Below are 55,703 nucleotides of genomic sequence, written 5' to 3'. Positions count from 1 at the left end.
CGGGGGCCGGCGCACGTCCGGACGGCGACGGCCCCGGAGGAGGAGGCGGCGGCGGGCCGCCGCGCGGCATCCCCCGGACCTCCGCGCCGGACGTTCACCGCGACCTGTCCTCCAGGTACTGCGTGTGCGTCTGCTGGCGGCGCGCCTCCGCCTCGTGCAGTTCGTCGGCGATCGCCGCGGCCTCCGCGTGCAGGGCGGACAGCTGCCGCTCCAGGTGCCGCTCGGGCGGCTCCGCGCCCGGTGTGACCCGGGACCACCACCGCGTCCGCACGAAGGCGTTCACCGCCTCCGGAACGTCCAGCCGGACCGCACGGGCCAGGACGTGCACCTGCTCGGGGTCGCTCACCCAGCCCGGTTCCAGGAGCGCCTCCACCAGGTCCTGGAGCTCCTCGATCCGGTCCCGCAGCGCCGGCGGCAGCTCCACCTCGGACAGATAGGCGCGCAGGGCCGCGAAGTCGTCCCGCAGGGCTTCCAGCTGCTCGTCCGCGCCGGGGAAGTCCGGGGCCGCGGGGCGCTCCGGCGGGGCGATCAGGGCGCCGGCCCCGTACAGGGCGGCGACCATCAGGGGCCAGAGCCCGCCGGCCGCCCCGGTGAGGGACAGCCCGAGCCCGACCAGGCCGCAGGCGCAGCCGGTCAGGTTCTTCTTCGACTCGGCGTAGCGCAGGAGTCGGTTCGCGGGCCGGTCACTGGTAGCCACGGATCTCCTCGAAGGCCCCGTCGAGCGAACCCCGGGTGGCGTCGAAGAGCTTTCCGCCGGTCAGGCCCGCGATGTGGTCGAGCTCGCCCCGGTCGGAGTCCCCGAAGAGGATCGGGAAGACCGGCGTCCGCTGTTGTGCGGCGGGAAGCGAGCGGTAGAAGGCGTCGAAGGCGGTGGCCGGTTCGCCATTGGTGTTCCCCCCGTCCGTCATCAGCACGACCGAGGTGAACGTGTCGCCCCGCGTCTTCCCGAGGAAGCGGTACGCCTCCTGCAGGCTGGAGTAGATCGCCGTGCCGCCGGAGGCCGAGAGGCGACGGGAGTCGGCCCGGATCGCGTCGAGGGCCGCAGCCGGTGCGGCCGGGTCGACCGCGTGCGTACGGACCTCGCCCTGCTTCACCGACGAACCGAAGGGCATCAGGGTGACCTCCTCCCGGTCCCGGAAGTCGCCGGTCAACTCGGTCAGTGCCGACTTCAGCCGGTCGAGCCGCTCACCGGCCATGGAGCCCGAGGTGTCGAGCACGTACACCGTGCGGGAGGGCCTGCGCAGGGTGTTGTCGTAGGCGTCGAGGAGGCCGTCGGCCACGGCGCGGCTGCCCGGGAAGGGCAGTTCGCGGCGCGGGTCCCGGGCCAGGGCGGCGGCCGGGACGACACCGGCGACCACCGGGCGGCGCAGGGTCGTCTCGGTGATCCGCCGCTGGGCTTCCGGGGTGCGCAGGTACGCGGTGAGCCGGCCCGCCGCTTCCTTCGCTTCGGGGCGGGCGGAGGTGAGCAGCGTGAGCGGGTAGTCGGCGGTGACGACCCCGTCCTTCGGACGGATCACGGTCAGCTTCCCGGGCGCCGACAGCAGCACGGACTCGTAGTTGACCAGCGCGTCCACGTCGGTGCGGCGGGCGTAGGCCGAGGCGAGCCAGCCGGAGGAGCCCGAGGTCAGCTTCTGGCCGGTGAAGAACTCCTTCAGGCGCGGGGTGGCCCCGGCGACGTCCTGCTCGGTCAGTGCCGCCTGGGCGCCGGAGAGTCCGGAGGCGACCGAGACGAGTGCGGAGAATCCCGAGTTGGAGCGCTTCGGGTCCGTCATGCCGTACGTCAGCTTCCCGTCGGCGACCGCCCGGTGCAGCTGGGACCAGGTCACGTCCGCCGGGTTCCAGCCGAGCCGGGCGAGCGCGGCGGGCCGCAGCCCCAGCGCCACCGGAGAGGTCATGATCGGCGTCTCGCCGGTGATCTTCTTGGCCGTGTCCGGGCGCAGCCGGAGGTAGTCGTTGGACGAGAGCCAGACCGCGTCGAAGGCCCGGTCCGCCTCGCCGGACGCGAGGCGCTCGACGGCGTCGAGGGTCCCCGCATAGGTGGGGCGGACGGTGATCCCGGTCGCCTTGCCGGCCGCGTCGAGGACCGGAGCCATGTCGGCCAGCTCGGAGGAGGCGAGGACCCGGAGGGTGCCGGAGGCGTACTCCGTGCCGTGACGGTCGACCGGTGCGCCGGTCGGGCTGCCGGCGCCGGCCCGGTCCCCGGTGCCGCAGGAGCTTCCGGTGGCGGTGACGAGCAGGACCAGGGCGAGCCCGGTGAGCGCACGGGGGAGGAGACGGGCGTGGCGGCGGGGGCCCCGGGGGGCGGGGGCGCGGCGCGCGCGGATCATGCGGGGCCGCCCCCTTCCGGGGAACCGGCCCGACGGCTGCGCTCCAGGTGGACGCTGGCCTGCTGGAGTTCGGCCGTCAGCGACTCGACGGTCGCCGCCATCGACTCCGTCGCCCGCGCCTTGTACGTGTCGATGGCGTCGAGCGTGCGGTAGATCTGCTGGAAGGCCGTGCGCAGCGTCTCCGCGCCCACGGCCGGGTCCGCCGCGATCCGCTGGATCTCTCCCGCCTGGCCCGCGAGCATCTCGGCATTGCCCCGGATCAGGTCCTCGGTCGTCGAGCGCAGCACCTGCACCTGCTCGGTGACCTTGCGCTGGTTCTCCAGGGCCGCGGCCAGCATCACCGCGATCCGCAGCGCCGACAGGGTCGTCGTCGCCGCCCGGTCCACGCCCTTGACCAGCTCGTCGTTGTTCCGGCGCACCACGTCCATCGCCAGGTACCCCTGGGCGCAGACGGCGAGTTGGGTCAGCAGGTCCTGGTGCTTCTGGCGGACCGGGAAGAGGACGTCGGCGCGCAGGGCGTCCGCCCGGGCCGGGTCGGCGGTGAGCGCGATGCGCTCCTCGACGGCCGCGTCGAGGGCCTCGGTGAGCACCGCGTACTCCTGGAGCTTGCCCATGGTTTCCCACAGCCCCGTCCGCTCGACCTGCAAGGCGGCGTTGTCGCGCCGTAGTTCGTCCTGGCCGCTGCGCAGCGAGCTGACGATCTGGTTCAACACGGCTTGTGAGGAGGCGTACTTGGCGACGTGGTCGCGCAGCTTGTTGCCGCCGGGAAGCTTCGAGAGCAGCCCCTTGAGGCCCTTGGCGGGGGAGTCCCGGGGGTCCAGGTCCTCCACGGTGCGGCGGAGCTCGACGAGGGAGGAGCCGACCCTGGCCTGTGCGTCGCCGCCGCCGCCCCGGCCGAGGGAGCGGACCGTGCGGTCCAGCATCCGGTTCGACTGCTGTGCGGCGGACCGCATCTCGCCGTCGCCGAGCGCTCCGAGTTCGCCGACCCGGCCGGCGAACTCGGGCGAGCGGGGGTCGAGTCCGGCGAGCGAGCCGACGTACTCGACGGCCCGTCGGGACATCTCGGCCCGGGTCTCCTCGTCCAGGGGCACCAGGCCGGATGCCTGTTCGGCGCGGACGGTCGGTACCGGCTCGGGCGGGGTGAGGACCAGCGGGGCGTCCTGCTCGGGCGGTGTCAGGGCCATCGTCCTTCTCGGGTCGTCGGTCGTGCTCATGCGGTGTCCCCCTGGCCGCGGGCCCGCAGCGCCATCTCGTGCAGCACCTCGCTGGTGGGCACGGGGGCCTGGCGGACTCCGCTGAGTGTCTGGTTGAGGTAGGCGGCGTGGTCCTTGGTGGCCGCGGTGAACTCGCTCGCCGCACCCTGCGGGCGGAAGCCGTGCCGGACCGCGAGCTTGCGCAACCCGGGGTCCGTGGCGAGGGCTTCGCCGAGTGCCCGGCCGTTCTCGGAGAGCGGTACGAGGGTGTGGTCGCTGTTGACCGTGGTGTCCGGGTAGAGGACGACGAGGTCGCCCAGGGAGCGGCCCGCCAGCAGTTGGGACGCCACCTGGGACTCGTACACCAGGACGAGCGGGTTGCCGACGCCGCTGATGAAGTCCCGGAAGGGGGCGTCCGAGCCCGGCTGTTGGGCGCCCTGCACCTGGACGAGCTTGCGCAGGAGCGGGGCGGTGCGGGTGACGGCGGCCCCGTCGCCCGCGACCCGCCCGCCGTCGGCGACGTAGCTCGCGGCGGCCAGGTAGAGGGCCCCGGAGTTGGAGGACAGCGGGTCGGTGGAGGTGATGAAGAGGGTGCCGCTCAACTCCGTGTGCCCGGCGGAGCCCTTGAGCTGCTGCCAGGTCCGGTCGGCGCGGGCCGCCGCGAGGTAGGCGTCCATCTTCAGGGTGCCGCTCGTGCCGCGCGGACCGAGGGTCGCCAGGCCGTTGTCGGCGAGGACCCGGGCCGCGGAGCTGTGTGCGATGACGACGAGCGGCGAGTAGAACGGCCGCAGCGGGGCGGTCGTCGCCCGGTCCTTCGCCTTCGCCTTCGCGCGCAGCTCGTCGGCCGGGCCCCTGGAGGACGGGAAGGCGAAGTCGTACCCGTCGAGGGGGAGTTCCTCCATGTCCCAAGAGCCGGAGGTCTCGGTGGTCACGCGGAAGCCCCTGGCGGCCAGGGCCTCCACCACCTGTGGATCGGCGAAGAACTCGGACTTCTCCGATCCGATGACTCCCCGCACGGTCTTCGTTGCCGTGTCGCCGTCCTTGTCGCCGCCCGATACGAGCACGGCGGCCACGCCGCCGAGCAGGAGGACGGCCAGGACGATTCCCAGAATGCGTCTCACGCGGGCAGGGTGCTCGCGGAAACCCACATTCCAGAGGGAGTTGGGTGTACGGGAGGTGAAGGACGGATCCCGGAATCGAACCGGAGCGGAGGATGCCGCATCCCCCGACCTCCGCCCTCCCCGCCCCTACCTCCGCCGGGGCGGGGAGGGCGGGCACCGGTGGGTGGCACCCGGTCCGCGCGTTTCGTGCCGCGCGGGCCGGGGCCGTCAGGGGGTGGGGAGCAGCGGGTCCCCGGCCAGGGCCGCGGTGTGCGCGTCCATGCGCCCGGCGGCGAGGATCGCGACGGCCGTGTCGGCCCGGGAGGCGGCGACGACCAGGGCGCGCCCCGCGAGGGCGTGTGCCCTGCGGTGCAGCTCCGGTGCGGGCGAACCGCTCAGGCCGGCGTGCCGCGCGGGCGGTGCGCCGCGCAGTCGTGCCACCTGTCGGGCGATGAGCTCGCCGGCCTCCGAGTCGCCCAGCTCGTCGGTGACCGCGAGCAGGGCGGCGAGGTGTCCCGCGAGCTGGATGTCCAGTTCTTCCTCGCGGGAGCGGTGCGGATACGAGTCGCGGGTGTCGTCGGCCGTCCGGTGGACCGACTTGGCGCGGATCGGTTCGTACATGGGACGGCCTCCTACGGTTGCCCGAGGGCCATCCTATCTTGGATTCGGTCTAAAGTTGATTTCTGTCCGAGGGGTGGGCGGTGCGGGTCAGGGCTGGCTGTAGCCGTCCAGGAAGCGTCCGATCCGGGTCACCGCATCGGTCAGGTCGGCGACCGCGGGGAGCGTGACGATGCGGAAGTGGTCCGGCTCGTGCCAGTTGAAGCCGGTTCCGTGCACGACCATGATCTTCTCGGCCCGCAGCAGGTCCAGGACCATCTGCCGGTCGTCCTTGATCTTGTAGACGTTCGGGTCGAGGCGCGGGAAGAGGTAGAGCGCGCCCTTCGGCTTCACGCACGTCACGCCCGGGATCTGGGTCAGCAGTTCGTACGCGGCGTCCCGCTGCTCCAGGAGCCGTCCGCCGGGCAGCACCAGGTCCTCGATCGATTGCCGCCCCTGGAGCGCGGCGGCCACGGCGTGCTGTGCCGGCATGTTGGCGCAGAGCCGCATGTTGGCGAGGATCGTGAGGCCCTCGATGTACGAGGCCGCGTGGTGCTTCGGCCCGCAGACCGCCAGCCAGCCGGAGCGGAAGCCGGCCACCCGGTAGTTCTTGCTCATCCCGTTGAAGGTGAGGACCAGCAGGTCGGGGGCGATCGTGGCGGTCGGGGTGTGCGTGGTGCCGTCGTAGAGGATCTTGTCGTAGATCTCGTCCGAGCAGACCACCAGGTCGTGGCGCCGGGCGATCTCCGTCAGGGAGCGGAGCATCTCCTCGTCGTAGACGGCGCCCGTCGGGTTGTTGGGGTTGATGATCACGATCGCCTTGGTGCGGTCGGTGATCTTCCGCTCGATGTCCGCGAGGTCCGGCATCCAGTCCGCCTGCTCGTCGCAGCGGTAGTGCACGGCCGTACCGCCGGCGAGCGAGACCGAGGCGGTCCACAGCGGATAGTCCGGGGCCGGCACCAGGACCTCGTCACCGTCGTCGAGCAGTGCCTGCATCGACATCTGGATCAGTTCCGAGACGCCGTTGCCGAGGTAGATGTCCTCGACGGAGAGCGGGACGCCCTTCGTCTCGTAGTGGCTCATCACCGCACGGCGGGCCGAGAGCAGCCCCTTCGCGTCCCCGTAGCCGTGGGCTTCGGAGAGGTTGCGGAGGACGTCCTCCAGGATGGCGGGAGGGCACTCGAAGCCGAAGGCGGCCGGGTTCCCGGTGTTGAGCTTGAGGATGCGATGACCCGCAGCCTCAAGCCGCATCGCCTCTTCGAGCACCGGACCCCGGATTTCGTAACAGACGTTGGCGAGCTTCGTGGACTGGATCACCTGCATGACGAGAGCCTACGGCGGGGGCGGCCGGAACGCCTCGTGTTTTGGGACACGTCGGACGTCCGGCTTCCGGGGTGCTGCGGACGCCCGGCGGCCTCCGGCCGGCTCCGAGTCTGTCCGGAATGTGTGTGGACTCGCACTGCGGTGACGTGCTCCCTACAATGCGCGCACATGAGCCACCAGGACAGCAGCGTCTTCGTCGACGCCTCCGGGCGACGCCGCCGCGGGATGCGGTGGGCGGCGGCCGGGGTGGGCACGGCGTGCCTCGGTTTCCTCGCCGTCGTCGTCGCCGGATCCTTCGGCGCCGGGCCCGTGGGAGGCCCGCTGCCCTGGGCGGACCGGGACAAGCAGGACGCGCCCGCGCTCATCCAGCCGGACCCCGTGCGGTCCGAGGACGTCGGAGCCACTCCGCAGCACACGACGGAGCCCCCCACCGACACGGCCTCCCCCGAGGCGACCGAGGCGGAGCCCCCGGCCGAGGCGGCCACCACCGGCCCGGCCCCCGCCCCGTCGCCCACCGGCGGCGGCACCGGGGACACGGAGGCACCGGCGCCGACGGCCACCGACGACGGCAAGCCGGGCAAGTCCGACCAGGCGCCCGGCGCCACGAAGCGCCCGAAGTGACGGGCGGGGGACACGGCGGTCCCGGGCAGGGAAACCAGGGGTACGGCCAGGGAGACCCGTACGGCCACCCGTACGGATACGGCGGGACGCACGCCCACGAGCAGTCCCACGGGCACGGCGCCCCCGGACACGAGCAGGTGTCCCCGTACGACCCGTCCCCGGGGCGCGCCGCTCCCGGATACCACCAGGCGCCCGCGTACGACCCGCCCCAGGAGTACCACCAGGCACCGCCGTACGGCCCGCACGCCGCTCCCGGATACCACCAGGCGCCCCCGTACGACCCGCCCCGGGGGTACGGCGACCACCCCTACGGCGACGGTGCGTACGGATACGCTACCGGGGCGCACGACCACGACCACGACGGCGGGGCGCACGGCCACGATCCGTCGTACGGATACGCCGTCGGGGCGCACGGAAACGACGTCGGGCACGGACACCCGGCCCGCCCCGCCCACCCCGCCCGCCCCGCCCGCCCGGAGCAGGGCGGTGCGGAGCACGCGCACCCCCAGGGCGGGTTCGACGCACCCCCGGAGCCGCACCCCGCCCGGGTCGACGCGCACCCGGCGGACGGCGGGGCCCCGGCCCCCTACGCCCCCGCCACCGCCCCGCACGTCCGCCCCGCCGCCCCCGGCCCGCCCCGCACCCGACACGCCCTGCGGCGCGATCCCCGGGCCCACTGGGCCGTGCTCTGCCTGATCGTCCTCGTCGCCGCCACCGCCCTGGTCTTCGCCGGGTACGGCCGCCACGAGATAGCCGCCACCGGCGCGCCCCCGCCGGGCTGCCCCACCACCCCCACGACCCGCGGCGAGGGCCCCGTCGTCCAGGTAGACCGGAACGGCATCCTGCACAGCGCCACCCCGCCCGACGGGACCGTCGCCCTCACCTACGACGGCGGGCCGAGCCCCGACTGGACCCCGCGCCTGCTGGACGTCCTCGCCGCGCACCGCGCGAGGGCGACCTTCTTCCTCACCGGCTCCGAGGCCGCCGCCCACCCCGAGCTGGTCCGCCGCATCGTCACCGACGGCCATGAGCTCGGCTCGCACACGTACACCGACGTCGACCTCGCCCAGGTCTCGGACACCCGTGCCGACCTGGAGCTCTCCTTCACCCAGAACGCGCTCGCCGCGAGCACCGGCCTCGGCACCCGCCTGCTGCGACTGCCCCACACCACCGGGCTCGCCGAGTTCTGCGAGGACCAGTGGAGGGCCGCCCGCCGGGCCGCGCAGTCCGGCTACGTCCTGGTGGCCGCCGACGGGAAGGGCGTCCTGCAGTTCGCCGGTTCCCCGCAGGCCGTCGACGCCACCGAAGAACTCCTCGCCCGCGCCGGCACCACCAGCCACACCTCGGTCGGCCGGGCCCTCGGAATCACCGACACCACCTACCACGTCTCGACGTCCGCCGAATGGAAGGGCGCCGCCTTCGTCCAGGCGCAGCACGCCTCCCGGAGCTTCGCCGACGCCATGGCCTGGCTGCTCGGCGCGGCCGGCGTCCTCACCGCCGCACGGCTCGCCCTCCTCCTCGGCGTCGCCCGCGTCCACGTCCGCCGCACCCGCTCCCGGCGCCGCCGCGGCGCGCCCCGACTGCCCCCGGTGACCGAGCCCGTCTCGGTCCTGGTCCCCGCCTACAACGAGGAGGCGGGGATCGAGGCGACGGTCCGTTCCCTGCTCGCCTCCACCCACCAGGACATCCAGGTCGTCGTCATCGACGACGGCTCCTCCGACCGCACCTTCGAGATCGCCGAGTCCGTCGACGACCCCCGGGTGATGGTCGTGCGCCAGCCCAACGCGGGCAAGGCCGCCGCCCTCAACACCGGCCTCGCCTGGGCCCACCACGACGTCGTCGTGATGATCGACGGCGACACCGTCTTCGAACCCGAGGCCGTCCACCGCCTGGTCCAGCCGCTCGCCGACCCCCGCGTCGGAGCGGTCAGCGGCAACACCAAGGTGGGGAACCGGCAGGGCGTCCTCGGCCGGTGGCAGCACCTGGAGTACGTGATCGGCTTCAACCTCGACCGTCGCATGTACGACGTGCTGGAGTGCATGCCCACCGTCCCCGGAGCCATCGGGGCCTTCCGCCGCGGAGCGCTCGCCGGCGTCGGCGGGGTCAGCGAGGACACCCTCGCCGAGGACACCGACCTCACGATGGCGCTGTGCCGGGCCGGCTGGCGCGTCGTGTACGAGGAGTCCGCCATCGCGTGGACGGAGGCCCCGTCCACCGTCCGACAGCTCTGGAAGCAGCGCTACCGGTGGTGCTACGGCACCCTCCAGGCCATGTGGAAGCACCGCAGGGCGGTCGTCGAGGGCGGCCAGTCCGGCAAGCTCGGCCGTCGGGGCCTCCTCTACCTGCTGCTCTTCCAGACCGTGCTGCCGCTGCTCGCCCCCCTCGTCGACGTCTTCGCCGTCTACGGACTGCTCTTCCAGGACGCCGGGCAGGCACTCGGCGTCTGGCTCGGTTTCACCGCCGTCCAGGTCGGCACCGCCGTGTACGCGCTCCGCCTGGACCGCGAGCGGTTCGAACCGATCTGGACCCTGCCGCTGCAGATCGTCGTCTACCGCCAGCTCATGTACCTGGTCGTCGTCCAGTCCGTGGTCACCGCGCTCCTCGGCAGCCGGCTCGGCTGGCACCGGATGCAGCGCACCGGCACCGCGACCGAGACCCTGGACCGCACGGCCGCCGGGAGGCCGTCCGCGGCGGGGTAGGTTGGCACGTCATGTGGGTCTTCAGCGCCACCGCGTGCCGGTGGCTGGGTGCGGGCGGGGCGCTCGCCGTCGCGGTCGGCGGCTGGGCCGCCGGAACGCTGCCGGTGCGCGGCGGCCAGGGGCTGTGGGAGCCGCGGGGCTCCGCGGTCACCGTCGCCGGCGGCGTCCTCGCCGCCCTCGGGCTGACCCTGCTCCTCGCCGCCTGGTGGCGGTACGGCGTCCTCCTCGCCCGCGGCCTGCGCGGCGGGGTCCGCACCACCCTCGCCTGCTGGACCGCCCCGCTGCTGCTCGCCCCGCCGCTGCACAGCGCGGACGTCTACAGCTACATCGCCCAGGGCGCGATGGTCCTCGAAGGACACGACGTGTACGGAGCCGGGCCCTCCGTCCTCGGCCCCGGCGACCTCGGGGCGGAGGCGGCGGCGAGCGTCGGCGGCAACTGGACCGACACCCCGGCGCCGTACGGGCCGGCCTTCCTGCTCCTCGCCGCGGCGGTCGTCAAGGTCACCGGAGGCGCGGTCGTGCCCGCCGTCCTCGGCATGCGGCTGATCGCCCTCGGCGCGCTGGCCCTCGTCGTCTGGGCGGTCCGCGGGCTGCGCGGCGGCCCGGGCGGCCCCGACGGGGCGCTCTGGTTGGCCGCCCTCAACCCGCTGCTCCTGATCCACGTCGTCGGAGGCGTGCACAACGACGGCCTGATGATCGGGCTCATGCTCGGCGGCGTCCTGCTGGCCACCCGCGGCCGGTGGGTGCTCGGCAGCGTCCTCGTCGGCTGCGCCATGATGATCAAGTCTCCGGCTGCGGTGGCGCTCCTCTTCATCGGCGTCTCCCTCGCCCGCGGCGGCGGCCTCCGCGGCCTGGCGAAGGGCCTCGTCCTCCCGGGGGCCGTCGCGGTGGCGGTGGCCGCCGGGGCGTCGCTGCTCGCGGGCACCGGCTTCGGATGGTTGCGGACCCAGAGCGTGGCCGGCGCCATCCACACGCCGCTGTCGATGACGAGCGACCTCGGACTCGGGCTGGGGCTGCTCCTCGACGGCGGGGCCGAGCCGGTGAAGGGCGCCGTCCAGAAGCTGGGTCTGGTCGCGGCCCTCGCGATCATCGCGGTGCTCGCCCGGCGCGCGTACCGGGGGCGTCTCGACCCGGTCCTCGGGCTGGGGCTCTCGCTGGTCGCCCTCGTGGCCCTCTCGCCGATGGTGCAGCCGTGGTACCTGCTGTGGGGGACGGTCGTCGTCGCGGCGGTCGCCTGGCGGAGCAGGGCCGGGCAACTGCTCGGCGTCTTCTCGGCGGCGCTGCTCTACGAGACCCAGCCCTCGGGCCACACCCCGTGGTACGGCTTCGTGCTGGCCGGTGCCGTGCTGGCGCTGGGGCTGCGGTGGGCGCGGCGGGAGCCCTGGGAGCCGGTGGCCGCCGACCGCACCGTCCCCGCGGCCCCGGTGACCGCCGGGCGCTGAGCACGGTGGCGCCCGCCGGGGCCGCGGGCGCCGTCGGCCGACGCCTCCGCGCCGTTCCGCGACGGCGCGGTCAGGTCCGCCGGACCGACCGCCCCGCCAGGACGTCCGTCCGGCGGCCGTCCTCCATCACGAACCGTCCGTCGACCAGGACGTGCGGGATGCCCACCGGGAGGGTGCGCGGGCGTTCGTAGGTCGCCCCGGACGCGACCGTCGTCGGGTCGAAGAGGACCAGGTCCGCCACGTACCCCTCCCGGACCAGCCCCCGGTCGGGCAGGCGCAGGCGGGCCGCCGGGCGGGAGGTCAGATGGGCGACGCACTCCTCCAGGGAGAGGACGCCCAGCTCCCGCACGTACCGCCCCAGGTACTCCGGGAACGTGCCGTAGGCGCGCGGGTGCGGTTTGAGGCCCTGGAGGATGCCGTCCGAGCCGCCGGTGTGCGCCCGGTGGCGCATGATCGTCCGCACGTTCTCCTCGTGGCCCACGTGCTGGAGGATCGTGGTGCCCAGCCGGTCGGAGAGCAGGAGCCGGCGGGCGGTGGCCCAGCCGTCCAGCCGACGGCCCACGTGGTCGGTCAGGGCCGGGTCGGCGACGCCGGAGACCTCGATCGTGGTCCAGTCGACGGGGACCCCGTGGCAGCCGTCCGAGCCGAGCTCCTCCAGGTGGTGGCGGATCCGCTCGGCCGTCGTCCCGTCGCGGAGGCGCGCCAGGACCGCCTCCGGGCCGCCCTCGCCCGCCCAACTCGGGAGCAGTGCCAGCAGGGTCGTGCTGCCCGGGGTGTACGGGTAGGTGTCCAGGCTGATGTCGGCGCCGGAGTCGAGGGCCCGGTCGAGGAGGGCCAGGAGCTCCGGCGCCCTGCCCTCGTTGACCTCGAAGTTCATGGTGGCGTGGGCCAGGTGCAGGGCGCAGCCCGCCTCCCGGGCGAGCGTCACCATCTCCTCGTACGCGCGCAGCGCACCCGCCCCGTACGAGCGGTGGTGCGGGCAGTAGTACCCGCCGTATCCGGCGACGACCCGGCACAGCTCGGTCAGCTCCGCGTCCGGCGCGTACATCCCGGGGGTGTAGGTGAGGCCGGAGGACATGCCGACCGCGCCCTGCTCCATGCCCTCGGCCACCAGGCGCCGCATCCGGTCCAGCTCGGCCGCCGTCGCCGGTCGGTCCGCCCAGCCCATCGCGTACATCCGGACCGTGCCCTGGGGGACCAGGTAGGCGGCGTTGACGGCGATCCCGCGGTCGAGGCGGTCCAGGTACTCGCCGACCGTGCGCCAGTCGAGGTCCAGGTCGGAGCCGTCGCCGTTCCAGCCGGTGATCGCCCGCCGCACCTCGGCGCGGGTGCGGTCGTCCACGGGGGCGTACGACAGGCCGTCCTGCCCCAGGACCTCCAGGGTCACGCCCTGCGCGGCCTTCGCGCTGTGGTCCGGGTCGCGGAGCAGCGCGAGGTCGCTGTGGGCGTGCATGTCGATGAAGCCCGGGGAGAGGACGAGCCCCTCGGCGTCGATGGTGCGGCGGGCGGTGGGGCGCTGGCAGCCGGCCGCCGCGGCCTCCTTGACGATCGCGGCGATCCGACCGCCCCCGATCGCCACGTCGGCCCGGTAGGAGTCGCCGCCGCTGCCGTCGACCACCTCCGCGTCGCGGAAGACGAGGTCCATGTCGGGTGCCCCCGTCGGCTAGAAGAAGGTCCGGACGTGGTCGACCACCGTGCCGTCCGCCTCGACGAGCGGGATCAACGGCCACTTGTCGAAGGACGTGCAGGGGTGCGAGAGGCCCATCCCCACCCAGTCGCCGACCTCCAGGTCCGCCCCGGGTTCCGTGCGGAGCCAGGCGTGCTGGTCGGAGAGGCCGGTGACGGTGATGCCCTCGGCGGGCCGGACCTCTCCCGTGCGCGCGTCCCGGACCACCTGTGCCTCGGGGAGGTGCAGGTCGTGGGCGGCGTCCCGCTTGCCCGCGTTGGTGAAGGCCTGGTCCGCGGTGGGACGGGAGACGACCTGCGACCAGAGCCGGAACGCCGGCTGGAGCGCGCCCTCCTCGGGGACCCGGTTGAAGGGGGTGCGGGTGCGGTAGTGGCCGTCGTCGTGCGAGACGTACGCGCCGGAGCGCAGCAGCTTCAGGACGGGGAGGGAGAGGGCGGGGACCTCCGCGAAGACCTCGGCGACCGTGTCGAACCACTCGCTGCCGCCCGCGCTCACCACGATCTCGCCGATCGCGGGGTCGAAGCGGCCGGCCCGGTCGAAGTCGGCCGCGAGCCCGAGGAGCCGGTGCAACCACTCCCGCACCCGTTCGGCATCGGCCCCGGGCATGGTGCCCTCGTATCCGGCGACGCCGACGAGCCGCAGGGCGGGAGCGGCGGCCACCGCATCGGCGACGGCCGTGCACTCCGCTCCGGTCCGTGCGCCCGTCCGTCCGGTCGCGCCGGCGGCCAGCTCCACGACGACGTCGACCGGACGCACGGCGCCCGCGGCGCGCAGGGCCCCGTCCATCAGCTCGACGCCGCGCACGGAGTCGACGTAGCAGACGAGGCGGAAGGCGGGGTCGGCGTCGAGTTCGGCGGCGAGCCACCGCAGGGCGACGGGGTCGACGACCTCGTTGGCGAGGAAGATCCGGGCGATGCCGTGGGCGCGGTAGACCCGGACCTGGTGGGGCACGGCGGCGGTGATGCCCCATGCGCCGTGCGCCAACTGCCGCTCGAAGAGCTGGGGGGCCATGGAGGTCTTGCCGTGCGGGGCGAAGGCGAGGCCGTGGCGCTCCGCGTACGTCTCCAGCAGGCGGAGGTTGTGCTCGACGGACTCGGCGGAGAGCGCGAGGACGGGGGTCGTGTAGCCGCCGGTGAAGAGGTTGCGCCGCTGTGCGGAGAGCGCGGCGACGGTGAGGCCCTCGGCGTCCGGGGGCAGGCCCTTGAAGCGGTGGTCGACGCGCTCGTTCGCCAGGTCGGGTGTCTCGTTCGCCGGGGCGGGCATGCGGCCTCCTCGTCAGGCGTTGCGCAGAGTGCAACGCTTATTGCACATGGTGCTCGATGCTGTCTAACATCCGGGCCAAGGCCGGGTCAATGGACCCGTACGATCCACAGGGAGCCGAGAGTGAGCGGACCCGCGCCCGTGGGCGCCGCCCCGGACGTCGTCTGCCTCGGCGAGTCCATGGTCACCTTCCTGCCCTCCCGGCCCGGTCGCCTCGCCGACGTCCCCTCCTTCACCCGCGCGATCGGCGGCGCCGAGTCCAACGTCGCCTGCGGCCTGGCCGCGGCCGGCCATCGCGTCCGCTGGGTCGGTCGCGTCGGCCGCGACGGCTTCGGGGACCACCTCGTCGACGCCCTCGCGGGGTACGGGGTCGACGTCAGCGCCGTCGTCCGCGACCCGCACCGGCCGACCGGCGTCTACTTCCGCACGGACGAGGACCGGGCCGGCGACGCCCACGAGGTCGTCTACTACCGGGCCGGCTCCGCGGCCTCGGCCATGTCACCCGCGACCGTGCCGTACGACGCCGTCGCCGGCGCCCGGATCCTCCACCTCACCGGCATCACCGCCGCCCTGTCCGCGGACTGCCTCGCCCTGGTGCGGGAACTCACCGCTCCGCGGCCCGACCGGCCGCTCGTCTCCTTCGACGTCAACCACCGGCCGACCCTGTGGCGCAGCGGGCGGGCCCCCGAGGTGCTGCTCGCACTCGCCCGCCGGGCCGACCTCGTGTTCGTCGGCGCGGACGAGGCGGAACGGCTGTGGGGCACGGGGGACCCGGCGGCGGTCCGGGCGCTGCTGGCCGAGCCGGAGGTCCTGGTGGTGAAGCGGGGCGGGGCGGAAGCCGTGGCGTTCCGGCGCCGCGTGGCCCCGGGGCGGGACGACGTCACCGCCGTTCCCGCCCCCCGGGTGGAGGTGGTCGCCCCCGTCGGTGCCGGTGACGCCTTCGCCGCCGGGTTCCTCTCCGCCACCCTCCGCGGGCTCGACGCGACCGCGCGCCTGCGCCACGGGCACCTCGCCGCCGCTGCCGCCCTCACCGTCCCCGGGGACTTCGCCGCCCCGCCCCGCCGGGACCGCGCCGACCGCCTCGCCGCGCTCGACGGGGCCGCCTGGGGCACACTGCACCTCGGCCCCGGGTGGACGGGGGACGACCAGGAGGGCCCCGACCGGACGGGGGACGACCAGGAGGTACGCACGCCATGAGCCAGACCGTCGACCGGGCGCTCAGCATCCTGCCGCTGTTGGCCCGGGGCCCCGCCGACCTCGGACAGGTCGCCGACCGGCTCGGGGTCCACAAGTCCACGGCGCTGCGCCTGCTGAGGACCCTCCACGAGCACGGCCTCGTCCACCGGCAGCAGGACCAGCGCTACCGGCTCGGCGCCCGTCTCTTCGCCCTCGCCCAGGAGGCCGTCGAGAACCTCGACGTCCGCGAGATCGCCCACCCCCACCTGCTCGCCCTCAACGAGCGGACCGGGCACACGGTCCACCTCGCGGTCCACGAGGAGGGCGAGGTCGTCTACATCGACAAGGTCGAGAGCCGCTATCCGGTCCGCATGTACTCCCGCATCGGCAAGCCCGTCGCCATCACCGTCGCGGCCGTCGCCAAACTGCTCCTGGCCGACCTGCCCGAGCCGGAGCGGCGCGCCGTCGCCGCGCGGCTCGACTACCCCCCGTACACGCCCCGCTCGACCCCGAACGCCGCCGCCTTCCTGGAGGAGTTGGCGATCGTGCGCGAGCAGGGCTGGGCCACCGACCTCGGTGGCCACGAGGAGTCCATCAACTGCGTGGGCGCCCCCGTCCGCGGAGCCGACGGCCGCGTCGTCGCCGCCCTGTCGGTCTCGGCGCCCAACGTGGTCGTCACCGCCGAGGAACTCCTCGCCCTCCTGCCGCAGGTGCGCCGCACCGCGGACGACATCAGCCGCGAGTACTCCGGCGAGCCCCCGACGAAGGAAGCAGAGGACGCCTCCGCATGAGCGAGAAGACCGCGATCACCCCCGCCACCCACACCGCCCCGCCCGCCGCCTTCTCGCACGGCGTGAAGAAGGGCAACGTCCTCCAGGTCGCCGGCCAGGTCGGCTTCCTGCCCGCCGTCGCGGGCCGGGCCCCGACCGTCGCGGGGCCGACCCTGCGCGAGCAGACCCTCCAGACCTTCGCCAACGTCAAGGCGGTGCTGGAGGAAGGGGGAGCGGGCTGGGACGACGTGATGATGATGCGGGTCTACCTCACCGACGTCGCCCACTTCGCCGAGATGAACGAGATCTACGACCAGTACTTCGCCGAGCAGGGCCTCAAGGCCCCCGCCGCCGCCCGCACCACCGTCTACGTCGGCCTTCCGCCCGGCCTGCTCATCGAGATCGACGCCCTCGCCGTCCTGGACTGAGACCGGGACGGCGGGACCGCGTCCCCGGGGATCCCCCGCCGGCGCGGTCCCGCCGTCCACGGGGCGTCAGGAGGTGCAGTACTGCTGCTGCTTGCCGATCGAGCGGTACATGCAGTCCGCGTTCTCCAGGAGCTGGAGCACCGCATCGCGGTTGCGGCCGGTCTCGCGCTCGATGACCTCGTCGGGCGGGTAGAAGCCGCCGGCCCAGGAGGAGGTCGGGTACATCTCGAAGGTGTACGCGAAGATCCGCTGCGCGCCCCACAGGTAGTCGTCGATCGAGCCGTCCGTGACGTACAGGTCGCTGGACTGTTCGGGCGTGTAGCCGTTGCTCGCCGCCATCTTGCCGCCGACGGCGGCGAAGGCGTCGCGGTCGTCCCGGGTCATGCCGGTAGTGGTGTCGGCCGTGGTCCAGCCGAACGGCCAGAGGACCAGTTCGCTGTACGTGTGGAAGTCGATGGCCGCCGTGATCTGTTGTTTGCCGCCGACCACCCGGCTGCGGACGAAGTCGGCGACGACCTTCACCTCGGGGGCGGATTCGGGGGCCGCGCCGCGGTAGGTCTCGGAGCTCTTGGAGCCGGAGGAGCCGCCGCAGCAGCCCCACTTGTAGTCCCAGTTCCGGTTCAGGTCCGTGCCGACGTAGGAGGACCCGGGGTTGGGCTGCCGGTTCTTGCGCCAACTGCGGTACGAACCGCGGGCGATGTCGTATGCGCCGCCGTCCGGATTGAGGTCGGGGACGATCCAGATCTCGCGGTTGTCGACGGCCTCGGTGATCCTGCGGTCCGTGCCGTATCCGGCGCCGAGTTCGCGCAGCAGATAGAGGGCCATCTCGACGGTGAGGTGTTCGCGGGCGTGCTGGTGGTGGGTGAAGAGGACCTCGGGTTCGTCCTCGTCCACGGACACGTTGTCGCTGATCTTGATGGCGACGACGTCCCGGCCCTGGTACGTCCTGCCGATGACCTGCTTGCTCATGATCGACGGGTGTGCGGCGAGGCGCTGGTCGATCTCCGCGGTCATCTCCGCGTAGGTGTGGTAGCGGGCGTCGGCGGGGGGAAAGTCGCTCGGCTTCGCCGCCTTGCCGTCCCCGGCCGTGCGGTCCGGCGGTCCGGGCAGGGCGGTCGGTTCGTACTCGAGCGCCCTGAGGAGGGCGAGTTGTTCGGGGTTGGCGCTGACCACGACCGAGCGGGCGTCGACCTCGTCGACGGACACCCCGGTGGCGGTCAGTGCGCTCCGGGCGGCGGGGGTGGAGGGGCCGGCGATCTCGTACTGCCGGATCACCTCCTCGGTGCCCGCGGCGGCGCGTGCGGAGGGCGGTGCCGGGTCGGCCCCGGCGGGCGTGCCGAGGGCGGAGAGCGGCGCCGCGAGGGCGAGCGCCACGAGCGCCGCGAGGGTGGCGGACCTTCTGCCGCGGAGGGGACGTCGCATGCTGTCTCCTGAGGGAGTGTGGGGGGTGCGACCGGGGGGTGCGCGGATCTTCCGTGCGTCGTGCAGCAGTCCGGGCACATGGTCCAGCTGTGACATGGACCGGTCAAGGTGGGGAGTTCGGCCATACTGTCCCGCGTGGGGACCCTGATCGGTAAGTACGTCATCGAGCACAAGCTAGGCGAAGGCGGCATGGGCACCGTCTATCTCGCCCGGTCGCGCGGCGGGCGCGCCGTCGCCGTCAAGGTGGCCCGGCCGGAACTCGCCTCCGACCCCTCCTTCCGCGCCCGCTTCCGTGCCGAGGTCGCCGCGGCCCGACGGGTCGGCGGCTTCCACACCGCGCAGGTCGTCGACGCCGATCCCGAGGCGGAGGCGCCCTGGCTCGCCACCGCCTACATCCCCGGGCCGACCCTCTCCGGACTCCTCGCCGCCGAAGGGCCGATGGGCGAGGAGCGACTGCGCTCCCTCGGGGCCGCGCTCGCCGAAGCCCTGGAAGCGATCCACGCCTGTGGGCTCGTCCACCGCGACCTCAAGCCCGGAAACGTCGTCATGGCGCCCGACGGGCCGCGCGTCCTCGACTTCGGGATCGCCCGTGCCCTGGAGTCCACCCGGCTCACCGCCACCGGCTCCGCCTTCGGCACCCCCGGCTACCTCGCCCCCGAACAGGCCCTCGGCGAGGAGGTGACCGGTGCCGCCGACGTCTTCGCGCTGGGCGCCGTCCTCGTCGCCGCGGCCGGTGGAAGGCCGTTCGGGGAGGGCACGCCGATGGGTCTGATGTACCGGTCGGTGCACGAGGCCCCCGACCTCGGCTCCGTGCCGGAGGGGCTGCGCGAACTGGTGGGGCGCTGCCTGGCCAAGAATCCGGCCGAACGGCCCGCGCCGGAGGCCCTCTTGGACGAACTCGTGGCAGAGCCTTCCGCGCCCGGGGGAGGGGCGCCCGCGTCCGGAGCGGGGGCCGCGTCCACGACGCCGCCCGTGCCGCCCGCGGTGCCGGACCCGCGGGTGGCGCCCGTGTCGCCGGTACCGCCCGATCCGTGGGTGGCGCCCGGACCGGCCGGAAGCGAAGGGGGCGGAAGCGGGGCGGCCGAACCGGCCGACGCCGTGCCCGGGCCCTCGACGGGCCCCGCCGACGCCGTGCCCGGGGGGTTCGGACCCGGGGGGTTCGGGACCGGGCGATCCGGATCCGGGGGGTTCGGACCGGCCCCCGAGCCGGTCGACGCCGTGCCGCCGTCGTGGCCCGTCGACGCGGAGGCGCCCGCGCCCGCTCCGGTGCCGCGTTCCGCCGCCCTCCGGGTACCGCCGTCTCCGGCCGTTCCGCCGCTGCCCGCACCGGAGTTCGTCGCGGCCGATCGGAACGGCGGCGTCGTCGTCGACGGGAACGGCGTGTGCCTGCAGCTCTTCGGCGAGGAGGCCGAGTTCTCCTGGGGCGAGATCGGGGCCGTGCGCCACGGGCGCTTCCGACGCGGCCGGGGGCTGCGCATCGCCGTCATCCTCTACGACGGCTCCGTCTACGACTGCGAGGTCGACGGTCGCCGCGCCGCCCGCGTCGACGAGTGGATCCGGCAGCTCGATCCGGTGCTGCAGCGGTACCTGACCGACTGAGGAACCGGGGGCGGGAACGGCGCAGCGCCGCCGGGGGAGCGGCGGCGCTGCGTCTTCCGGGGTCCGCTACGGCAGGTTGTGCACGTGCGGGCCCACCGCGTTCGACCAGGCGTTGCCGGCCGTCGCGTCCCAGTTGGTCGACCAGGTCATGGCGCCGCGCAGCGACGGCCAGGTCTGTGCGGGCTTGAAGGAGCCGCAACCGGTGCCCTTGGTCAGGCAGTCGAGCGCGTTCTTCACGATCTGCGGGTCGACGTAGCCGCTGCCCGCGCCACGGGTGGAGGCGGGGACGCCCAGACCGACCTGGGACGGGTCCAGGCCGCCCTGGAGCTGGATGCAGGCGAGGGCGGTGAGGAAGTCCACCGAGCCCTGGCTGTAGACCTTGCCGTCGCATCCGAGCATCGCGCCGCTGTTGTAGTACTGCGTGTTGACGACCGTGAGGATGTCCTTCACGGCCAGCGCGGTCTTGAAGTACTCCGTGCCCGTGGACTGCATGTCGATGGTCTGCGGGGCCATCGTGAGGACCATGGAGGAGCCCGCCTTGGCGGAGAGCTGGCGCAGCGCCTTGGTGAGGTAGGTGGAGTTGACGCCGTGCTCCAGGTCGATGTCGACGCCGTTGAAGCCGTACTCCTGCATCAGGGCGTACGCGCTGTTGGCGAAGGCGGTCGCGGTGGCGTCGCTGTTGATGGTGACGTTGCCCTTCTCACCGCCCACCGAGAGGATCACGGACTTTCCGGCCGCCTTCTTGGCCGCGACGTCGGCCTTGAAGTCGGCGACCGAGGCGTAGCCGACGGCCGGGTCGAGGTTGAAGGTGATCTGGCCGGGCGTGGTGGTCGAGTCGGCGAAGGAGACGGCGATGATGTCGTACTGCGCCTGGACGTCACGGAGCTTCTGGACCGTCGCGCCGTTGTCGAAGTTCTGCCAGTAGCCGGTGACCGCGTGCTTGGGCACGGCCGGGCCCGGACCCGGGTCGGTCGGCTTGGCGGTGCGGGCCGTGACGGCGGCGGACTTCGCGGACTCGCCCGCGGAGTTGGTCGCCGAGACCTGGAACTGGTACGCGGTGTCGGCGGTGAGCCCGGTGACGGTGGTCGAGGTGCCGGTCACCGTCTGCGGGGCGGCACCGTCCCGGTACACCTTGTAGGCGGTGGCGTTGGAGACCGCGCCCCAGCTCAGGGCCACGGAGCTGGTGGTGACCGGGCCGGCGGCGAGGCCGGCGGGGGTGGCCGGGACGACCGGGTCGGGGTCCTGGCCGCCGCCCCCGTCGGGTCCGAAGACGCTCACGTCGTCGACCGAGTACGGGGAGGTGCCGTACCAGCCGTGGGTGTAGATCTCGACCGAGGTGGTGCTCGCCCCGGTGGTGAAGCTGGTGGTGAGCTGCTTCCAGGAGGGGCTGTCGGGCGTCCAGGTGGAGACGGAGCCGCTGCCGGTCCCGGTGTTGTTGGCGCCGAGGTAGGCGTAGCCGCCCTGGACCCAGGCGCTCAGCGTGTAGGTCGAGTTCGGCTTGACGGCGACGGTCTGCACGCACTTGGCGTTGTCGAGGCCGGCCGGGGTGGCCCTGAGCGCGCCCGCCCCGGAACGGACCGGCGAGGAGACGACGGCGCCGCTGCCCGCGGAGCAGGACCAGTTGGCGAGGCCGTTCTCGAAGCCGGCGTTCTTGGCGACGTTGACGTCGGCGGCCTGTGCGGTGCCGGCTCCGCCGACGAGGGCGAGCCCGGCGCCGACGGCGAGCGCGAGGGCTCCGCCGAGCCAGCGGCGTCCGTGCGGACGGGTGGTGGTGCGGTCCACGAGCATCCTCCGGTGGGGGAGTTGGGGATGTGGAGGTGCCGTACGTCGTCGTACGGAGGGGAGGTGCGGGGTACGGGGGTACCGGCGGCGGCCACTGCTCTCGCAACAAGTTGGTCCAGACCAATCACATTGTCAATACCTCCGACGACGAAGGGCGTTCGGGCTCGGAGGACCCGAACGGGGAACGTCGACCCGGAGTCGGGGGGACGGCTTGGCGGATTGTGTGTTCACCACCCCGCGGGACGTGGATAAGGTGCAGAGACGGCGGCACCCTGCGGTGACGCCGCGAACGCGGTAAGTGATCCGCGGTCCCCGGGACACCGGCGACCGGAGGGGACGGGGGGTCCGACATGCCGGCAGCGATCGCGGTCACCAGCGCCGACCTGGTGCTGCCGCCGACCGATCCCGGGACCCCGCAGGCGGTCGTCCTCCCGCCCCCCGACACCCGGCCGCTCGACGCCTCCCTCGCCGACATGCAGCAGCTGCTCTCCCGGTACGGACACGTGGTCGTCGTCTGCCCCACCGCCGCCCCGGCCGCCGTCGAACACCGGCTGCACACCGTCCGCGCCCTCCTGGAGAGCGACCGGATCGCCCTGGTCAGAACCGACCTGCCCCCACTCGGCGCAGCCGTCCTCGTCCGCCAGCTGCGCCAGCTCGCCGGCTGTGACTTCAGCCCCGGCGTCCTCGCCTCCGCCGCCCGACTGCTCGCCCACTACATCTACGCCGGCGCCGTCCTCGGCTCCGTGTCCCGGCTCGACCGGGTGCCCGTCAGCCTCGGCTCCCACCTCAAGGGCTGGCTCCCCGGCGCCCACTTCGCCGTCCTCGCCGGCCCCACTCCGCAGATGGTGCGCCTCGGCTCCGGCAAGAAGGCCGCGTCCGCCGGCGACTCCCTCGCCGGACCCGAGTTCGGCACCGAACTCCTCCTCGCCCGCGGCCAGCTCCAGACCGACTGGCCCACCACCACCCTCGCCCCCCACTGGCGCGTTCCCGGCCCCGTGCACGAGGCCCCGTTGCCCGCGTCCTCGCCCGACTGGTGGGGCACCGGAAAACTCGTCGAGTTCGCCGCGTACCTGCCCGACCTGCCCGTCCTCTACCAGCTCGTCTCCTCCGTCCGGCGCGAGACCTGCCACTGGTGCGGGATGGAGCTCATCGGCGACCGCTGCGGCTTCTGCGCCGCCCCGCTGCCCCCGGCCGCCCCGCCGCCCGACCCCGGCCCGCACGCCCTCGGGCCGGGCCCACGGGCCGGGACCCACGCCCTGGGGCCGGGCGCGCCCCACCCCGCCCCCGGCGGACCCGCGGCCCGCGCCGCGCTGCCGTGAACGGGGCACTGAGCGGGGCACTGAGCGGGGCCGTGCACGGGCCACCGAACGGGCCCGGGGGGAGGTCCGCCGCGAGCGGCCCCGCCCACCGGGCCCGGTCGACCACCACCGGGCCGCCGACCGCCCCGCCGACCGCCGCGCACCGACCGCGACCCCCCGGCCGCGGACCCCGACCCTCCGATCCCGGCTGCGGACCCCGTCCCTCCGCCCCCGGCCGCCCGGCACCACCCCGACCCACGTCCCCGACCGAGGAAGTACGGCCATGAACTCCCGCCAGCGCCGCGGCGTGATCCTCCTGCTGCTCTCCGTCCTGTGCGCCCTCGGCGCCTTCGCCGGCGTCCTCGCCGTCATCAGCGACGTGAACTCCAAGGTCGGCCCCGAGACCACGGCGTACCGCCTCCGCAAGGACGTGGAGCCCTACCGACCCCTGCGGGCGGACCAGTTCGAGAAGATCTCGCTGCCCGAACGCTGGCTCTCCCCGACCGCCGTCACCGACCTCCGCCAGATCGAGGGCAAGATCGCCGTCACCCGGCTCAAGGCCGGCTCCCTCCTCCAGCGCGACATGATCGTCGAGCGCCCCCAACTGCAGCCGGGCCAGCAGGAGATCGCCATCATGGTCGATGCCGCCACCGGAGTCGCCGGCAAGATCACCGCGGGCGCCACCGTCAACATCTACGCGACCTTCGCCGGCGAGCAGAAGGGCGACCCCGACCAGTCCCGGATGATCGTCGCCGGCGCCCGCGTCCTCGACGTCGGACAGCTCACCCCCGTACGGGACCGCAACGACCGCAACGACCGGGCCACCTCCACCGTCCCCATCACCTTCGCCCTGTCCACCCTCGACACCCAGCGCGTCGCGTACGCCGAGTCCTTCGCCGAGCACGTGCGCCTCGCCCTCGTCGCCCCGTCCGCGGCCGGCTCCCCCGCCGACCCCGGCGGCGACCGCACCTACACGCTGGAAAAGGACAAGTGAGGCCGGCATGACCACCAGGATCCTCCCCGCCGTCGGCGACCCCGACGCGGCCCGGTCCGTCACCACGCTGCTCAGCCAGCTCCCCGACGCCGAACCCGCCCCGCCGGTCACCGACTCCACCCAGCTCGTCGACGCCCTCGCCCGCCTCGCCGCCGTCTCCCTCGACGAACTCCCCGAGGTCGTCCTCGTCCACGAGCGGATCGGGCCCGTCCCCGCACTCGACCTCGTCCGCGAGGTCGCCCTCCGCTTTCCCGCCGTCGGCGTCGTCCTCATCACCGCCGACGCCAGCCCCGTCCTCTTCTCCGCCGCCATGGACTCCGGAGCCCGGGGCCTCGTCACCCTGCCCCTCGGCTACGAGGAACTCGCCAGCCGCGTCCAGGCCGCCGCCCAGTGGTCCCTCGGCGTCCGCCGCCACCTCGGCGCCGCCGCCGACCCCGTCGTCGGCCCCGGCGGCACCGTCGTCACCGTCAGCGGCGCCAAGGGCGGCGTCGGCGCCACCGTCACCGCCGTCCACCTCGCCCTCGCCGCCCGCGCCTCCGGACGGAGCGTCGCCCTCGTCGACATGGACCTCCAGAGCGGCGACGTCGCCTCCTACCTCGACGTCCAGTTCCGCCGCTCCGTCGCCGACCTCGCCACCATCACCGACATCTCGCCCCGCGTCCTCCAGGACGCCCTCTACGTCCACGAGACCGGCCTCTCGCTGCTCCTCGCCCCGGCCGAAGGAGAACGCGGCGAAGAGGTCACCGACCGGGCCGCCCGCCAGATCGTCAGCGCCCTGCGCGGCCGGCACGAGGTCGTCGTCCTCGACTGCGGCTCCCGACTCGACAGCGCCAACGCCGCCGCCATCGAAATGGCCGACACCGCCCTCCTCGTCACCACCCCCGACGTGGTCGCGGTACGAGCCGCCAAACGGACCGTCCGCATGTGGGAACGCCTCCAGGTCCGCAAGGCCGAGGAGAGCACCACCCTGGTCAACCGCCACCACCGCGCCACCGAGATCCAGCCGCCCCTGGTCCAGAAGATCACCGGCACCCGGATGGCCCCCGTCGCCGTGCCCGACCACTTCAAGGAGCTCCAGGCCGTCGTCGACGCCGGCCGGCTCCACGACCTCGACGCCAAGTCGACCGTCAAACAGGCCCTGTGGACGCTCGCCGGCGAACTCGGCCTGGTCGGCGCCCCGGTGGCCGAAGCGTCCGGCAAGCAGCTCGCCCGCGCCGGCGACCGCGGCTCCCTCGGACTGCGCCGCCGCACCGGAGGACGCTGACCGATGCGTACCCACCGGGACGGCGACGGCGGACAGGTGGCCGTGGAGTTCCTCGGCATGGTCCCGCTCATCCTGCTCACCCTCGCCCTGCTCTGGCAGGTCGTCCTGGTCGGGTACACGTACACCCTCGCGGGGAACGCGGCCGACGAGGCGGCCCGGGCCTACGCGGTCGGCGACGACTGCCACGAGGCCGCCCTGCGGCACTTCGACGGAGCCTGGAAGGCCACCCCGAGGTGCGGAGCGGACGGTGCCGGCATGGTGACCGCGGTGGTGAGCGTCGAAGTCCCCGTCCTCGTCCCGGGCTTCGGCGGCCTCTTCCGGGTGGTCGGCAAGGCGGGCGCCATCGACGAGAGGAACCTCACGCCATGAGCCGCGACCCGCGCCGCCGGACCCGCGACCCGCACCGCCGGACCCGCGACCCGCACCGCCGGACCCGTGACCGGGGGCAGGCCGCCATCGAGTACCTCGGCTTCCTCCCCGTCCTGCTCATCGTCGGCCTGGCCGGCCTGCAACTCGGCCTCGCCGCCTACGCCGCCCAACAGGCCGGCACCGCAGCCCGCGCCGCCGCCCGCGCCGCGGCCACCACCGACGACGAGAACGCCCCCGCCCCCGAAGCCGCCGGATACGCCTCCGTGAGCAGCTGGATCGCCTCCCGCGCCACCATCACCGTCAACGGCGGAACCGCCGTCGTCAAGGTCGACATCCCACGGGTCCTGCCCTTCGTGAACCTCGACCCCGTCCAGAAGACCGCCGTCATGCCGACGCCCGACGAGGAGGACCGGCCGTGAGCCTGCGCGCCCGCATCAACGCCCCCGAGGACACCGCGGGCGGCGCGACCGCCCGGGAGGACGGCCACCTCGTCGCCGCCTTCCGCGCCAAGCTCCTGGAGGAGATCGACCTCACCGAGATGTCCGCGCTCGCCGCCGCCGAGCGACGGGCCCGCCTGGAGCGCGTCCTCGGCCACATCATCAGCCGCGAGGGCCCGGTGCTCTCCACCGCCGAACGCGCCCAGCTGATCCGCCGCGTCGTCGACGAAGCACTCGGACTCGGCGTCCTCGAACCGCTCCTCGAAGACGCCTCCATCACCGAGATCATGGTCAACGGGCCCGACCAGATCTTCATCGAGCGCGGCGGGCGCGTCGAACTCCTCCCGCTCCGCTTCGCCTCCCACGAACAACTGATGCAGACCATCGAGCGGATCGTCTCCACCGTCAACCGGAGGGTCGACGAGTCCCACCCGATGGTCGACGCCCGGCTCCCCTCCGGCGAACGCGTCAACGTGATCATCCCGCCGCTCTCGCTCACCGGAGCGACCCTCACCATCCGCCGCTTCCCCCGCGCCTACACGCTCCACGAGATGATCGGCCTCGGCTCCCTCGACGAGCAGATGCTGCTCCTGCTGTCGGGCCTCGTCCAGGCCAAGTTCAACCTGATCGTCTCCGGAGCCACCGGCACCGGAAAGACCACCCTCCTCAACGCGCTCTCCGGACTCGTCCCGGACGGCGAGCGGATCATCACCATCGAGGACTCCGCCGAACTCCAGCTCCAGCAGTCCCACGTCATCCGCCTGGAGGCCCGCCCGCCGAACATCGAGGGCCGCGGCGCCGTCTCCATCCGCGACCTGGTGCGCAACTCCCTGCGCATGCGCCCCGACCGCATCATCGTCGGAGAGGTCCGCGGCGGAGAGACCCTCGACATGCTCCAGGCCATGTCGACCGGCCACGACGGCTCCCTCGCCACCGTCCACGCCAACTCGGCCGAGGACGCCCTGATGCGACTCCAGACCCTCGCCTCGATGTCCGAGGTCAAGGTGCCCTTCGAGGCGCTCCGCGACCAGATCAACAGCGCGGTGGACGTCCTCGTCCAGCTCACCCGCCACCCGGACGGCACCCGCCGGATCACCGAGATCTCCGTCCTCGCCTCCCACGGCCGCGAACGCTTCCTGCTCGCCACGGTCTGCCGCTTCCACGCCCAACCGGTCGCCGCCGACGGGCGGGTGTACGGACAGTTCGCGCACCACCCGCTGCCCCGCCGCGTCGCCGAACGCCTCTACCTCGCCGGCCAGCCGGTCCCCCAGGCCTTCGGCGTGGCCCCGACCGACGCCCACCTGGCCACCCGAGAGGCGGAGTGATGACCGACCCCTTCTGGCTGACCGCGGGCGTCACCCTGCTCGGCTGCGTCCTGGGCGTCATCGGCGTCCAGCTGTACGCGAGCGGAGCCCGCCGCCACGCCGCCCTCGTCGCCCGCTTCGACGAGACCGGTGCCCCGGAGAACGCCACCGGACGCCGCCGGCGCCGCTTCCGCGGCCTCGACCGGAGGATCCGCGGCACCGCGCTCGGCCGCAAGCTGGAACTGCGCATCGCGGCGACCGGACTCGACGTCACGCCCGGCGAGTTCACGGTCGCCCTGACCGCGACCGTGGTCGCCCTGTGGGTCATCGGACAGGCCGCCCTCTCCCCGTTCTTCGGCCCGATCTGCGGACTCCTCGGCGTATGGGTCGCCCTCGGCTACCTCAACTGGCAGCGACAGAAGCGCATCGAGAAGTTCATCAACCAACTCCCCGAACTCTCCCGCATCCTGGCCAACGCCACCCAGGCCGGACTCGCCCTCCGGATGGCCCTCAGTCTCGCCGCCGACGAGATGGAGGCCCCCGCGGGAGACGAACTGGAGAAGGTCGCCCAACAGCTGGCCGTCGGCACCTCCCTCGACGACGCCCTCGGAGAGCTCGCCGAACGCCTCCCCTCCCGCGAGCTCGTCGTCCTCGTCACCACCCTCGTCCTCGCCAACCGGGCCGGCGGCACCGTCGTCTCCTCCCTGCGGAACCTCACCGAGACGCTGGAAGAACGCAAGGAGACCCGGCGCGAGGTCCGCACCCAGCTCTCCCAGGTGAGCATGACCGCCTACTCCGTACCCGTCATCGGAATCGGCTCCCTCCTCCTCATCGACAACATGCAGCCCGGCGCCCTGGACCGCATGACCGGCTCGACCATCGGCCAGTTCGCCGTCATCGCCGCGTTCGCCCTGTACGCCGTCGGCTTCGCCGCCATCCGCCGCTTCTCGAAGATCGACGTGTAGGGACCGCCGCCGTGGAACTCCTCCTCGCCCTCCTCGCCGGGCTCGCCGTCGCCGGCATCGCCTACGGCCTGCGCCTCTACCGCGCCGACGCTAAGCTCCCCGACGACCTCCAACTCGCCCTGGAAGTCGGCGCCACCCGCACCGGGGCCGTCGACTCCGCCGTCGACCGGCTCGGCATGCGCTGGTCGCCGGCCGTCCTCCGGCTCATGGGCCCCAAGCGGGTCAACGCCGTCCGCCGTCGCATCGACCTCGCCGGAAACCCCGGCGGCCTCACCATCGACCGGTACGGGGCCCGACGGGCCGTCTACGGCTTCCTCGGCGGCCTCGGCGCCCTGCTGATGCTGAGCAAGGGCTCCTACCTCACCGCCCTGCTCCTCCTGGCCTTCGGCGCCTTCTGGACGGAGGTCGGCATCTGGTCGGCCGTCCGCATCCGCAAGGACCAGATCGAACGCACCCTCCCGGACTTCCTGGACGTCCTGGCCGTCGTGGTCAGCGCCGGCCTCGGCTTCCGACAGGCCCTCGAACGGGTCGCGGAGAAGTACGCGGGACCCTGGTCCGACGAACTCCGCATCACCCTGCGCCAGATGGACATGGGCGTCAGCCGCCGCCAGGCCTTCGACGAGCTGCGCCGCCGCAACGACTCGGAGCAGGTCGCCCAGTTCGTGACCGCCCTCCAACAGGGCGAGGAGCTGGGCGCGCCCATCGTCGACACCCTCATCCAACTCGCCAACGACATGCGCCGCACCGACGCGCAGAACGCCCGACGCAAGGCCGCCCGCGCGGTGCCCAAGGCCACGATGGTGATCACCACGCTGATGGTCCCGGCGACGATGATCCTGCTGGGTGCGGGCCTCTTCCTGGGCACGGGAACCGACTTCGGGTCGGTGACGGGCGAATGACCGGGCTGACAAATTCACGGCAAACGACTTCGCTGACGCAACCCGATGTGCCAGAGTGCGGACTGAGTGTGAGGGGGTGGGGCATGGACGACCGGACCGTCACGTCGGGCCGCCAGCAGGCCCACCCGAAGACCGGGGCGCACACCAGGCCCCACGGGCCCCACCAGCCGACCCGCCCGTCGGCCCACGGTGCCCGAACGCAGGCGTCCGAACGCGGAGGGGACCACGATGAACGACGCGATGCTGAAGGCCCTGACCAAGGCCCGTACCGAACTGTCCACGTGGACGGACCGACACACGAGAGACCGCGGTCAGACGGCGGTGGAGTACCTGGGGATCATCGTGGTCGTGGTGGCGATCGTGGTGGCGATCACGGGGACGGACATCGGCAACTCTATCAAGAATGCCATCACTCAGAAGATCGCCGACCTGACGGCAAAGTAGGGCAGCGGTCCCTAGGGGACTCTGGGCAAGCTTTCCCCGTTTATATTGCCGCCGTGGCGGGTCTTTTGTTTCTAGCTTTTGCCTACTTCATGGTAGGCCAGGCTGCGTTTGCGCGGAATGGCGCTCAGACCGCAGCTGATGCGGCCGCCCTCGCGGCGGCCCAAGATGCCCGGGAGCAGCTGAGGGACGGCTGGCTTGATGTGATTCTTGAGCCGGACAGGTGGGATGGATTCCCTGAAGGGGAAAACTATTTTAACTCTTCGGCTTGCGAGTGGGCTTCAAGATTTGCGGCCGAGAATTCAGCGACTTTTTCCGGTGAGGGGTGTGTTCCAATCGTTGGGGAGGGGCGAGGTTTTGAAGTGACTGTGAGTACGCTAAAGCCGCAACAGGCGGTGGCCTCTGCGAAGGCTTTGATCGAGCCGCGGTGCGTGTTTCACAGGCAAGATCCTGCACCGAGCCCTACGCCCGAGCCGTCAGTGACTGGTGAGCCTGAAGAAGGCCAAAGTGATCCTATTCTAGGGCTTGTATGTGATGGGGAGCCTTGGGAGATCGACGTAGATAGGCCTGCACTCCCGAGTGCCGCCGATTTGTTTAGGGTTCGCTTGGCTGGGTGACTTTCGGCGACGCGTGAAGGGAGTTTGAGATATGAGTGTGTGGCATGTAGTAAAGCGCTCTAAGGTAGCGATTCTCGGTGCTGTTGCTTTGGTTTCTTTTTCCTTGGCTGGATGTAGCGTAGAGGCTGGGGGTGAGGGGAAAAGTGTGTCAACTGTGAATGCTTCCTCTAAGGCCGAGGTGGAAGGTCGAGATTCGAAAGAATCCGAAGATGCTGTAGAGATACTTGCGACCGTTAAGGGGAGTGATGGAGTGGAGTTGGTCATCACCTCGGCCCGGCGGGATGTGGGTGGCTTTCTGACTCTCAAAGGGGCGTTGAAGAATCCTTCCTCGCGCCCTCTTGCGCTTCCTGGTCAGATCCGAGGCGACGAGACCGAAGTTATGGAGCACGGGAATTCCCTGGGTGGCGCCACTCTGGTTGATTCCGCTGACAAGAAACGCTACTACGTGCTTCGTGACACTGATGGCCGTCCACTGACAACGACAGGTATCGATATCCTGCCCGCAGGGAAGTCCATAGCCGTCTTCATGCAATTCCCCGCACCCCCCGCCTCCACCACCGAGGTCTCCTTCCAGCTGCCCACCTTCGAACCCGCCACGCTCAAGCTCTCCTGAGGCGACGCCATGACGACGACATATCGCCGCCTCGCCGCCCTCACCCTCGCTTCCGTGGCGCTGGGGTCCCTCACCGTCCCCACCGCTCACGCCGAGGATCCGCCCGGCTCCGCCGGTAGCGCCTCGCCCGTGCCGGTCATCGACGTCAACGCGCCGGGGTTGATGCTGCCCGACGGGGCGACGCTCGCGCCCGCCAAGGTGCTCGACATCAAGCAGATCGTCGAAGAGGAGGGCGGGCAGCAGCGCAGGGCGGACACCAATGTGGACGTGACGTTCGCGCTCCAGGCCGAGGTCCTGTTCCCGAAGGACAGTGCCAAGCTCTCGTCCGCCGCCGCTTCCCGGCTCGGTGCGATTGCCGCCGAGATCAACAAGATGGGGTCCGGGCGGGTCCGTGTCTTCGGCTTCACCGACAACCTCGGCACCTACGAGCACGGGCTCAAGCTCTCGAAGGAACGGGCCGTCGCCGTGCAGCAGGTGCTCGCGAGGGCCCTTGATCCGGGTACCACCTTCGACATTCGGGGGTACAGCGAGGACTACCCGATCGCCGACAACCGGACCGAGGAGGGCCGGAAGAAGAACCGGCGCGTCGAGATCTCCTTCCCCCGCACCTCCGGTGGGTGACGGGTCGGGGCGCGCGGCGTGGTTCCGCTACGGTGCGTCCCGGTCCTGATGGAAAACCCCGTGTGCGGCGGGGGCAAGGAGAAACGTTTCATGTCTTACGAGAGTCAGTCCCGTACCCTCACCTCGCCCCGTTTCACACAGCTGTTGGCGCCGTGGGGCCTCGGGATCCTGACGATCGTCGTCCTTCTCGTGGCGACGGCCCTGTTCTCGTGGGAGGTGGTGGAGGGCGGTGAGCCGGATCTCCGTCAGACGCTCGGTGGCGTCGTCCTCCTCGTTCACCTTCCCGCCGTTCTCTCCTACGCCGTCGGCACCTGGGTGGCCGGAGCGGTGCACCGGGCGCCGTCGAAGGACCACGGCCGCCGTCACCTGGCCGCCCTGTTGGTTCCTGCCGCGGCCGTTCAGCTCTTCGCCTTCCTGTCGGCACTTCCCGGCCCGAGCCTCATCGGAGTGCTGATCGCGCTGGTCGACCTCTTCGTCGGCTGTGCGCTTGGCTACGGCCTCGACCGCCTCCGCCGCCGGTAGTCGCCGATGGCCGCCGACGGGCGGCCGGTGCTCCCGGCCGAAGTCCGCCGAAGTCCGCCGAAGCCGGGTGGAGCGGTCGGCGTTTCGCCGGCCGCACGATGTGAGGGTGGGAGTCGGCTCGGGCGCCGACCCTTGTCCCCCCTTCCCGCCCCCGAACTCCGCCCCGTCCTAGAGCAAGTGATCCGCCTTGCCCGCCTTGATGTCGAGGATGAGGTTGCGGAGGGCTTCACGGCTGTCGGTGAGGTAACGATCCTCCTGGCCGAGGACGGCGATGTAGCTGTTGCCGTCCCCGTCGCTGCCGAGGCGGTAGCAGCTGGCACCCTCGCCGCAGTAAGGCTCTTCCCAGGTGATGTCCGGCATGGAACCCTCCTCAGGATTCGCGAGCGATCGCATCGATGAAGTCCCCTGATTCTCCGGGCGTCAGCGCGATCCGCTCCATCCAGTCCAGGTGGCCACGGTACTTGGACAACTGCGCTTCGGCGTAGAGGAAGTCCGGCCCGTGCGTACTGTCGACCTGCACGGTGTCGAGGCCGGGAACGGGCCCCTCTGCGTAGTTGACCGTCTGACCGGCGCCCGGAAAGGCACCCGCTTCGAAGGGGATGACGCGGAGCGTGACGTGCTCGCGTTCCGAGATCAGAAGCAGGTGCTCCAACTGGGCGCGTGTGACGTCCCGGCCTCCGAAGCGCATCCGTAGTGCCGCCTCGTGCACGAACCCGAGGTAGGGCGTCGGGTCGGGATCGTCCAACACCTGCTGACGTTCGATGCGGAGGGCGAGGCGCAGGGCGATTTCGTGTTCCGGCAGAGGCGGGATGACGACCCGGAACACGGCAAGGGCGTGGTCGCTGGTCTGGAGGATCCCTGGGATGTGCACCGAGTGGGCCGTTCGCATGCGTGTGGCGTGCGACTCCAGTTCGGCGATGTCCAGCAACCCTGCGGGCAGAGAACCGCGATAGCGCTCCCACCAGGCGTCCTTGGTGGGGCGGGCCATCTCGACCAGGGCGTCGACGTACGTGCCGTCCGCGCAGTCGCAGTTGCACGCGAGGGTGCGGATGCGTTCCTCGCTGATCGCTCGTACGCCCTGCTCGATGTTGGAGAGCCTGGACCGGTCCACGCCGAGCAGCCCGGCCGCCGTCTCGGCAGACATGCCGGCGGCCAGGCGCATCTTGCGCAACTCGCTTCCCAGGCGCCTCTGGCGCTCGGTCGGGGACGTCCTCTGAGCCATGCCCGTCCTTCCCTGTAGCTACGGCGCAGTCTGCCGGGTTGCGGGGCCCGTCTCCATGAGAAGGCAGATCTTTCTGGATCTGGTGGCAAATATGCCACCCGTGAACCTACTCTTGGTGATGCACCGCTCACGCAAAGCATCGAGTGGAAGTGCATCGCGCGGTCCTGCCCGCAACTCCTCCCCTGGGAGGGGCGGTCCCGCGTCAGGGAGACATGCCACCACTCGACTCCGCGACCCCGTGGGCCACTTGTGCGCGAGAAGCGAGATCCACGTGCTGAACGAATCCAGCGAGGTCCACTCCTCACCCCTCAGGGAGTCCGCCGTGTCGCCGTCCTTCCGCACCACCCTCTGTCCCGTGACCGCACCTTCCGCCGGGGGTGTGCCCCCGTCCGCGGCCCCGCCCGGGTTCGCGTACGGGCTCACGCTTCCCGGGGGCCCCGGCAGTGCGGGCGTCGCGCGTGCCGTCGTGCGGTCCGTGCTCCGTGCCCACGGGCTCGACCGGCATGCGCCACCCGCCCAACTCGCGGTCACCGAACTGATCGCGACGGCCGTCCGGCTCGGCCCCGGCGAGGACGTGCACCTCTTCCTCCGTCATCGCGAGGGCGCCCTGCGGTTGCTCCTCTGGGACCAGCACCCCCGCCACCGGGACCCCGGGGACGAGGGGCGCTGTGTCGAACGCCGCCGCCGGTCCCTGTGGTTGCTGGCGGCCGTCGTCGACGACTGGGGCGGGAAGTGGGGCACCGTCGAGGCCCGCCCGCCGCACCGGGGGACGAAGTCCTGGGTCGTACTGCCCCGCTAGGCGGGGCTGTCGTTCCCGGCGCCGGTCGCGCATTCGTACATACGCCCAAGCGGCCACGGAAGGGGGGCACTTGGCGCCCCTTGGGGAAAACGCGGCGAAAGACGGCGCCAGGAAAATGCAAATCCGGCGGGACGTAGGTGTCGGACAGGAGCATTCTGGAGAGATGGCGGCGATTCCGAACACGACCCCCAGCGTCCAACTGGTCAGCGATCTCATCACCCGCATCCCGGAGTTCAGGGGCGCGTACGAGACCCATGTCTTCCGTCAGGGCGACGTCCTGCCGCACGTGTTCTTCTGGGACGTCGTCCAGGACACCGTCCGCTCCTTCCTCGGGGAGGCTCCGGGTGCGGCCGACTGGCGCCGCACGCTGGCGTTCCTGGAGGAGCAGAGCGCGCGCGGCGTCCTCGACATCGACGAGGTGATCGTGACGTCCTTCCTCGGCGACCTGCCCTCGCCGCACGAGCCCGGGCACGCGATCGTCCATCAGCTCGGTCCCGTCATGGCGGCGAAGTTCGTCCGGATAAGACCCCTCGGCTGACGGCTGACACCGCTCGGGATAATCAGGCGCATGCCCCTGACCAGGCCCGATCGGCCCACCCTCGTCGCCCTCGGCGGCTATGCCCTCACCCGGCTCGTCGGCCTCCTGGTCCTCGTGCTCGCCGCCGGTGCGACCGGTGAGGACGGGCTGCACCGGCTCAGCGGGCGCTGGGACTCCGTCTGGTACGTGCGGATCGCCGAGCACGGCTACGGGTACGCGACGACCCTGCCGAACGGCGACGTCCACTCCGACCTCGCCTTCTTCCCGCTCCTCCCGCTGCTGGAGCGCGGCCTGTCCGCGGTGCTCCCGGTCGATGCGGCCACCGCCGGGCTGCTGGTCTCCTGGACCGCGGGGCTCGCCGCCGCCTGGGGCATCCACCGCTGCGGGGCACGGGTCGCCGGTCCCCGCGCGGGCGTGCTGCTCGCGGTGCTCTGGGGGGTGTACCCGACCGCCTTCGTGCAGTCGATGGCGTACACCGAGACGCTGTTCACGGCCTTCGCCGCCTGGTCCTTGTACGCGGTGCTGCGCGGGCGCTGGATCCTCGCCGGAGCGCTCTGCGCGGCGGCCGGACTCACCCGTCCGACCGCCGTGGCGCTGATCGCCGCCCTCGGCATCACGGCCCTCCTCGCCTTCGCGGACGAGCGGCGGTTGCCCCCGCGGACGGTGGCCGGAGTGCTCATCGCCCCGCTGGGCTGGCTCGGTCACGTCGCCTACGTCGGGGTGCGGGAGGGCAGCCCGACGGGCTACTTCGACGTGCAGGCGGCCTGGGGCAACTCCATCGACGGCGGGGTCGCCCTGGCCCTCTTCATCGTGGGCCTGCCGTGGCCGGCCGCCCTCGGCCTGGGGGCGGCGCTCGCCCTGCTCGGCTGGCTCGTCGTCCTGTGCGTACGGCAGCGGCAGCCGTTGCCGCTGCTCGTCTACACGGTCGGCGTCGTCCTGGTCTCCCTCGTCGGGGCCGCCTACTTCGGTTCCCGACCGCGCCTGATGATGCCGGCGTTCGGACTGCTGCTCCCGCCGGCCGCGGCCCTCGCCCGGGTGCGGACCCGCACCGCCGTGCCGGTCCTCGCGGGGCTCGCGCTCGCCTCCGCCTGGTACGGGGCCTTCACCCTGCTCGGTCCGGGCCCTCCGTGAGGAGTGGGTCCTCCGTGAGGAGCGGCGCCTCCGCGAGCGGGCGCCCCTGCGCGACGGCCACGCGCACCCGCACCCCCGGACGGAGTCCCCAGCCGGCCATGGCGCCGGCCTCCGCCTCCAGGACGTGCCGACCGAGCGGGCGGAGCATGCCGAGCCGTCCCGGCCGCATGGTGACCACGGACCGGACCGTGAACGAGCCGTCCAGGTGGGCCACGTCGATCGGGAACCGCATGCCGAAGGTGTGCACGCTGTTCGTCCGCACGATGAGCAGGGCCCCGGTGATCCCGGTCCGCCCCAGCAGCCCCCGCCGGCGTGCCCGGTATGAGGCCGCCACCTCCAGCTTGACGTCCGCACCGTCGGGCACGGTCAAGGTCCCCGTCCCGTCCACCCATTTCCCCATGCGCCCGACCGTACCGGCAGGGCCCCGGTGCGGGCACCCCGCCGTCGTCCGGGGCGCGGTCGCCCCGGACCGTCTTCGACGCGGGGCGGCTCACCGGGGAGGGCGCACCACTAGGGTCTGCCCCGTGTACGCCACGCTGATCGTCGTCGCCGCCCTGTGGGGAGCCGCCGCCGGGCTGTTCGTGCCCCGGGCCGCGTACCGGCTCTCCGTGGAGCCGGAGGAGCCGTGGCGGGAACGCTGTCCGGACGGCCACCCGCTCGTCGGGCCGGGCCGGGGCTGGCTCGGTGCTCCCGGACGGCGGGCCTGTGCCACCACCACGAGCCCGTTGCTCGCGCCGCTGCTCACCGCCGCTGCCTGCGCCGTGCTCGCCGCCGCCACCGGCGGCCCCCGGCCCGAGCTGGTGGTCTGGTGGCTCTGCGCACCCTTCGCGGTCCTCCTCGCCTGTGTGGACGTCCGGGTCCACCGCTTGCCGGACGGGGTGACGCTGCCGCTCGCCGCGGCCGTTCCGCTGCTCCTCGGGGGTGCCGCGCTCCTCCCGTACGGCGCCGGCTCCTGGACCCATGCGCTGCTCGGCGGTCTCGTCCTCGGCGGGGCCTACGGGGTGCTGGCCCTGATCAATCCGGGCGGCCTCGGTCTCGGCGACGTGAAACTGGCGCTTCCCCTGGGCGCCGCCCTCGGCTGGTACGGCTGGGGGGTGCTCTTCCTGGGGGCGTTCGCGGGTTTCCTGCTCGGCGCGGTGTACGGCTTCGGTCTCGTCCTGCTGCGGAGGGCCGACCGCTCCTCGGCGATCCCCTTCGGCCCCTTCATGCTCACCGGCGGCCTGTTGGGCCTCGCGCTGGGAGCGTTCACCGCCGTTCCCTGACGCTCCGGCCGCGCCCCTCCGGCCCCCGACCTGGCCGAACGCCCCTCGGAGCTCCTCCCGCGTCAACGGCGTGCCCCTCCGGGCGGGTCCCTCTTCGGGGGGACGGAACTCCGCCGCCACGCCGGGGCGCAAACCCGCCACACGGCCCCAGAACCCTTGTGACGCCTGGGATTCCAGCAATTCGAGGCACTTCGTTCGGCGCGCGTGGCACGCAGCACGACTAATGAAGGGTTATGGTGGAAACCCCCCCCTCGGGCCGGTCCGTATCCCCCCCACGGACCGGCCCGTTTTTCTTTTCCCCCGTCCGGTGCCTCCGGCGGCGTCAGCCCCGGCCGGCCCAGATGTTCGTGCCGGCGGTGTCGACGGCGAAGGAGTCGATCTCCTTGAGCTCCTCGTCCGTCAGCGGCGGGCCGGCGAGCGCGGCCACGTTCTCCTCCAGCTGGGCGACGCTGGAGGCGCCGATCAGGGCCGAGGTCATCCGCTCGTCCCGCAGCACCCACGCCAGCGCCAGCTGGGCGAGGGACTGCCCGCGCCGCTCGGCGATGTCGGCGAGGCCGCGCAGGCGCCGCAGCACCTCGTCGGAGAGCAGGTTCGGGTCGAGGGACTTGCCCTGGGTGGCCCGCGAACCCTCCGGGATGCCCTTCAGGTACTTGTTGGTGAGCAGCCCCTGGGCGAGCGGCACGAAGGAGATGCAGCCCATGCCGGCCGCCTCCAGGGTGTCGAGGAGGCCGTCCTCCTCGGTCCAGCGGTTGATCATCGAGTACGAGGGCTGGTGGATGAGCGCCGGGACGCCCATCTCCTTGAGGAGCCCTGCGGCCTCGGCGGTCTGCTCGCTGTTGTACGAGGAGACGCCGACGTACAGCGCCTTGCCCTGCTGCACCGCGGAGGCCAGCGCCCCCATGGTCTCCTCGAGCGGCGTGTGCGGGTCGAAGCGGTGCGAGTAGAAGATGTCGACGTAGTCGAGGCCCATCCGCTTGAGCGAGGCGTCGAGCGAGGACATCAGGTACTTGCGGGAGCCCCACTCGCCGTACGGCCCGGGGTGCATCAGGTAGCCGGCCTTCGTGGAGACGATCAGCTCGTCCCGGTAGGGCGCGAAGTCCTGGGCGAAGAGCTTGCCGAAGTTCAGCTCGGCGGAGCCGGGCGGCGGCCCGTAGTTGTTCGCCAGGTCGAAGTGGGTGACGCCGAGGTCGAAGGCGCGGCGCAGGATCGCGCGCTGGGATTCGAGCGCGCGGTCGTCGCCGAAGTTGTGCCAGAGACCGAGGGAGACGGCCGGCAGCTTGAGGCCGCTGCGGCCGGTGCGGCGGTACTCCATGGCGTCGTAGCGGTCCGGGGCGGCACGGTACAGGGGGGAATCAGTCACGTATCTCTGCTTATCACGGACTTGTGACAGTCCCGGGCTGGGAGCCCGTCGCCCGTGCGCAGTAGTCTGGCGCCCTCGGGGGCCGACACTGCATGGAGGGGTAAAGAACAGTGAACCTGCGAGACCTGGTGTACGGGCTCTACGCGCGCCGGGTGGAAGGCCGCCTCGACCATGCCCAGGTGCCCAAGCACATCGGGGTGATCCTCGACGGGAACCGTCGCTGGGCGAAGGCCTCCGGCGGAACGCCCGAGCAGGGACACAAGGCCGGCGCGGACAAGATCCAGGAGCTGCTCGGCTGGTGCGCCGAGACGGACGTCGAGGTCGTCACGCTCTGGATGCTCTCCACGGACAACCTGAACCGCCCCGAGGAGCAGCTCGTCCCGCTGCTCGGCATCATCGAGAACGCGGTGCGCGCGCTGGCCGCCGACGGCAGGTGGCGGGTCCACCACGTCGGCACGCTCGACCTGCTGCCCGCCCGCACGCAGTCGGTGCTGAAGGAGGCCGAGGAGGCCACCCGGACCAACACCGGGATACTGGTCAACGTCGCCGTGGGCTACGGCGGCCGGCAGGAGATCGCGGACGCGGTCCGCTCGCTGCTCCTGGAGCACGCGGAGCGGGGGACGAGCGTCGAGGAGCTCGCCGAGACCGTCGACGTCGAGCACATCTCGGAGCACCTCTACACCCGCGGCCAGCCCGATCCCGACCTGGTGATCCGCACCAGCGGTGAACAGCGCCTGTCCGGGTTCATGCTGTGGCAGAGCGCCCATTCCGAGTACTACTTCTGCGAGGTCCACTGGCCGGCCTTCCGCAAGGTCGACTTCCTGCGGGCGCTGCGGGACTACGCGGCCCGGCACCGGCGCTACGGAACCTGAGCCCTCCGGACGCCCCGACCTCCGGACGCCCGACCTCCGGCCGGAAGTTTCCGGTCGGAACCGATCACCTCGTGTTCATGAACACGTCGTCATATGCCATGGCATGGCAGCGGGTGTTCGAGGGCATATCCCTGGTGAAGTGAGCGGCACGGAGACCGCCACCCGGGAGGCCCCTTGCACCAGGACGACCGTGCGGGACACGTACGGAAGAAGCGGAGGGCCGAGGTTCGGCCCGCGCAGCGCGGCCTGAACCCGGTCCCATTCCGCAGCGACACCGGTTCCGTCGCACCCCGACCTCACAGGGGTCTTCAGAGGGGGTCTGTCCTTCCGTGGTGACCAGCACGAAGCGCCGCCTTTCCGACCGGCGCACCTATGTTCTCGACACCAGCGTCCTGCTGGCCGACCCCAATGCCGTCTCGCGCTTCGAGGAACACGAGGTGGTGCTCCCGATCGTCGTGGTGACGGAGCTCGAGGCCAAACGGCACCACCCCGAGCTCGGCTACTTCGCCCGGCAGGCGCTGCGCCTGCTCGACGACTTCCGGGTCCGGTACGGGCGCCTGGACGCCCCGCTCCCCATCGGGGACCTGGGCGGCACCCTGCGTGTCGAGCTCAACCATTCCGACCCCGGCGTCCTGCCCGCCGGCTACCGGTTGGGGGACAACGACTCACGGATCCTCGCGGTCGCGCGCAACCTCCAGGCGGAGGGGTACGACGTCACGGTCGTCTCCAAGGACCTGCCGCTGCGCATCAAGGCCTCTTCGGTCGGCCTCCTCGCGGAGGAGTACCGGGCCGAGTTGGCCATCACGGACGCCAACGGCTGGACCGGCATGTCCGAGCTGGCCCTCTCCGCGGACCAGATCGACCTGCTCTACGGCCAGGAATCGCTGTACGTGCCGGAGGCCGCCGGGCTTCCGGTCCACACCGGCCTGGTCCTCCAGTCCGAGCGCGGCAAGGCGCTGGGCCGGGTCACCCCCGAGGGGAACGTCCGGCTGGTCCGCGGCGACCGGGAGGCCTTCGGGCTCCGGGGCCGCAGCGCCGAGCAGCGGATCGCGCTCGACCTGCTGCTCGACCCGGACGTCGGCATCATCTCGATGGGCGGCCGGGCCGGCACCGGCAAGTCCGCGCTCGCGCTCTGCGCCGGCCTGGAAGCGGTCCTGGAGCGCCGTCAGCACCAGAAGGTGATGGTCTTCCGGCCGCTGTACGCGGTCGGCGGACAGGAGCTCGGCTATCTGCCCGGCAGCGAGGCCGAGAAGATGAGCCCCTGGGCCCAGGCCGTCTTCGACACCCTGTCCTCGGTCGCGGGCCGGGAGGTGATCGAGGAGGTCCTCGGGCGCGGGATGCTGGAGGTCCTGCCGCTCACCCACATCCGGGGCCGTTCGCTCCACGACGCCTTCGTCATCGTGGACGAGGCACAGTCCCTGGAACGCAATGTCCTCCTGACCGTTCTGTCCCGCATTGGTGCGAATTCCCGGGTGGTGTTGACCCATGACGTCGCCCAGCGGGACAACCTCCGGGTCGGTCGGTACGACGGAGTCGTCGCCGTGGTCGAGAAGCTGAAGGGGCATCCGCTCTTCGCCCACGTCACGCTCACCCGTTCCGAGCGCTCGCAGATCGCCGCGCTCGTGACGGAGATGCTGGAGGACGGTCAGGTCTGACCGATTCACACCTTTTCGTCTAGGTGTGGGAGTTGGCGCCACCCGGCAAAGCGGAGGAGCTTAGTCGGGTGGCGCACTGCTGTCCGCCCGATTCGTCAAAACACCTGCGTCCGCCGAGATGTGAGCTTTCACACGCAACGCAGAATTGCCTTGCGGTGTCGCCGTCCGGCAGAGTCTTGCTTCCGTCAGGCCCCGCATACGGCACAGGTGCACCCTCAGGGGTGCGCAACGCACCACACAACTCCACAGCCGTCCGCCGTATGCCGCCCACAGCACCACGGGCCCGCGTCTCCTGTGACCCGTTACGTCGGAGACCAGTGCCAGGGGCAAGATTTCGCCCGTGTGGTCACCTGTGCGGGCGTGCTGGAAGGAAACCGTGTGAGCCGGATCTCGGTCCGGGGATTCGCGGTGGCTTCGGCCACTGCGGTCACCACCGTCGGCGCCGTCGTCGGCGTCGCCTCGGGCAATGCCGCGCAGGCTTCGGACGACAACTTCGAGGCCACCGCGGCCGACACCACGCTGCTCGCGGACATCCCCGCGGGGGAGCAGGCCCAGGTACAGGTCGCCTCCCTGTCGGAGCAGGCCGACGTGCAGGCCGCCGCGGCCGACTCGGCCGCGAAGAAGTCCGCGGAGGAAGCGGCCCGCATCCGCGCCGCCAAGGACGCCGAGGAGAAGAAGGAAGCGGCCGACAAGGCCGCTGCCGAGGCGAAGGCCGAGAAGGAGCGCAAGGAGGCCGAGGAGCGCGCGAGCCGCTCCGCGGTCCGTGACGCCTCCTCCTTCGCCGCCCAGGGGTCGTACAGCATCGCCGAGGTCAAGGCGATGGCCCGGCAGATGATCCCGGCCGACCAGTTCCAGTGCTTCAGCAACATCGTGGACCACGAGTCCGGCTGGAACTACCGCGCCACCAACCCGTCGTCGGGCGCCTACGGCCTCGTCCAGGCCCTCCCCGGCTACAAGATGTCCTCGGCCGGTGCGGACTGGCAGACCAACCCCGCCACCCAGATCAAGTGGGGCCTCAACTACATGGACGGCCGCTACGGCAGCCCTTGTGGCGCCTGGTCGTTCTGGCAGGCCAACCGCTGGTACTAGCCCCAGCGCGCTCAACCTCGGGGAGCCTCCCGCCGTCCTACGGTGGGGGGCTCCTTGCATGTACCGTCGAGAGACCCACGGGCTTCCCTGGGTGAACGGGGAAGAGCGAGCGGGGGGAAGAAGGAAGAGATGTCCAGAGTGCCAGGGTGGCTGGGCCGGCTGGGCGCGGGCCTGAGTCACATGGGCAAGCGCCTCGACGAACGACGGGCCGAAGCGGAGCGAAACGATCCGCTCGGGCCGCCGTACGTGACTCCGGACACCATCGCGTACGAACCCCCGCCCGTACCCGCAGTCGCGCTTCCCCGGTCGGGCCCCGCCCCGGACGCCCCGGCCCCGCTCCCGGCCGCCGGAGCCGTCGCCGCGGGGGAGGGGGACCCCGCGGGGCCGGACCGCTCCGTGCCCGTGCCCCCCGCGTACCCCCCGACCGTCGCGGCCCGCCCCGATCCCGTCGACGCCATCCCCTGGGGCATGCGGGTGGCGGCCGAGGCGGGGTGGCGGCTGCTCGTCCTCGCCGGCACGGTCTGGGTGCTGATGAAGGTGATCAGCTCCGTGCAGCTGGTCGTCCTCGCCTTCGTCGCCGCCCTCCTCATCACCGCCCTGCTCCAACCCACCGTCGCGCTGCTCCGTCGGAAGGGCCTGCCCCGCGGGCTCGCCACCGCCGTCACCGCCGTCTCCGGCTTCGTGGTCATGGGACTGGTCGGCTGGTTCGTGGTCTGGCAGGTCATGGACAACATCGACAACCTGTCCGACCAGGTCAGGAACGGCATCGAGGAACTCAAGCGGGGCCTCCTCAACAGCCCCTTCCACGTCACCGAGCAGCAGATCAACGGCATCGCCAAGAACCTGAGCGACTCCGTCGGCACCAACGCCGAACAGATCACCCAGGTCGGGCTGCAGGGCGTCACCGTCGTCGTCGAGACCCTCACCGGCGTCCTGCTCGCCATGTTCTCGACGCTCTTCCTGCTCTACGATGGGAAGCGGGTCTGGGAATGGACGCTCAAGCTGGTCCCCGCCCAGGCCCGGCCGGGCGTCGCCGGCGCCGGTCCGCGGGCCTGGCGCACCCTCACCGCCTACGTCCGCGGCACGGTCCTCGTCGCCCTGATCGACGCCGTCTTCATCGGCCTCGGGCTCTGGTTCCTCGACGTGCCGATGGCGGTGCCGCTGGCCGTCTTCATCTTCCTCTTCGCCTTCATCCCGCTGGTCGGCGCCGTCATCTCGGGCGCCCTCGCGGTCGTCGTCGCCCTCGTCACCAACGGCTTCTTCATCTCGCTGATGGTGCTGCTCGTCGTCCTCGCCGTGCAGCAGATCGAGGGCCACGTCCTCCAGCCGTTCATCCTCGGCCGTGCGGTGCGGGTCCACCCGCTGGCCGTCGTCCTCGCCGTCGCGGCCGGCGGACTCACCGCGGGCATCGGTGGCGCCGTCGTCGCCGTCCCGCTGGTCGCCGTCGTCAACACCGTCGTCGGCTATCTGCGCGCCTACAGCACCGAGCAGGCGCTGCGCAGCACCCCGGAGCCGCGCGGGGCGACGGCCTTCGCCGTGGCGCCGGTCCCCGCGCCGGGCGCCGTCGAGGGGGAGCGCACGTGATATCCGAGCCGGAGCTGGTGGGGGGCGAACCGCTCGACGCCCCCGAGGTGCTCGACGCCGCCCCGTCCCCCCGCAGGCAGCGCACGCGCCCTCCCTGGCAGTGGGCCCTCGGCGGTGCGGTGCTCGCCTCGGCACTGTGGGGCGGCGGTCTCTACGCGTACGGGCAGCGCGCGGAGAGCGGACCGGACCTGGGCGGGTACACCGCGGAAACGAACCTCTGCGAGGCGTCCGAGCTCAAGGCGCTCGCCGGCGTCTTCGGCGCGCGGACCGCGGCCGGCGACCAGTCCGTCATGGACGACCCGGCCCTGTACGAGAGCTCCTGCATGATCACCTTCGGGTCCTCCGCGCCGAGGTACAGCGCCTCCGTCCGGTACACCCTGCACAGGATGACGGACCCCGGCCCCGAGTTCTCCGTACGGGCGAACTACCACGGCTTCTCCAAGCCCGTCGCCGGCCTCGGGGAGATGGCCTTCCTCGCCCAGCACGGCGACGACGGCGGCGAGCTCCGGGTGCTCGACGGACAGGTCGTCATCGAGCTGATGCTCTACCGGGAGTACGAGGTGGACGCGAGCGGCAATCCGGTCGACCCCGTGGCGCCGATGGACATGTCCGGGCTCGACGTTCCGATGACCCAGGACATGCAGGACGTCATCGCGGCGCTCAAGAAGTGACAGAAGGGCCCGGGGCGTGCGCCCCGGGCCCTCCTCGTACGGCCCCGCCCTACTCGGCGAGCACCGCTTCGGCGTCCAGCGTGACGCCGACCGCCTGGATCACCGCGGCGATCTTCACGGCCTCCTGGATGGTGGCACGGTCGACACCGGCCTGGCGCAGGACCTGCTCGTGCGAGTCCAGGCACTGGCCGCAGCCGTTGATCGCGGAGACGGCCAGCGACCACAGCTCGAAGTCGACCTTCTCGACGCCCGGGTTGCCGATGACGTTCATCCGCAGACCGGCGCGCATCGTCCCGTACTCGGGGTCCGACAGCAGGTGCCGGGTCCGGTAGAAGACGTTGTTCATCGCCATGATCGCGGCGGCGGACTTGGCTGCCTGGTACGCCTCGGGCTTCAGGTTCGCCTGGGCCTCGGGCTCCAGTTCCTTGAGCACCTTCGGCGAGCGCGAGGCGATCGCGCAGGCGAGCACGGTGCCCCACAGCTGCTGCTGCGGCAGGTCGCTGTTGCCGATGACCGAACCGAGGTTCAGCTTCAGGTCCTTGGCGAAGTCCGGTATGGCGGACTTCAGTTCGTCGAGAGCCATGTCAGATCACTCGCCCTTACTCGCCCGAGAGCAGCGCGGCGGCGTCAAGGGTGGTCTCGCCCTTGTTCCAGTTGCACGGGCACAGCTCGTCGGTCTGCAGGGCGTCGAGGACCCGCAGGACCTCCTTGGGGTTACGGCCGACGGAGCCGGCGGTCACCATGGTGAACTGGATCTCGTTGTTCGGGTCCACGATGAAGACGGCGCGCTGGGCGAAGCCGTCCTCGCCCTCGACGCCGCAGTCGCGCATGAGCTCGTGCTTCGAGTCGGCCAGCATCGGGAAGGGCAGGTCGCGCAGGTCGGCGTGGTCCTTCCGCCAGGCGTGGTGGACGAACTCGGAGTCGCCCGAGACGCCGAGGATCTGGGCGTCGCGGTCGGCGAACTCGTCGTTCAGCTTGCCGAACGCGGCGATCTCGGTCGGGCAGACGAAGGTGAAGTCCTTCGGCCAGAAGAACACCACGCGCCACTTGCCCTCGTAGGACTTGTGGTCGATCTGCTCGAACTCCTTGCCGCTCTCCAGCGACACGCAGGCGGTCAGGTCGTAGGCGGGGAACTTGTCACCGACAGTGAGCACGCGCTCTCCTTGCGGAAAGGAAGGGTCCCTTTTGGGGTCTTCCGTGGGGGTTGGACGTCTCACATCCTGGCACGGGGTGCATTGATCAGTGAAATAGCTAGACTCGGTCGAGTTGATCGAAGGTGGTTATCAGTGGTTTCCGTTCGGCGTACCAAGCAGCCGAGCCTCTCGCAGCTCAGGGCGTTCGCTGCGGTCGCCGAGCATCTGCACTTCCGCGATGCGGCAGCCGCCATCGGCATGAGCCAGCCCGCCCTCTCGGGCGCGGTTTCGGCCCTCGAAGAGGCACTCGGTGTCCAGCTCCTTGAGCGTACGACGCGGAAGGTGCTGCTCTCGCCCGCGGGGGAGCGGCTCGCGGTCCGCGCCCGGGCGGTCCTCGACGCGGTCGCCGAACTGATGGAGGAGGCCGAGGCCGCGCAGGCCCCCTTCACCGGCGTCCTCCGGCTCGGCGTGATCCCGACCGTCGCCCCCTATCTGCTGCCGACGGTGCTCCGGCTCGTCCACCACCGCTACCCCGAACTCGACCTCCAGGTCCACGAGGAGCAGACCTCCTCGCTCCTGGAGGGGCTCGCCGCCGGGCGCCTCGACCTGCTGCTGCTCGCGGTGCCGCTCGGAGTGTCCGGGGTCACCGAAGTCCCCCTCTTCGAGGAGGACTTCGTCCTGGTCACCCCACAGGACCACGAGCTGGCCGGGCGGCAGGACATCCCGCGCGAGGTGCTCAAGGAGCTCCGGCTGCTGCTCCTCGACGAAGGGCACTGCCTGCGCGACCAGGCCCTCGACATCTGCCGGGAGGCCGGCCGCACCGACGGCGCCGAGGTCACCACCACCGCCGCCGGGCTCTCCACGCTGGTCCAACTGGTCGCGGGCGGACTCGGGGTCACGCTGCTGCCCCGCACCGCCGTGACCATCGAGACCGCCCGCAACACCGCCCTCCGCACCGGCTCCTTCGACGCACCGGCCCCCTCGCGACGGATCGCCCTCGCGATGCGGACGGGAGCGGCCCGGCAGGCCGAGTTCACGGAACTGGCACGGGCCCTGCGCGGGGCGATGAAGCGGCTGCCGGTCAGACTGGCGGAGGACGGGGCCTGACCCCGTGCCCCGGGGCACGACGGGCCCGGACCCGCACGGGCCCGGACCCGCACGGGCGAAGGGTGCCGGGCCCCGTCCCGGGGACAGTGCCCGACGCCCTTCTCGTACGTGTGGACGGAGGGTTACTCCGTGCGCAGCCCGTCCGCCCGCATCAGCCGCCACAGCGCCGGCACGCTCAGCAGCGTCACGGCGGCGATCAGCCCGAGGCCGATCCCGACGACCGGCAGGAACGCCCACCAGTCCCGGACCCCCTGACCGCTCGTCTCCAGCAGCAGGCCCCCGAGACCGAGTCCGCCCACCACGGCGAGGGCCAGCCCGAGGAGGACGGGCACCGCCGTCTGCCACAGCACCGACCAGATCAGGGTCGACCGCCGGGTGCCGAAGGCGACCAGCGAGGAGAGCAGCCGCTTGCGGTCCCTGAGCTGCTCCACGGTGGTGACCAGGAGCGAAGCGGCGACCAGGAGCATCGTCAGGGTGGAACCGACGAGGATGCCGGTGCGGACGCTGGAGAAGGCCGCGTCGCGCTGGGTGTTTTCGAGGGTGCGGACCCAGGAGGTCGGATCGATGTCCGCTGCCGCGTTCCGCACCAGGTCGGCGGCGTCGGGCACGCTCGGGTCGAGCCGCACCATGATCTGTGCGTCGGGCCCGTCGAGCCGGGCCACGTCGATCGACGACGGGGTGGCGAGCACTCCGTACTGGTGGCGGCCCGTCGGGTCCGGGCGGGAGTCCACCCACCGGGCGTCGGCGGGGATCCGCCACTGCGGCGGTCGGCCCTCCGGGCGCTTCGGGGCGCTCGGGTGCGGATGCGGGTCCCGCAGGGCGACCGTGGCGCCGGGGCGGGCCGCCCGGGTGATCCAGGCGTCGTCCGGGCTGCCCTGGGCGCCGTGCGCGAGGAGCACGAAGACGTCGCCGTCCGCACAGGAGGGGAGCGTCGCGAACTCCCGGAGGGAGGCGCAGTCGCCGACCCTGAGCGAGGTCGTCGGGGCGAACTCCTCGCTCCCCCGCAGCGGTCCGGGCCGCCACGCCTGCGACTCGACGGTGCCGACCGCGCCGGCGACCCCCCGGGTCCCCGCGACGCGTTCGATCATCCGACGGGCCTCGTCACCGGTCCGGGCGTCGAGGCCGATCGCGAGCTGGGCGCGGGAGGTGTCCTCGCCCGTGTACTCCGTGAAGTCGCCCTCCATCGCCTGGAAGAGCATCTGGAGCGCGATCGCCCCGGCCGCCGCGACGACGACGCCGCTCACCGCACGGGCCGCCGTGCCGCTGCTCAGCTGGAGCCTGCGGACCGCGAGTTGCCAGGCCACCGGTCCCGCGTGCAGCCGCTTCACGCCGAACTCGACGAGCCACGGCAGGAGCGCGGTGAGGCCGATCAGGACGAGTGCGGTGCCGGTCACGACCCCCACGGCGTCGATGTCGGTCCGCGACGGCTGCACCGCGCCGACGAGGGGCGCGAGGACGGCCGCACCGGCCGCGAGGAGCAGCAGTCGCCACCACAGCCTGCGGCGGCGCGGGGTCGAGGTCCGGACGACCCCCAGGGGCTCGATCGCGACCCCGCGCAGGGCGAAGAGGGTGACCACGACGGAGGCGACCGGGACGACGGCGAGGACGAGCACGGCCAGCGTCGTCATCGGCACGACGTCGCCGGGGTAGGCGTTGACGTCCCAGAGGGTGAAGGAGCCGGCGAACTGCCGGGCCGCCGCGAAGAGCCCGGTGCCCACCAGCAGGCCGAGGAGCGCGCCCGCGAGGGACTCGCCGGCCGCGATCCGCCGGGTCATGGCGCCGTCCGCGCCGATCAGCCGGAGCGCGGCGAGCCGCCGGTCGCGCTGCTCGCCGCCGAACCGGACGGCGGTCGCGACGAAGACGAGCACCGGGAGGAGCAGGACGACGCAGGCGACGACGACGAGGAGGACCAGCAAGGCGTTCATCGGCTCCTCGGGCACCGACCAGCCGTACCGGATGCCGCGTCCGTCGTAGTTCTCCCGGTCGAGGAAGTCGACGTGCGCGACGTAGCGCAGCTCGGCCGGGCCGATGAGGCCGGCCTCGCCGATCGTCCCGACGACCCGGTAGGGGAGCCGTTCCTTGAGGAGGGCGCCTTCGGGGGAGTCGAGCAGTTCGCCGAGCGCGGGGGAGACCAGCATGCCGCCCACCGGGGGGAACGCCGTCGCGCCGGGCGGGACCGGGGGCGCCCCGCCCTCGGGGCGCAGCAGCAGCCCGCTGATCACCTCCTCCCGGTAGACGGTGGTCTGCCCGAGGTGCAGGAAGGAATCGGGACGGGGCGAGGCGACCTCGTGGCTGCCGTCGACGGCACGGACCGATTCGCGCACCTCCCGCTGGAAGAGCATGTTCGGGAACGAAGCGGCGAGGAGCAGCAGGGCCACGCCGAAGCCGACGCCGGTCGCGGTCAGCAGGGTGCGGAACAGGCCGGAGCGGCCTCCGGTGACCGCGAACCTGGCACCGAGCGCCAGGTCGCGGGCCTGGGAGCGCAGACTCATGCCGCCCGCTCCGGGGACCGTACCGCCCCGTCCCGCACGACCACCTCGCGGTCGGAGTACGCGGCGACCCGGGCCTCGTGGGTGACGAGGACGACGGCGGCGCCGGTGTCCCGGGAGGCGTCGGTGAGGAGCTGCATCACCCGCTCCCCGTTGAGGGAGTCGAGCGCGCCGGTCGGCTCGTCGGCAAAGATCACCCGGGGAGAGGTGACCAGGGCCCGGGCGACGGCGACGCGCTGGCCCTGGCCGCCGGATATGTCGCCGGGGCGCTTGCGGGCGGTGTCGTCGACCTCCAGGCGGGCCAGCCACTCGGCCGCCCTGGCCTCGGCGGCCCGGCGCTTCTCGCCGGCCAGCCGCAGCGGGAGGGCGACGTTCTCGACGCAGGTCAGCTCGGGAACGAGCTGGCCGAACTGGAAGACGAAGCCGAAGTCGGTGCGGCGCAGGGCGCTGCGCGCGCCGTCGGAGAGCGCGGTCAGTTCGCGCCCGTCGTAGTCGACGGTGCCGGCGTCGGGGCGCACGATGCCCGCCAGGCAGTGCAGCAGCGTGGACTTGCCGGAGCCGGAGGGGCCCATGACGGCGACGACCTCGCCGGCCCGGAGGGCGAAGTCGGCGTTCGCGAGCGCCGTGGTCGGGCCGTAGGCCTTGGACAGGCCGGTGGCCCGCAGGAGCGGTGCGGAGGTCATCGGCGGAGCTCCTGGGAGAGGGCGTCGAGTCGGGCCGCGGTCAGTTCCAGCCAGCGCAGGTCCGCTTCCAGGTGGAAGAGGGCGTGGTCGCAGATGAGCTGGTCGGCGAGGTCGCCGGTCCGCTTGCGGTGGGTGAGTTCGCGCATCAGGCGCAGGTGTTCGGCCCGTTGGGCGTCGAGGATCTCGGCGGCCCCGCGGCCGGTGAGCAGGGCCAGGACGACCTTGGTGTAGAGCGTGGACTGGAGGTACGGCTCGGGCTTCTCGGGGGTGGCGAGCCACCGGGCGACGTCGGTGATGCCCGCCTCGGTGATCGCGTACCGCTTCCGCTCCGGACCGCCACCGGTTTCGAGGCCGTCGACGACGACCAGTCCGTTCTTCAGGAGCCGGGACATGGTCGAGTAGACCTGGCCGTAGTGGAGCGGTCGGTCCTGGCCGAACCGCTCGTCGAAGGTGCGCTTGAGGTCGTAGCCGTGGCGCGGTCCGGACTCCAGGAGTCCGAGCAGGGTGTGACCGATGGACATGTGGCTCACTATACGCGCGATGTATACGCGTCATGTATAGATCGTCGTGCCCCGGACCCCTCCGATCCGCCCGCAAGGAGTCCCTTAAGCGGAATCACACTTTCGTGCAACCCTCGGGGCCTTTGGAGCGTCGGTTCCTCTGGGCGTGGGTGCTGATTCTCACGCCCTGAAAAGACGTGATCGGTTGTCCTTTGTCCGTCTCGTCGGTGTTAGCTTGCTGAGCTGATCCGGCGCGGACCGGGCTCAGCGCCGAGACGGTGGACACATGACGAGCGGAGCGACGGGACACATGGGCCAACCGGACAAGGGCAAGGCGAAGAAGCGCGGCATACGCCGCCTCTTCACCTGGAAGAAGCTTCTTGGCACGTTCTTCGTGTTCTGCCTGCTCGGCATGGGGGCGCTCTACGTCGTCTACCTCATGGTCCCGGTGCCGAGCGCCAACGCCGAGGCGACCATGCAGAGCAACATCTACAAGTACGCCGACGGCAAGATCCTCGCCCGCACCGGAAAGATCAACCGGGAGATCGTCGGCCTGGACGAGATCCCGGTCGAGGTCCAGAAGGCCTTCGTGGCGGCCGAGAACAAGTCCTTCTACGAGGACAACGGCGTCGACATCAAGGGCACCACCCGCGCCGCCTGGAACACCGTCACGGGCAAGGGCAAGCAGGGCGGCTCGACCATCACCCAGCAGTACGTCAAGAACTTCTACCTGAGCCAGGACCAGACGGCCACCCGCAAGCTCAAGGAAATGGTCATCGCCATCAAGGTGGACCAGCAGATGACCAAGAGCGACATCCTCGCCGGGTACATGAACACCAGCTACTACGGTCGCTCCGCCTACGGCGTCCAGGCCGCCGCCCGGTCCTACTACGGCGTCGACGCCCCCAAGCTCACCACCGCCCAGGGCGCCTACCTCGCCTCCCTGCTCCAGGCGCCCAACCAGTACGACTGGAACTCCGCGAGCACCACCGGCCGCAAGCTCGTCGAGGAGCGTTGGAACTACGTCCTCGACAACATGGTGGACGAGGGCTGGCTGTCGCCGACCGAGCGCGCCACCATGAAGTTCCCCGTCCCGCAGAAGCCCAAGCCCGCCCCCGGCATGGAGGGCCAGACCGGCTACATCGTCGAGGCCGCCAACCAGGAGCTGATGCGCCAGGGCGTCAGCGAAGAGGACATCAAGGCCGGCGGCTGGACGATCACCCTCAACATCGACGAGAAGAAGCAGAAGGCCCTCGTCAAGGCGGTCGACAAGCAGCTGGAGTCCAAGCTCGACCGCAAGGGCGACGAGAAGCAGGCCACCGTCCAGGCCGGCGCCACCTCCGTCGACCCGAAGACCGGTGCGGTCGTCGCCCTGTACGGAGGCGTCGGCGCCACCGAGCACTGGATGTCCAACGCGACCCGCCGCGACTACCAGCCGGCCTCCACCTTCAAGCCGATCGTCCTCGCCTCCGCCGTCGACAACCGCGCGGTCACCCAGGACGGCCGTCGCATCGGCATCGGCACCATCTACGATGGCGACAGCCAGCGGCCGGTCGTCGGCAGTTCCATCCCGTTCGCCCCGGAGAACGAGGACGACCGGAACTACGGGCCCATCACCGTCCAGAGGGCCACCAACAGCTCGGTCAACTCGGTCTACGCCCAGATGATCGTCGACGTTACTCCGGCCAAGACCAAGAAGACCGCCCTCGCCCTCGGCATGAAGGACGGCGTGGACTTCCCGGAGAGCCCCGCCATCTCCCTCGGCACCATGGGCGCCTCCACCATGGACATGGCCGGCGTCTACGCCACGCTCGACAACCACGGCAAGAAGGTCACCCCGACCCTGGTGAAGACCGCCAGCCACCGGGACCGCACGGTCGAGGGCGCCGAGGCGATCGGCGGTCAGGTCATCAGCCGCGAGGCCGCCGACACCGCCACCCAGGCGATGCGGGGCGTCGTGCGCAACGGCTCCGGCTTCCGCGCCGCCGGTGACTACGAAGCCGCAGGCAAGACCGGCACCTCCGAGAACAACCGCTCCGCCTGGTTCGTGGGTTACACCCCCGAACTCGTCACCGCCGTCGGCCTCTTCGGCGAGGACGAGAAGGGCAACCAGGTGACCCTCAGCAACACCATCAACTCGGGCCGCGCGAACGGCGGCGGCACCCCCGCCAAGATCTGGGGCGACTACACCACCCGCGCCCTCGGCGGCGGCTCCGACGCGAGCTTCGACCTGGAGACCGACGGCGCCGCCCCGGACGGCACCCTGCCGGAGCCCACCGCGACCTCCGAGGCCTCCGAGGAGGAGCCGACGGAGGAACCGACCACGGCCCCGCCGTCGCCGACGTCCCCGCCGACCTCGACGGCCACCACGCCGCCGCAGCCGACGGAGGACCCCGTCACCACGCCGCCGGAGCCCACCCAGGAGCCCACGGCCTCCGAGGAGCCGTCCCCGCCGCCGTCGATCGAGCCGCCGGACGTCCTCGACCCCATCCAGGGCGGCAGCAGCACCCGCCCGCCGCGTTGACCACGTGCTGAGGGCCGGCCCCCCCGGGGGGGGGCCGGCCCTCAGCACGTTCGGCGCGTCCGCTTCCGCAGTGCTCAGGTGCGGGTGGCCAGCTCGAACCAGACCACCTTGCCGCCCGAAAGACGGGTCGCCCCCCACCGCCGGGCCAGCCGGTTCACCAGGAAGAGCCCGCGCCCGCCCTCGTCCGTGTCGCGGGCCCGCCGCTGCCGGGGCAGCTGCGGGGAGTCGTCCCCGACCTCGCACCGCAGCACGTCGGTCCGCAGCAGCCGCAGCGTCACCGGCCGCTCCGCGTACCGCACGGCGTTCGTGACGACCTCGCTGACCAGCAGCTCGACCGAGTCGGTCAGCTCCTCCAGGTCCCAGCGGGCCAGCGCCCGCCGGGCGAGCCGCCGGGCCCGACCGGGAGCCGCGTCCTCCGGTTCCAGGAACCAGTAGGCGACGTCGCTCGGCGCGATCCCGTCGAAGCGGGCCGCGAGCAGCGCGATGTCATCGTCCCGGTCGCCCGGACCCAGCATGTCGAGGACGTCGTCACAGAGCGCCTCCAAGGGCGGCGAGTGGTCCGGGCCGGTCAACTGCGCGGTCGCCACCAGGCGCTCCCGCAACTGCTCGATCCCGGTCCACACGTCCCGCAGCCGGGACTCGACGAGGCCGTCCGTGTAGAGGAGCAGCGTGGCGCCGGCCGGGGCGTCCAGCTCGACCGCCTCGAAGTCCACCCCACCGACCCCGATCGGGGCGCCGGGCGGCACCCGCAGCACCTCGGCCCGGCCGCCCAGGTGCAGCAGTATCGGCGGCGGATGGCCCGCGTTGGCCACGGTGATCCGGTGCGAGACCGGGTCGTACACCGCGTACATGCAGGTCGCCATCCGGTTCTCGCCGAGCCGCTGCGCCTGCTCGTCCAGGTGGTGCAGCACCTCCTGCGGCGGCAGGTCCAGCCCGGCCAGGGTCTGCGCGGTGGTGCGCAGCTGCCCCATGATCGCGGCCGAGGTCATGGAGTGGCCCATGACGTCGCCGACGACCAGGGCGACCCGGCTGCCGGGCAGTGGGATCGCGTCGTACCAGTCGCCGCCGACCCGGGCCGTCTCGGCCGCCGGCAGGTAGCGCGAGGCGAGCCTGACGCCGGTCGGCTGCGGCAGCGAGTCCGGCAGCATGGTCCGCTGGAGTTCGTCCGCGATGTACGCCTCGCGGCCGTACAGCACGGCCTTGTCGATGCCGAGCGCGGTGTGCGTCGCCAGTTGGGCGGCGACGAGCAGGTCGTTCGGCTCGAAGCCGGCCCGCTCGGGGCGGCGCAGGAACACCGCGGCACCGATCACCCGGCGCCGGCCGCGCAGCGGCGCGAGGACCGCGCGCAGCCCGCCGGGCAGCGGGTGCTCCGGACCGAGCAGTTCGGTCAGCGCCGTCCGGGCCGCCGCGGAGTCGCCGAAGACCGGCCGCACCCCGCGCAGCACTTCGGCGAGCGCCCCGCCGTTCCGCACCTCGCAGAGTTCGGCTGCGGGGGTCGGTTCCGGATTGGGGACGAGGACGAGCTCCTCGCTGTCCGCTTCGCTTAACCGGAGCCGGTCGGTGCGGCGCAGCCGCAGGACGAACGGCGCCACCGGCCGCTCGTCACCCACCGGGAGCGGGTCGCGGAGGTAGACCAGGATCTCGTCGGAGAAGGTCGGCACGGTGGCCCGGCACAGGCCGAGGACGATCTCGTCGAGGTCGATGCCGCGGGCGATGCGCCGGGTCGCGGCGCCGACGAACCTCAGTCGGTCGCCCTCCCGCCGCGCGGCGATGTCCCCGCTCCGCGCCCCGCCGCCGGGAGGCTGCGGCGAAACGGCGACGGCGACCGCCCCGGGACGGCCGGTGCCGCCCGCCCCGGTGGGCGGTGCGGGAGCGCCCGCACCCGAGGGCGCGGCGGGTGCTTGGCCCCCCGGCCCGCTCTGCTGTGCGGGCACGTCGGAGGGCAGGCCGGCCGCCGCCTCCTGGCGAGGGCGCGCGCGTTCCTGCGGTCGCGCAGCCAGGGGCTGTCGGCCTTCGTGGGAGGTGGGATGCTCCGTCACGCGTGGGATTCCGTCCGTCCGGGCCGGTGGTGCGATGCACTCGCTCTTCTCGCCGATGCCGCGCCTTCGGCGGGGGTAAACCCCTCGGATGCAACGGATGTGGACGTTCCGCGAACGGCGGCAGCGGCAGGGGGCGGAACATCCGGGCGCACGTCCGGCACTGTTCTCCCCCTCGTGGATGACTTCTGGTCAGGTCCTGTGTCTTGTTGGCTCTTTGACGTGCTGTCTCATCGATCTGACGTGGTGTCCGGTTCGTCTCTGCCGTGCGGAGGACGATCCTACGTTTGCACCCCGGGGGCGCTTCAAGGGTCTCACGACGCCGTGTGCGCCGGGGTGCGGTCCCAGTCCGCGGGTAGCTCGGGAACCCGCCACCGAGGATCGGGCCGCCAGTCCTCCCAGCCGTCCGCGAAGGGCGCCCCCCACTCCTCGATCCGCTCCACCGCCAGCCGCCCCGCGGCCCGTACCCGGGCGGCTTGCGCCGCGCCCATCAGACCGGAGCGCTGGGCCTGCGCGAACTCGTCCTCGTCGCGCCACAACCAGCTGCGGTCGGGGTAGACGGAGATGTCGAGGAAGTGGTCCTCGGAGTCGAGGCCGCCGGACCACCGGACGCGCGGCTCCTCCAGGTTCACGTACCAGCTGCGGAAGCGCCAGCCGCGCTCCCAGAACAGCCACACCGACCACGGGTCGCCGGGTCGGGCCAGCTTGAGCACCCCGCTTCCCGCCCAGCGGGTGCGCTCGGTGGTCCGCGGGGCCGTGTAGCGGGTGGCGAGCGGCTCGTCGTGGACGGAGGTGCCGTCGGCGAGCACGGGGCGGACGCACTCGGTGCCGGGCGCCATCCAGACCGCGATCAGCTCGGGGGTGTCCTGCACGACGGTCACCGGTCGGCAGATGTGCACCGCTCCGGTGCCGTTGCCGCGGTAGCGCCAGAGGATGTGATCCCCCGGCGCCCAGTGCTGGAAGTCGCCCGATCCTGTCATGCGCAGATCTTAGGGGCGCGTTCCCGCCACTGCTGCGTCACGGGTCACGGATGAGTCAGGGACCGTTCCCGGCCACGGGCCACCCCACGGGCCACCCCACGGGGCCGCCTCGCTGGGCCACCCCGCTCGGGCAGCCCTCCGTCCGCTGTGGCTTCCCGCCCGCGGGCGGCCCCACCCGGGCGGCCCCGCTCAGGGGCGCGTCATCCGCAGCACGTCCAGCGCCTCGTCCAACTGCTCGACCGTGAGGTCGCCCCGCTCGACGTAACCGGACTCCAGCACCACCTCGCGGATGGTCTTC

At 72.2% G+C, this 55,703-nt stretch carries 52 protein-coding genes and 1 pseudogene (1 of these 53 running past the window's edge); 31 read left to right on the top strand and 22 right to left on the bottom strand.

Going from position 1 to position 55,703, the window contains the following annotated elements:
* Positions 1-94: 94 nt before the first annotated feature.
* From ACFW22_RS05880 to ACFW22_RS05855, 6 genes are all read right to left on the bottom strand, one after another.
* Positions 95-697: a hypothetical protein gene (locus ACFW22_RS05880; protein ID WP_386399441.1), complete on the bottom strand. Its 603-nt coding sequence runs from the start codon at positions 695-697 to the stop codon at positions 95-97.
* Positions 684-2,327, bottom strand: coding sequence for a substrate-binding domain-containing protein (locus tag ACFW22_RS05875; RefSeq protein WP_386399438.1), 1,644 nt, complete (start codon positions 2,325-2,327; stop codon positions 684-686). Before ACFW22_RS05875 ends, ACFW22_RS05880 begins: the two co-directional genes overlap by 14 nt.
* The gene (locus ACFW22_RS05870; protein ID WP_386399435.1) at positions 2,324-3,541 is read right to left on the bottom strand and encodes a toxic anion resistance protein; all 1,218 of its coding nucleotides are present in this window, start codon (positions 3,539-3,541) and stop codon (positions 2,324-2,326) included. The genes ACFW22_RS05875 and ACFW22_RS05870 overlap by 4 nt, the downstream gene beginning before the upstream one ends.
* A complete protein-coding gene (locus ACFW22_RS05865) occupies positions 3,538-4,668 on the bottom strand; it encodes a hypothetical protein (RefSeq protein ID WP_386399432.1) in 1,131 nt (376 codons plus the stop codon). The genes ACFW22_RS05870 and ACFW22_RS05865 overlap by 4 nt, the downstream gene beginning before the upstream one ends.
* A gap of 180 nt (positions 4,669-4,848) precedes the next feature.
* Positions 4,849-5,241 (bottom strand): hypothetical protein, encoded by a 393-nt coding sequence (locus ACFW22_RS05860; protein ID WP_386399430.1) that lies wholly within the window; start codon positions 5,239-5,241, stop codon positions 4,849-4,851.
* 87 nt (positions 5,242-5,328) lie between these two features.
* Positions 5,329-6,540 (bottom strand): pyridoxal phosphate-dependent aminotransferase, encoded by a 1,212-nt coding sequence (locus ACFW22_RS05855; protein ID WP_386399428.1) that lies wholly within the window; start codon positions 6,538-6,540, stop codon positions 5,329-5,331.
* Positions 6,541-6,708: 168 nt separating this feature from the next.
* On the opposite strand from ACFW22_RS05855, the gene ACFW22_RS05850 reads away from it, so the two are divergent.
* The 3 genes from ACFW22_RS05850 to mptB are packed head-to-tail and all read left to right on the top strand — an operon-like array spanning position 6,709 to position 11,302.
* The gene (locus ACFW22_RS05850; RefSeq protein WP_386399425.1) at positions 6,709-7,161 is read left to right on the top strand and encodes a hypothetical protein; all 453 of its coding nucleotides are present in this window, start codon (positions 6,709-6,711) and stop codon (positions 7,159-7,161) included.
* Entirely contained in the window at positions 7,158-9,860 is a 2,703-nt protein-coding gene (locus ACFW22_RS05845; RefSeq protein ID WP_386399422.1) for a glycosyltransferase, read from the top strand. Before ACFW22_RS05850 ends, ACFW22_RS05845 begins: the two co-directional genes overlap by 4 nt.
* 11 nt (positions 9,861-9,871) lie before the next feature.
* The gene (gene mptB, locus ACFW22_RS05840) at positions 9,872-11,302 is read left to right on the top strand and encodes a polyprenol phosphomannose-dependent alpha 1,6 mannosyltransferase MptB (RefSeq protein WP_386399419.1); all 1,431 of its coding nucleotides are present in this window, start codon (positions 9,872-9,874) and stop codon (positions 11,300-11,302) included.
* A 70-nt stretch (positions 11,303-11,372) separates the two neighbouring features.
* Here mptB and ACFW22_RS05835 read toward each other — a convergent pair whose 3' ends face one another.
* Together ACFW22_RS05835 and ACFW22_RS05830 are read right to left on the bottom strand one after the other, a co-directional pair.
* Positions 11,373-12,947 carry an amidohydrolase family protein gene (locus ACFW22_RS05835; protein ID WP_386399416.1) on the bottom strand — a complete coding sequence of 525 codons (1,575 nt, stop codon included), beginning with the start codon at positions 12,945-12,947 and terminating at the stop codon, positions 11,373-11,375.
* Positions 12,948-12,965: 18 nt separating this feature from the next.
* Entirely contained in the window at positions 12,966-14,252 is a 1,287-nt protein-coding gene (locus ACFW22_RS05830; RefSeq protein WP_386399414.1) for an alanine racemase, read from the bottom strand.
* 120 nt (positions 14,253-14,372) lie between these two features.
* Between ACFW22_RS05830 and ACFW22_RS05825 the strand changes: the two genes are divergently transcribed.
* The 3 genes from ACFW22_RS05825 to ACFW22_RS05815 are packed head-to-tail and all read left to right on the top strand — an operon-like array spanning position 14,373 to position 16,623.
* On the top strand, positions 14,373-15,446 hold the full coding sequence (locus ACFW22_RS05825; RefSeq protein ID WP_386399411.1) for a sugar kinase: 1,074 nt from the start codon (positions 14,373-14,375) through the stop codon (positions 15,444-15,446).
* Complete coding sequence (locus ACFW22_RS05820) at positions 15,443-16,216, top strand: IclR family transcriptional regulator (RefSeq protein ID WP_386399408.1); 774 nt, start codon at positions 15,443-15,445, stop codon at positions 16,214-16,216. Before ACFW22_RS05825 ends, ACFW22_RS05820 begins: the two co-directional genes overlap by 4 nt.
* Positions 16,213-16,623, top strand: coding sequence for a RidA family protein (locus ACFW22_RS05815; protein ID WP_386399404.1), 411 nt, complete (start codon positions 16,213-16,215; stop codon positions 16,621-16,623). Before ACFW22_RS05820 ends, ACFW22_RS05815 begins: the two co-directional genes overlap by 4 nt.
* A gap of 66 nt (positions 16,624-16,689) precedes the next feature.
* Here the strand turns inward: ACFW22_RS05815 and ACFW22_RS05810 are convergent, their stop codons facing one another.
* Positions 16,690-18,045: a M14 family metallopeptidase gene (locus tag ACFW22_RS05810; protein WP_386399402.1), complete on the bottom strand. Its 1,356-nt coding sequence runs from the start codon at positions 18,043-18,045 to the stop codon at positions 16,690-16,692.
* Between the two features lie 135 nt (positions 18,046-18,180).
* On the opposite strand from ACFW22_RS05810, the gene ACFW22_RS05805 reads away from it, so the two are divergent.
* On the top strand, positions 18,181-19,644 hold the full coding sequence (locus ACFW22_RS05805; RefSeq protein WP_386399398.1) for a serine/threonine-protein kinase: 1,464 nt from the start codon (positions 18,181-18,183) through the stop codon (positions 19,642-19,644).
* Between the two features lie 66 nt (positions 19,645-19,710).
* Here ACFW22_RS05805 and ACFW22_RS05800 read toward each other — a convergent pair whose 3' ends face one another.
* Positions 19,711-21,432: a chitinase gene (locus ACFW22_RS05800; RefSeq protein ID WP_386399395.1), complete on the bottom strand. Its 1,722-nt coding sequence runs from the start codon at positions 21,430-21,432 to the stop codon at positions 19,711-19,713.
* Positions 21,433-21,776: 344 nt separating this feature from the next.
* Here ACFW22_RS05800 and ACFW22_RS05795 point away from each other — a divergent pair, with 344 nt between their 5' ends.
* The 13 genes and pseudogenes from ACFW22_RS05795 (at position 21,777) to ACFW22_RS05735 (ending at position 31,770) form a co-directional block, all read left to right on the top strand.
* Positions 21,777-22,745 (top strand): hypothetical protein, encoded by a 969-nt coding sequence (locus tag ACFW22_RS05795; RefSeq protein WP_386399392.1) that lies wholly within the window; start codon positions 21,777-21,779, stop codon positions 22,743-22,745.
* A gap of 262 nt (positions 22,746-23,007) precedes the next feature.
* Complete coding sequence (gene cpaB, locus ACFW22_RS05790) at positions 23,008-23,718, top strand: Flp pilus assembly protein CpaB (protein WP_386399389.1); 711 nt, start codon at positions 23,008-23,010, stop codon at positions 23,716-23,718.
* Positions 23,719-23,725: 7 nt separating this feature from the next.
* Complete coding sequence (locus ACFW22_RS05785; RefSeq protein ID WP_386399386.1) at positions 23,726-24,982, top strand: CpaE family protein; 1,257 nt, start codon at positions 23,726-23,728, stop codon at positions 24,980-24,982.
* A gap of 3 nt (positions 24,983-24,985) precedes the next feature.
* Entirely contained in the window at positions 24,986-25,351 is a 366-nt protein-coding gene (locus ACFW22_RS05780) for a TadE/TadG family type IV pilus assembly protein (RefSeq protein WP_386399383.1), read from the top strand.
* The gene (locus ACFW22_RS05775) at positions 25,348-25,770 is read left to right on the top strand and encodes a TadE/TadG family type IV pilus assembly protein (protein WP_386399380.1); all 423 of its coding nucleotides are present in this window, start codon (positions 25,348-25,350) and stop codon (positions 25,768-25,770) included. Before ACFW22_RS05780 ends, ACFW22_RS05775 begins: the two co-directional genes overlap by 4 nt.
* Positions 25,767-27,113, top strand: a complete 1,347-nt coding sequence (locus ACFW22_RS05770) for a CpaF family protein (RefSeq protein WP_386399376.1) — start codon at positions 25,767-25,769, stop codon at positions 27,111-27,113. Before ACFW22_RS05775 ends, ACFW22_RS05770 begins: the two co-directional genes overlap by 4 nt.
* On the top strand, positions 27,113-28,057 hold the full coding sequence (locus ACFW22_RS05765; protein ID WP_386399373.1) for a type II secretion system F family protein: 945 nt from the start codon (positions 27,113-27,115) through the stop codon (positions 28,055-28,057). The genes ACFW22_RS05770 and ACFW22_RS05765 overlap by 1 nt, the downstream gene beginning before the upstream one ends.
* An 11-nt stretch (positions 28,058-28,068) precedes the next feature.
* Positions 28,069-28,956 (top strand): DUF5936 domain-containing protein, encoded by an 888-nt coding sequence (locus tag ACFW22_RS05760; protein ID WP_386399370.1) that lies wholly within the window; start codon positions 28,069-28,071, stop codon positions 28,954-28,956.
* A 228-nt stretch (positions 28,957-29,184) separates the two neighbouring features.
* A complete protein-coding gene (locus ACFW22_RS05755) occupies positions 29,185-29,400 on the top strand; it encodes a Flp family type IVb pilin (RefSeq protein WP_384874710.1) in 216 nt (71 codons plus the stop codon).
* Between the two features lie 35 nt (positions 29,401-29,435).
* Positions 29,436-30,014 (top strand): annotated as a pseudogene (locus ACFW22_RS05750) (pilus assembly protein TadG-related protein); the annotation flags it as partial.
* A 250-nt stretch (positions 30,015-30,264) separates the two neighbouring features.
* A complete protein-coding gene (locus ACFW22_RS05745; RefSeq protein WP_386399365.1) occupies positions 30,265-30,627 on the top strand; it encodes a hypothetical protein in 363 nt (120 codons plus the stop codon).
* Between the two features lie 9 nt (positions 30,628-30,636).
* Positions 30,637-31,248, top strand: a complete 612-nt coding sequence (locus tag ACFW22_RS05740) for an OmpA family protein (RefSeq protein WP_384874705.1) — start codon at positions 30,637-30,639, stop codon at positions 31,246-31,248.
* Between the two features lie 90 nt (positions 31,249-31,338).
* On the top strand, positions 31,339-31,770 hold the full coding sequence (locus tag ACFW22_RS05735; protein ID WP_386399359.1) for a hypothetical protein: 432 nt from the start codon (positions 31,339-31,341) through the stop codon (positions 31,768-31,770).
* A 168-nt stretch (positions 31,771-31,938) separates the two neighbouring features.
* On the opposite strand, the gene ACFW22_RS05730 is transcribed toward ACFW22_RS05735, so the two are convergent.
* Positions 31,939-32,130 (bottom strand): hypothetical protein, encoded by a 192-nt coding sequence (locus tag ACFW22_RS05730; protein ID WP_386399357.1) that lies wholly within the window; start codon positions 32,128-32,130, stop codon positions 31,939-31,941.
* 10 nt (positions 32,131-32,140) lie between these two features.
* Positions 32,141-32,992, bottom strand: a complete 852-nt coding sequence (locus ACFW22_RS05725) for a helix-turn-helix domain-containing protein (RefSeq protein ID WP_386399353.1) — start codon at positions 32,990-32,992, stop codon at positions 32,141-32,143.
* Between the two features lie 355 nt (positions 32,993-33,347).
* Here ACFW22_RS05725 and ACFW22_RS05720 point away from each other — a divergent pair, with 355 nt between their 5' ends.
* The 3 genes from ACFW22_RS05720 to ACFW22_RS05710 all read left to right on the top strand — a co-directional run bounded on the left by ACFW22_RS05720 (position 33,348) and on the right by ACFW22_RS05710 (position 35,460).
* Positions 33,348-33,791 (top strand): ATP-binding protein, encoded by a 444-nt coding sequence (locus ACFW22_RS05720; RefSeq protein ID WP_386399350.1) that lies wholly within the window; start codon positions 33,348-33,350, stop codon positions 33,789-33,791.
* Positions 33,792-33,954: 163 nt separating this feature from the next.
* Complete coding sequence (locus tag ACFW22_RS05715; RefSeq protein ID WP_386399347.1) at positions 33,955-34,329, top strand: hypothetical protein; 375 nt, start codon at positions 33,955-33,957, stop codon at positions 34,327-34,329.
* Positions 34,330-34,359: 30 nt separating this feature from the next.
* The gene (locus tag ACFW22_RS05710) at positions 34,360-35,460 is read left to right on the top strand and encodes a hypothetical protein (RefSeq protein WP_386399344.1); all 1,101 of its coding nucleotides are present in this window, start codon (positions 34,360-34,362) and stop codon (positions 35,458-35,460) included.
* Here the strand turns inward: ACFW22_RS05710 and ACFW22_RS05705 are convergent.
* Complete coding sequence (locus tag ACFW22_RS05705) at positions 35,432-35,860, bottom strand: DUF192 domain-containing protein (protein WP_386399341.1); 429 nt, start codon at positions 35,858-35,860, stop codon at positions 35,432-35,434. The genes ACFW22_RS05710 and ACFW22_RS05705 overlap by 29 nt on opposite strands.
* Positions 35,861-35,984: 124 nt before the next feature.
* On the opposite strand from ACFW22_RS05705, the gene ACFW22_RS05700 reads away from it, so the two are divergent.
* Complete coding sequence (locus tag ACFW22_RS05700; RefSeq protein WP_386399338.1) at positions 35,985-36,722, top strand: prepilin peptidase; 738 nt, start codon at positions 35,985-35,987, stop codon at positions 36,720-36,722.
* Positions 36,723-37,044: 322 nt separating this feature from the next.
* Here the strand turns inward: ACFW22_RS05700 and mgrA are convergent, their stop codons facing one another.
* Entirely contained in the window at positions 37,045-38,082 is a 1,038-nt protein-coding gene (mgrA, locus tag ACFW22_RS05695) for an L-glyceraldehyde 3-phosphate reductase (protein ID WP_386399335.1), read from the bottom strand.
* A gap of 110 nt (positions 38,083-38,192) precedes the next feature.
* Between mgrA and ACFW22_RS05690 the strand changes: the two genes are divergently transcribed.
* The 5 genes from ACFW22_RS05690 (at position 38,193) to ACFW22_RS05670 (ending at position 43,953) form a co-directional block, all read left to right on the top strand.
* Positions 38,193-38,954, top strand: a complete 762-nt coding sequence (locus tag ACFW22_RS05690) for an isoprenyl transferase (protein WP_384874678.1) — start codon at positions 38,193-38,195, stop codon at positions 38,952-38,954.
* Between the two features lie 329 nt (positions 38,955-39,283).
* Positions 39,284-40,609 (top strand): PhoH family protein, encoded by a 1,326-nt coding sequence (locus ACFW22_RS05685; protein ID WP_384874676.1) that lies wholly within the window; start codon positions 39,284-39,286, stop codon positions 40,607-40,609.
* Positions 40,610-40,987: 378 nt separating this feature from the next.
* Positions 40,988-41,698 (top strand): transglycosylase SLT domain-containing protein, encoded by a 711-nt coding sequence (locus tag ACFW22_RS05680; RefSeq protein WP_386399328.1) that lies wholly within the window; start codon positions 40,988-40,990, stop codon positions 41,696-41,698.
* A gap of 129 nt (positions 41,699-41,827) precedes the next feature.
* A complete protein-coding gene (locus ACFW22_RS05675) occupies positions 41,828-43,282 on the top strand; it encodes an AI-2E family transporter (protein WP_386399324.1) in 1,455 nt (484 codons plus the stop codon).
* The gene (locus ACFW22_RS05670) at positions 43,279-43,953 is read left to right on the top strand and encodes a hypothetical protein (RefSeq protein ID WP_386399321.1); all 675 of its coding nucleotides are present in this window, start codon (positions 43,279-43,281) and stop codon (positions 43,951-43,953) included. The genes ACFW22_RS05675 and ACFW22_RS05670 overlap by 4 nt, the downstream gene beginning before the upstream one ends.
* Before the next feature lie 49 nt (positions 43,954-44,002).
* Here the strand turns inward: ACFW22_RS05670 and ACFW22_RS05665 are convergent, their stop codons facing one another.
* Together ACFW22_RS05665 and ACFW22_RS05660 are read right to left on the bottom strand one after the other, a co-directional pair.
* Positions 44,003-44,536, bottom strand: a complete 534-nt coding sequence (locus ACFW22_RS05665; protein WP_030222466.1) for an alkyl hydroperoxide reductase — start codon at positions 44,534-44,536, stop codon at positions 44,003-44,005.
* A gap of 16 nt (positions 44,537-44,552) precedes the next feature.
* Positions 44,553-45,107 carry a peroxiredoxin gene (locus tag ACFW22_RS05660; RefSeq protein ID WP_386399317.1) on the bottom strand — a complete coding sequence of 185 codons (555 nt, stop codon included), beginning with the start codon at positions 45,105-45,107 and terminating at the stop codon, positions 44,553-44,555.
* A gap of 132 nt (positions 45,108-45,239) precedes the next feature.
* On the opposite strand from ACFW22_RS05660, the gene ACFW22_RS05655 reads away from it, so the two are divergent.
* Complete coding sequence (locus tag ACFW22_RS05655; RefSeq protein ID WP_386399315.1) at positions 45,240-46,193, top strand: hydrogen peroxide-inducible genes activator; 954 nt, start codon at positions 45,240-45,242, stop codon at positions 46,191-46,193.
* A 122-nt stretch (positions 46,194-46,315) separates the two neighbouring features.
* Here ACFW22_RS05655 and ACFW22_RS05650 read toward each other — a convergent pair whose 3' ends face one another.
* The 3 genes from ACFW22_RS05650 to ACFW22_RS05640 are packed head-to-tail and all read right to left on the bottom strand — an operon-like array spanning position 46,316 to position 49,886.
* Positions 46,316-48,685, bottom strand: coding sequence for an FtsX-like permease family protein (locus ACFW22_RS05650; protein ID WP_386399313.1), 2,370 nt, complete (start codon positions 48,683-48,685; stop codon positions 46,316-46,318).
* Positions 48,682-49,365: an ABC transporter ATP-binding protein gene (locus tag ACFW22_RS05645; RefSeq protein WP_386399309.1), complete on the bottom strand. Its 684-nt coding sequence runs from the start codon at positions 49,363-49,365 to the stop codon at positions 48,682-48,684. The genes ACFW22_RS05650 and ACFW22_RS05645 overlap by 4 nt, the downstream gene beginning before the upstream one ends.
* Positions 49,362-49,886, bottom strand: coding sequence for a PadR family transcriptional regulator (locus ACFW22_RS05640; RefSeq protein ID WP_386399306.1), 525 nt, complete (start codon positions 49,884-49,886; stop codon positions 49,362-49,364). The genes ACFW22_RS05645 and ACFW22_RS05640 overlap by 4 nt, the downstream gene beginning before the upstream one ends.
* A gap of 289 nt (positions 49,887-50,175) precedes the next feature.
* On the opposite strand from ACFW22_RS05640, the gene ACFW22_RS05635 reads away from it, so the two are divergent.
* The gene (locus ACFW22_RS05635) at positions 50,176-52,389 is read left to right on the top strand and encodes a transglycosylase domain-containing protein (protein ID WP_386399512.1); all 2,214 of its coding nucleotides are present in this window, start codon (positions 50,176-50,178) and stop codon (positions 52,387-52,389) included.
* Between the two features lie 74 nt (positions 52,390-52,463).
* On the opposite strand, the gene ACFW22_RS05630 is transcribed toward ACFW22_RS05635, so the two are convergent.
* The 3 genes from ACFW22_RS05630 to ACFW22_RS05620 form a co-directional block, all read right to left on the bottom strand.
* The gene (locus tag ACFW22_RS05630; protein ID WP_386399303.1) at positions 52,464-54,428 is read right to left on the bottom strand and encodes a SpoIIE family protein phosphatase; all 1,965 of its coding nucleotides are present in this window, start codon (positions 54,426-54,428) and stop codon (positions 52,464-52,466) included.
* Between the two features lie 311 nt (positions 54,429-54,739).
* A complete protein-coding gene (locus ACFW22_RS05625; RefSeq protein WP_386399300.1) occupies positions 54,740-55,405 on the bottom strand; it encodes a DUF402 domain-containing protein in 666 nt (221 codons plus the stop codon).
* A gap of 189 nt (positions 55,406-55,594) precedes the next feature.
* Positions 55,595-55,703: the 3' end of a class II fumarate hydratase gene (locus tag ACFW22_RS05620; protein WP_386399297.1), read on the bottom strand. Its footprint extends 1,292 nt past the window's final position; 109 of the gene's 1,401 nt are visible here — the last part of the coding sequence; its start codon lies off the right edge, out of view — the gene reads right to left on this strand; it ends in the stop codon at positions 55,595-55,597.

Source organism: Streptomyces sp. NPDC058872, assembly GCF_042743065.1.
In the GTDB taxonomy this organism is placed as follows: Bacteria; Actinomycetota; Actinomycetes; order Streptomycetales; family Streptomycetaceae; genus Streptomyces.
Note: the sequence above shows the minus strand (reverse complement) of the source record. Positions and strands in the feature narration are given on the sequence as shown.

What these genes read in the sequence shown, in the direction of transcription:
- ACFW22_RS05875 (WP_386399438.1), bottom strand. Translation starts at nt 2,327, where the DNA reads ATGATCCGCGCGCGCCGCGCCCCCGCCCCCCGGGGCCCCCGCCGCCAC.
- ACFW22_RS05870 (WP_386399435.1), bottom strand. Translation starts at nt 3,541, where the DNA reads ATGAGCACGACCGACGACCCGAGAAGGACGATGGCCCTGACACCGCCC.
- ACFW22_RS05860 (WP_386399430.1), bottom strand. Translation starts at nt 5,241, where the DNA reads ATGTACGAACCGATCCGCGCCAAGTCGGTCCACCGGACGGCCGACGAC.
- ACFW22_RS05855 (WP_386399428.1), bottom strand. Translation starts at nt 6,540, where the DNA reads ATGCAGGTGATCCAGTCCACGAAGCTCGCCAACGTCTGTTACGAAATC.
- ACFW22_RS05850 (WP_386399425.1), top strand. Translation starts at nt 6,709, where the DNA reads ATGAGCCACCAGGACAGCAGCGTCTTCGTCGACGCCTCCGGGCGACGC.
- mptB (WP_386399419.1), top strand. Translation starts at nt 9,872, where the DNA reads ATGTGGGTCTTCAGCGCCACCGCGTGCCGGTGGCTGGGTGCGGGCGGG.
- ACFW22_RS05835 (WP_386399416.1), bottom strand. Translation starts at nt 12,947, where the DNA reads ATGGACCTCGTCTTCCGCGACGCGGAGGTGGTCGACGGCAGCGGCGGC.
- ACFW22_RS05830 (WP_386399414.1), bottom strand. Translation starts at nt 14,252, where the DNA reads ATGCCCGCCCCGGCGAACGAGACACCCGACCTGGCGAACGAGCGCGTC.
- ACFW22_RS05820 (WP_386399408.1), top strand. Translation starts at nt 15,443, where the DNA reads ATGAGCCAGACCGTCGACCGGGCGCTCAGCATCCTGCCGCTGTTGGCC.
- ACFW22_RS05815 (WP_386399404.1), top strand. Translation starts at nt 16,213, where the DNA reads ATGAGCGAGAAGACCGCGATCACCCCCGCCACCCACACCGCCCCGCCC.
- ACFW22_RS05810 (WP_386399402.1), bottom strand. Translation starts at nt 18,045, where the DNA reads ATGCGACGTCCCCTCCGCGGCAGAAGGTCCGCCACCCTCGCGGCGCTC.
- ACFW22_RS05800 (WP_386399395.1), bottom strand. Translation starts at nt 21,432, where the DNA reads ATGCTCGTGGACCGCACCACCACCCGTCCGCACGGACGCCGCTGGCTC.
- ACFW22_RS05795 (WP_386399392.1), top strand. Translation starts at nt 21,777, where the DNA reads ATGCCGGCAGCGATCGCGGTCACCAGCGCCGACCTGGTGCTGCCGCCG.
- cpaB (WP_386399389.1), top strand. Translation starts at nt 23,008, where the DNA reads ATGAACTCCCGCCAGCGCCGCGGCGTGATCCTCCTGCTGCTCTCCGTC.
- ACFW22_RS05785 (WP_386399386.1), top strand. Translation starts at nt 23,726, where the DNA reads ATGACCACCAGGATCCTCCCCGCCGTCGGCGACCCCGACGCGGCCCGG.
- ACFW22_RS05780 (WP_386399383.1), top strand. Translation starts at nt 24,986, where the DNA reads ATGCGTACCCACCGGGACGGCGACGGCGGACAGGTGGCCGTGGAGTTC.
- ACFW22_RS05775 (WP_386399380.1), top strand. Translation starts at nt 25,348, where the DNA reads ATGAGCCGCGACCCGCGCCGCCGGACCCGCGACCCGCACCGCCGGACC.
- ACFW22_RS05765 (WP_386399373.1), top strand. Translation starts at nt 27,113, where the DNA reads ATGACCGACCCCTTCTGGCTGACCGCGGGCGTCACCCTGCTCGGCTGC.
- ACFW22_RS05755 (WP_384874710.1), top strand. Translation starts at nt 29,185, where the DNA reads ATGAACGACGCGATGCTGAAGGCCCTGACCAAGGCCCGTACCGAACTG.
- ACFW22_RS05740 (WP_384874705.1), top strand. Translation starts at nt 30,637, where the DNA reads ATGACGACGACATATCGCCGCCTCGCCGCCCTCACCCTCGCTTCCGTG.
- ACFW22_RS05735 (WP_386399359.1), top strand. Translation starts at nt 31,339, where the DNA reads ATGTCTTACGAGAGTCAGTCCCGTACCCTCACCTCGCCCCGTTTCACA.
- ACFW22_RS05730 (WP_386399357.1), bottom strand. Translation starts at nt 32,130, where the DNA reads ATGCCGGACATCACCTGGGAAGAGCCTTACTGCGGCGAGGGTGCCAGC.
- ACFW22_RS05725 (WP_386399353.1), bottom strand. Translation starts at nt 32,992, where the DNA reads ATGGCTCAGAGGACGTCCCCGACCGAGCGCCAGAGGCGCCTGGGAAGC.
- ACFW22_RS05715 (WP_386399347.1), top strand. Translation starts at nt 33,955, where the DNA reads ATGGCGGCGATTCCGAACACGACCCCCAGCGTCCAACTGGTCAGCGAT.
- ACFW22_RS05710 (WP_386399344.1), top strand. Translation starts at nt 34,360, where the DNA reads ATGCCCCTGACCAGGCCCGATCGGCCCACCCTCGTCGCCCTCGGCGGC.
- ACFW22_RS05705 (WP_386399341.1), bottom strand. Translation starts at nt 35,860, where the DNA reads ATGGGGAAATGGGTGGACGGGACGGGGACCTTGACCGTGCCCGACGGT.
- ACFW22_RS05675 (WP_386399324.1), top strand. Translation starts at nt 41,828, where the DNA reads ATGTCCAGAGTGCCAGGGTGGCTGGGCCGGCTGGGCGCGGGCCTGAGT.
- ACFW22_RS05665 (WP_030222466.1), bottom strand. Translation starts at nt 44,536, where the DNA reads ATGGCTCTCGACGAACTGAAGTCCGCCATACCGGACTTCGCCAAGGAC.
- ACFW22_RS05650 (WP_386399313.1), bottom strand. Translation starts at nt 48,685, where the DNA reads ATGAGTCTGCGCTCCCAGGCCCGCGACCTGGCGCTCGGTGCCAGGTTC.
- ACFW22_RS05645 (WP_386399309.1), bottom strand. Translation starts at nt 49,365, where the DNA reads ATGACCTCCGCACCGCTCCTGCGGGCCACCGGCCTGTCCAAGGCCTAC.
- ACFW22_RS05640 (WP_386399306.1), bottom strand. Translation starts at nt 49,886, where the DNA reads ATGTCCATCGGTCACACCCTGCTCGGACTCCTGGAGTCCGGACCGCGC.
- ACFW22_RS05635 (WP_386399512.1), top strand. Translation starts at nt 50,176, where the DNA reads ATGGGCCAACCGGACAAGGGCAAGGCGAAGAAGCGCGGCATACGCCGC.
- ACFW22_RS05625 (WP_386399300.1), bottom strand. Translation starts at nt 55,405, where the DNA reads ATGACAGGATCGGGCGACTTCCAGCACTGGGCGCCGGGGGATCACATC.